We start from the raw sequence: 56573 nt of genomic DNA, 5'->3' as shown, positions 1-56573 counted from the left end.
GGCCTTGGTGAGGGTTTCAAAATCGGCGACGGTACCCTTAAGCCCGTTGCGGTTCGTCTGCAGCAGCGACGTCGCTTGATCGAGTATCTGGTTGATCTTTTTGCCGGTGTCGCCGGTGCCGAGGTTTTCGTCGGCCAGGATGTCGCTGAGTTGGCGCACGTTGGAGCCGAATTCGCGTATCGCGGTGTCGTTGTCGGCGGCTGACTGTGTCAGCTGCGCGAGATTGGCCACGATCGCCTGGATGTCTTTCTTGGTGTGGGTGCCGTTATCGGCGCCCAGACGCAGCGCCTGTGATAGCTGATCGAGGGTCGTTTTGATGTTCGCTCCGCTACCCGCGGCCATCTTGTCGCCGATTGTGACCAGGGCGCCCAGCGGCCCCTGCCCTTGCCCGTCACCGCGCAGGGCGCGCGAGAGTTTGTCAACCATCGCCAACGTTCGGTCGAACTCGACCGGTGTGCGGGTTCGGGCCAAGCCCAAGACGTCGCCGTCTCTTAACTTCGGCCCGCTGCGGTAAGCGGGGGTCAGTTCGATGTGCCGGTCGGTGAGGATCGACGTGGAGACGGTGACGGCCTGAACATCGGCGGGTATGTCGAAACCCTTGTCGATCTCGAGTTTGACTTCGACGTAGCTGTCCTTCGGGACGATGCGGGTCACCTTTCCGACCGGCATGCCCAGCACCGACACCGGGTTGCCCTCGTAGAGCCCGATGCTGTCCTCGAACTGGGCCGTCACAGTCGTCGACCGATCGGCGCTGCCGGGTATCACGGCGAAGGCTACGACGGCCGACCCTGTTGCCAGTAGCGCCGCGACTGTCAGCGCGAGCTTGCGGCTCATCGGGGCGCCCTTGCGGGATCGGGTGGGGGCCATCCGGGAAATGGATCCGGTGCCGGTTCGCAGTCCCTCAAGTATTCGGGCAGGTTGAACTGTTTGGCGCGCGCGCTGAGCGCACACATCCATGAATCTATTAAGGCGTTTGCCGAGGCGTCGATTGCCGTCCCGCTACCGGAGGCGTTGACGATGTTACGCAGGGGCAGCGGGAGGGCTTGCAGGAAGTTGCGGAGCATCGCGTCTTTCTCAGCGACCATGTGAGAGAAATCCTGCATATTTGACAGCATTTCGTTGATGCCAGGCGAGTCGTTGAGGATGGTCTTGATCGTGTTGACCAACGCAGTTGTGCTGACGAACAGCCGCTGCACTGCGGCGCGCCGGGAGACTATCTCGGACAACAGGTCTCGGCCTTGTAGCACGAGCAAGCCGAGATTGGCCTTCTGGTCGCCGATCAGCGTGGTGACTTTGTCGAGACCGTTGAGCAGGGAGCCGATTTGATCGCGCCGTCCGGAAATGACTGCGGCAAGCGATCTCAGGTTGTCCAGAGCTTGCGGTAACGCTTCGGGCACACCGGTGAGGCCATTGGCCAAGGTGCTCATCGACTCGGCGATACGGTCGGCGTCCAGTTGTTCGAATGTGGTCGTCGCATCGGCCAGTGTCTTTTGCAGATCGTAGGGGACCGACGTGTTCGCCAAATCGATCCTGCGGTGGTCGAGGCCGCCGGCGCCTGCCGGGGATAGCTCGAGATAGCGCCGTCCCAGCAGAGTGGTCAGTTTGATCGCAGCCCGCGTGTCGCTTCCCAGGTGGATGTCGTTGCGTACCTTGAACTTGACGACGACGCGGTCACCGGCCAGTTCCACGCTGTTGACCGCGCCCACCGGAATCCCCGCGACGGTGACCTGGTCACCCGGAGTGATCTGCGCGGCCTGCAGGAACTCGCCCTGATAGCCGGTCTGACCCAATGACAGGCGGCCGATCCCGACGACGACCATCACGACCACCGCCATGAGAGCCACCGAGATGGTGCCCAGCCAGACCTTGTTGTATCCCTCGATGGGCCGCTTGAGTCGATCAAACATGATGGGCTACCTACAAACCGGTGAGTGTCGGATGACATTGCCAGGTGACGCGAGTCGAACAACGGCGGGAATCAGTCGGCCGAGGAACGCGAAAAGGGTGACGTTGACGTCGCAGATATAGGCACTGCCGTAGCTTCCTTCCTGGCTTATTCGGGCAAGACCCTTCAAGAGATAGACAAAGTTCGCTCCCGCATATGAGAAGCGTTCCCGGCCCTCGTGGGTGAGGTGTCCGATCAATCCGGGCTCGCGGCGAACTATTTCCTGCAGATCGGGGGTGACGTTGCGGGCGATCGTCGCCAATCGTGCAACCGCTGCGTTGATCGAACCCGCCGATGCCACCAAATGGTCACGCCGGTCGGCGAGAATCTTCATGACATCGCCAGTTTGACCGAGCACTGCCTGCAGATTCGCGTCCTGTTTGGCCAGGTCGGTCACCACGTCGTTGAGGTTGCCGATGACCTCGCCGAGGACTTGATCGGGCCCGGCCAACGTTTCGGCAAGCGCCGACGTTTGGGTGATCAGTGTCAGCATTGACCCGGAATCTCCTTGCAGCGCTTTGATGATCGCGGTTGTGAGGTCGTTCATCTGTTGCGGGTTCAACAAGGTGAACAGCGGCTCGAAACCGTTGAGCAGATAGGCGATGTCAAATGATGGCGTGGTGTGTTCCAGGCGAATCTTTCCGTGGTCCGCCAGTGGTCTGTGGTCGCCTGACGTGCCCGGTGACAGGCCGAGATATCGCTGTCCGATGATGTTCTGGTAGGTCACCGACGCGATGGTGTCGTCGTAGACGACTTGGTCCCTCTGCATTCGGAAGGTGACTTTGGCCAAGGTGCCCTCGAGGTCGACTCGGTCGACCCGGCCGACGCGAACTCCGGCCACCCGAACGTCATCACCGGGGTGCAACCCCGAAACATCGGTGAAATTCGCCGAATAGATGTTCGTTGGGCCCGCGACATCGCGGCGCAGCGTGACGAATACCATCCAGGTTCCGACGGTCGCCACCACCAGAAACAAGCTCAGGCCGATAAGCGGCTTGCGGTATCTCACCGATCACCCCCTGAATCGGGCGCGAGGTGCACCGTCGATCCACGAGCGAGCGGTCCCAGCAGGAGTTCAGTAGCGGCGTTGGCGCGACTTCCCGTGATGACGCTCAACTGGTCCTTCTCCTGACGGCTACCGACTGGCCCGACGTTGCCGCCGACGACCGCCGATTGCGGCTGCACACTCGGCATACCGGATTGGGGCGATTCGGCGGGAAGTGGCGGTGGGACTGGGGATTCGACCGGGGGCGTCGGTTGGGGGCCCAGTGGGGGCCCGGCGGGCGCGGGCGGGACTCCGTTCGCCTCGCCAGCATGCGTCATCGAATCCCGTGGCGGGGCCAGGTTGGGACGATTCTCCGAGATGCCCGGCGGTAGCGGCAATCCCCGAGACCCCAGCGCCGGCGTCAACGACGGGGCGACCGGCACCTCCGGTGCCGTGAAGCAACTCGGCCCCAGCAAGTCGCCGTAGCGGGGGCAGTCCGCGCGCACATAGGTGCGGGTAGGAGTGAAGGAAATAATCGCCTTGATGCGTAACGCATGTGTCTGTGGATCCAGCACGTCGTGGTTGAACAAGCTGACGTTCTGATCGATCCGGTGCATGATCGCTTCGATCGTGTCAGCGTTGTCGGCGAACACGCCCATCACAGGTGTCAACTGCGTGGTGATGTTAATCAATCTGTCGGTCTGATTGTCCAAGGAATTGGCCAACTTTCCGACGGTGCTCAGCCCGGTTGACACAAAGTCAGTCAATGCGGATCGCTTCTCGGCCAGGGTCTGCATTAGCTTCACTGCGCTGGTGAGTGCGTCGAAGAGGTCGGGTGCGGCGTCGCGCAGCCTGTCAGCGGCTGCGGTGAGGGCCGAAATTGTGGTCGGGTCCGTATCGTCGCCGACGACGGTATTCAGCTGGCTGACAATGTCATTGAGGTCTCGGCCGGCGTCTTTTAGTCGGTCGCCGCGGCCTTGAGTGGCCTCGCCTAAGGTGGTTAGCCATCCGATACTGTCGGCGGCAGGTTCACGGCCCATTGCGGTAAGCACCTGACGGAACCGATTCAACGTGGTCTGGAACAGCACCGTCGGCAGACTTTGGTCCTCGGGGATCACCGCGCCGGCTCGCAACGGTGCCGAGCCGCTCTTCCCGTTGTCCACCAATTGCACCGATGACACGGCGAAGACGTTGGACGGCACCACTCGCGCTGTCACTGTGGTGGGGATCCCCGAAACGTATTGGGGCTTAAGGTCGATCCGGACGATGTTGCGCCGTGTGGTACCGGCCGGGACGACATCGGATACGGATCCGACGAGGACGCCTCGGAACTTCACGTCTGATTTGGCGGGCAGCCCATCGCCCACGTTGACCAGTTCGGCACTGACCCGCACGATGGGGTCCAGTCTGCCTTTGTATTTCGCGATCATGACCGCGGTGACCGCGGCCACGATCAGCAGGAAGGACACGCCCGCCACAAAGAGCCGGCCGTTGGTGGGGCCTCGGCCCTCGGAGTCGAAGGAGTTCGGCATGTTATCCGCCAAACCTCGCGCCGGCGTCGACGCCCCACATCGCCATCGTCAGCAACGCGTTCAAGATGATGACGGTAGTGATGCTCGCGCGCAACGCATGCCCGGCTGCGACACCAACACCCTCAGGACCGCCGGACGCGTAGTACCCGTAGTAGCACTGAATCGCCGAAGCCACGAAGACGAAGATGACGGCCTTGATCGTCGCGTATACAACATCCCTGCTGCTGCTGAACAGCGCGAAATAGTGCAGATATGTCCCCGGGGACGTATCTGCGATCACGCCGACCACAGTCTGAGCAGCGATGTACGCGATCGCCAAGCACGCCAGGAACAGAGGAATCGTCGTGATGATTGATGCCACAACACGAGTCGTCACCAGATAAGGAATGGGTTTGATGGCCATGGCGTCCATCGCGTCGATCTCTTCGGCGATGCGCATGGCCCCTAAGTGCGCCGTAAAGCGACAACCCGACTGGGTGGTAAACGCGATTGCGATCATGATCGGCACCAGTTCACGGGTCGACCCCCATGAGGACAACAGCCCGGTCGCCGGGCCTAGGCCCAGCAGGTTCAAGGTGTTATAGCCCTCGACGGCGAGCAGCGCACCCGCGGTGACTCCCAAAACCAATGCGACGCCGACAGTGCCACCACCGACGACGATCGACCCGTTGCCCCACGCGATGTCCGACAGGTTCCGCAGGAACTCCTTGCGGTACCGGCTGAGGGTGACAGGGATCGTCGCCAGTACTCGGCCGAAGAAATACAGTATGTGGCCGGCTTTTGCCACGGTGAGTCCTGCCGCACTCGCCGCCTGGACAAGTTGCCGGGCGCCGGTGGGGTGATATTTCGTGGTCGCCACGGCTACAGGCTCGCCCTCGGAAACACGAGGATGTAAAGCTCGCTCATCGCCACGTTGACGATCATCAGCAGCAATACCGATTCGACCACCGCGGCGTTCACCGAGTTCGCTACCCCGGCGGGACCGCCGCGGGTGTCCAAGCCCTTGTGGCAGGCGACGATGGCCACGATCGCACCGAATGCAATCGCTTTGGCCAGGGCCAGTACGAGATCGCCGACGGTGGCGAACGAGGAGAACGTTGCTAGAAACGACCCCGGGGTCCCGTTCTGCATGTACACGTTGAATAGGTAGCCCACGAAAAAGCCGGCACAGGTGGCCAATCCGGTCAACGCGACTCCTACCACGATGACTGCGACCAACCGGGGAACCACGAGACGCCGGATCGCCGAAACGCCCATCACCTCCATCGCGTCGATTTCTTCGCGCATCGTCCGCGAGCCCAAGTCAGCGCTGACTGCCGAGCCCACGGCCGCCGCGAGGAGGATCGCCGCCACCAGCGGGGCGCCTTGCCGTATCACCACCAGCCCATTCGCGGCGCCAGCCAACGACTCGGCGCCGACTTGCCCAGCCAGCACCGAGAACTGGATCGACAAAGTGACGCCCACCGGGATCGTCACCAATATTGTCGGGACAACGGCGGTCCCGGCCATGAACGCGGCCTGCCGGACGAATTCCTCCACCATGAATCGACCGGTGAACAGATCGATGAAAAAGTACTGAATGGTGCGTATACCCAGCACCACCTGGCCGCCGACCGTGTGCACCGACTGCAACGGATGCGACCGCAGATACCGGCGGCCCCAGTCGCCGATCTCCCGTACCGCGGAGCGCTCGCCAGTTGGCTCGATAGTGCTCGGCATTTCTTGAGCCGCACCAACCGATGCCTCCAGGTGAGTGGCAATCACCGAACTGTCCTGAAGGCCCCGCCGACCCGATGGGCCGAGCTGCGCACGCAGGGTGCTGAGGGCTTGCCTAGACGTTCACTCAACTTCCGCTCATTTCCGCACAGTGCTCATCCGACGTGCATACTCTGCGGCGACTCAACCCCGAGGTCCCATACGAGACCGGGCAGTAGGCGCATTCACAGAACCCCTTCTCGGATCGCATCAACCGCCGGTGCCTCCCCTGCCGCACGAATTAAGAAGTCAAAATCACAATGGTCACGCCTGGAGTGCGGGCTCTGCGCAGGTGCCGTGTTCGTCTTCAGTCGGAGATGGCGAGCCCATCGTTGTGGCAACTTTTTATTCTGTTAACAGATTAGGACTGTGGCACATTGCGCTCGTGTTGGCAAGGCTCCGATGGTCGAGACGGATGTGGGGGGTCGCGGCATTCGTACTCCTATTCAGGGCAATTGGCGCGCAGTGGCCCAGGAGGTAGCGGCACCCGCGGAGGGTGCGGCCCTCGGCGGCGGGCCACGCTGACCGCAGTATCCGTGGCGTCGGTCCGCTGACCACGACGCGCATGCGAGCCAAGTTCCGAACAGATTCGCCCCGGTGCCCGGCGCCCTGCCGATGAGATCCGACCCGCAACACGGGAAAGTAGGTGCCGGGCGTATCGAAGACGTGAGACGCGGAGAACTTCAATACGGTTGAGCTGCCGTCGACTTCGATCTGGCAGGGCCGGACGTCGTCACCCTCGAAATCCATGGCGGCGTCCACGATCGCGCCCGCACCGTCGGGCGCCGCAGCCCAGCCGTCGAAGGCCACCGTCGTGCCGGTCACCACGTCGACCCGGGAACCGCCCGCAACGTGGAGGGTGACCGCCGGTTGCACGCCGCCCCGGAGGGCGGGTTCTCTCGGGATGACGATGTCCTTGTCGGCCGTCATTGTGTCGGCGGTGTCTTTCGGTGGTTCGGCCCGCTCCACCCACTCCATCAGCGCGGTGAGGGCCGCCGCGCCCGCCGCCTCGTAGTCGACAAGGCGGGTGCGCCACATCTCGAACGTTCCGCCCACGAGGACACAGTGGCTGTCACCTTGACCAGCTGCCGTTCGAGGCGGGTGGCGTCGTCGTGGCCGAGGTGGCCCTTGTGTTCCAGAAGTCGTAGTAGTAGCCGGGATTCTGATCGAGCGTGTTGTAGCGCGTGAACGGGAAAACGCTGATGTGGGTGCACCGGATGTCCGTAGGTCTCGTTCGCGAGCCACTTGGCGAACCTCGCCGTTTCGGCGCTGGCGCCGAACAGATACACGTCGTAGTGAAATCCGATCCCCTCGTTCGGAGGATGTCCCTGGTTGGACTCGATGAGGAGCGACCCATCTCGTCGAACGCGTACTCGAATTGCCAAGCGGCGCTTGCTCCGCCGAAGTTCATGAAGTTCGACGACAGAAGATTCTCGTGGCCCCCTGCGCCACCTTCGAGGAATTGGAGGACCCTACCGCGGTGCTGCTCGGGCGACGGCAGGTAGAGAGTGAACAGCGTCTCTGTGCCCTCGAAACCCGCCGTGCAGGCGCCCGTGGGGCACAGGCTCCGCGACGTCTTCGTCCATGTCGATGAACGCCCGGCCGAAGCCTGATTCGGTCGGGCGAGTACTCGTCGACCGTCGGTATCAACGTCTCCGTTATGGCCATGCGGGGACCAACGCGCGTGCTCCCAAGGCCGTCAACCATTCTGCTGTCGGAATGAAGTGAGTGCATCCTGCGGCGCTGCGCCGTCCGCGAGATGGCCTTGCGGGCCTGCCCAGGTGCGTCTAACGTCAATTCTGTTAACACAATGGCTGAATGGCCACAACGTGAGGAGAACCGTGACGGCGCGTTTAGACAGCTTGGGTCGCGGACACGATGCAGCGCGACCCGCTCTGAGTGTGGACTGCGCATGTGGAGATACCGAGATCACCGGAATGCGGCTGAGCTTCCATCCCTGGGCTGACAACGGATTTCCCAGCCTCGGCAGACACGGCCTGGTGGCCAACCATGGATTGTTGGATGCGTTCGCTCGTGAGTTCGCCAACAACCCCCGTCTGACCAACAACGGTGAGATGCGCCGCTCGGATCCCGAGATGCAGGACTTCTTCCTCATCTGGCTGCCGAACCGCTTGTTCAACATCACGGCTGGGCTGGAGACGGCCCCCGAGAATTACCAGCTAGACATGTCGACAGCGGAAGGCATGGGTACGGCGCAGTGGCTCGCCCACTTGGGCGGCTACTACGCCGCGGTCTGGCTACGTGCGTGCTGGACGGAGTTCGAGGGCGAGCGGCCCAATATCGCGATGCGCGACCGCAAGTTTCACGCGATCTACAAGCGACAGCTTGACACGGCCCGAGAGGTCGCACTCTACGGGAGCGACAGCGACGCGATCGAGTTCAGCCGTGGGATGCTTCGAAAGAACGCACCCCGACCGGCCCCCGGCCGCCGAATTACTCGGCTATTGAAGGCGGACCGACTCGCCTCCATGCTGGGCGATCGGCTGCCCGGCGAAGTCGGAATCTTCGGCTTCAACGCAGGATTCATGCAGCACATCCTGCCGCCGGGTCTCAATGCACCAACAAGCGCGACGCCGTTCGCTGATCCGTACTACACCGGCGATAGCCATGTCTTGCTTGACGCCCACTTCGCACTGGCCGAACCCGCCTTCATGACCGAGGCCCGCAAGTCGTGGGACTCGGTGACTTCGGCGGACGGTGAGGTCGCTGTAAGGCTGAAGGAAGCGATCGACGGTCGCCCTGGTGAGTCCACATTGCTTGCACGTCAACAGAGTTGGGATACGTTGGCGGCCTTTCTGTACCGCGTCGGGATTCCAAGGGCCACCGTCTACCGCGGCTTCAACCAGGAACAGTACGACCGCCTTCTCGCATGGACCTCCTACTCGGTGATGATGAACGTCGCCAACGGTTATAACGGCCTGTCGGCCTACGCAACCCGGGACGCGAAGCTGGCGCGCCAACAGATCACCACCAGCACCCTGTGGTGGGGATTCATCTTGACCTACGTCATCGGCTGCATGGATGGTCGCACCGACTCGCTTCCGATCAGTGACTCGCTGCCTCGGTTCCTCACCGCAAACGGCGGGACCTGCCAATGAGTGATAACGGGGTCCTCGACGTCGCAGGCTATTCAGTAACCGACGACTTCTTCGATCTGCCCTACATATCTTGATGAGTGGCGGGACACTCCCGTGCGACATCGCTACGTGCACGGCGGGTTTGAGGGAACAGACACCTGGTTCGCATTCAGTTACCCGTCTGAGGAGTCGTACCGTGGCCGGCTCTACCAGCGTTTGGAGGGCGCCAACGCCGGGCACGAAAACGTGGCCGCCGAACCGATCGGCGCGGTTACCGGCGGCGTCGAAATGATCTTCAGGCTCGGGGGCTACATGGTCGAAACGAACATGGGCCACATCGGCGACGTCAAAGACCCGAAGGCCGGCGACGATCCGACCATCTATGGGAAGTCGGGCCGGCCCGTTCGCGGGAGTGCTTTCGGCTGCGGTGGCTACAGAACGCCGAACACGGTCCGCCCTACATGGCGGCCCCCGCCCCGGACAGGGCCAACAACACCTGGCTCGTCGACTACCCCGCCCACGTAGAGCAGTCTCTCGTCGACCTGACCGACTGGGTCGAGAACGCGGTGGAGCCGGCAGAGACGCACTTCCGACTGGACGACGGGCAGATCATTTTGCCGGCTTCGGCTAAGGAACGCGGCGGAATTCAACCCGTCGTCTCCGTAACCGCCGACGGCGCCAAATGCATACAGGTCCGCGCCGGAACATCGGTGCGATTAGAAGTCCGCGCGGAAGTGCCTCCTCAGGCAGGCACCATCGTGTCGATCAAATGGGATCTGGATGGGACAGGCACCTACCCGGTCAGCCGCGAAACTGACGGTAGCTCAGTCGAAGTCACCGACGCCCTCCAGTGGACCTTCCAAACCCCCGGCACCTATTTTCCCACCGCACTCGTTGAGTCCCACCGCGACGGCGACGTCACGGTGACCTCACGGCGCATCCCGAACCTCGATGCCGCCCGCGTAGTCGTGACGTGACGCCCCTGTCAGCCCGACGGGGGTATTCCTTTGTGGGGTGTAAGTGGCCCCAAATGCATGATGCCGTCGCCGACGGCCCGACTTACGCTGCGGTAATACCAGATCAGCAGAAGGCGAGATATGGCCAGACACGACATCGAGAACACCCCCGAAGAGCGGGCGCAGTTCTTGGAAATTGCTCGAGGCCTCGCGGTCGAGTTCGCCAAGCGGGGCCGGGCCGGCGATGAAAATAACCAGTTCCCATTGGACACTGTGCCGCTGTATAAGTCCAGCGGTCTGGCGCGCCTGCAGATCCCAAAGGACCAGGGCGGACTAGGCGGCGACATCTGGTCAGTCACTTTGGTTTCCAAGGAGCTCGCCAAGGGTGACCCGGCCATCGCTCTGTCCTACAACATGCACCAGGTCATGGTCGGCCTGCTAGCCAACGTCCTGGAACCCGCTGCGCGCGACAAGGTCTTCAAGCGGGTCATCGAAGAAGACGCGCTGTTGTGCGGAGGCTTCAGCGAGGAAAGGGCCGGCATCACCGGCCTCGCCGACACATATGCGATCCCCCAGTCAGACGGCGGCTTCCGATTGCACGGGAAGAAGACCTGGACCACCCTGGCAGAAGCCGCTGACCTCGTCTCCCTGAATGCTGCTGTCAGCGATGCGAACGGCAACCTGCCGGACGACGTTGGCGAGCGTGCCGCCACCGAGTGCACGTTCTGGTTGCCGATGGATTCCCCTGGCATCTCGATCGATCGCACCTGGGACACCATGGGCATGCGTGCGACCGGAACCCAGACCGTCCTATTCGACGACGTCTACGTCTCGTCGGAAAACTTCGGCGGCAACTTCCGTCAAGGCCTGTTCGGCCACTTCGAATGGGTGACGATGCCGTTTTCCGGCGTCTACTGCGGGCACGCGGAAAAAGCCTACGAAGAGTGCCGCGACGCGTTGCGGACGAAGACACTGGGTGCCACGGCGGAAGGCAAGAATGTTGCGCTCGCCGGCATCGGATTCGTTCAATACAAATTGGGACGGATGCTGCTCGATGTCGAGGCAGCCAAACGAGTCCTGGAATCGACGGCACGAATCCTCTTCGATGGCAGGGACTCCGAGTGGAATCCTATGGCGCGGGCCGCTTTTCTCGACGTCGCCAAGGTCACCACGACCGAAACCGCGCTGCGCGTCTGCGATGGGGCCCTCCGGCTGATCGGCGGGGGCGCATTCCGGCGCGGCAGCATCTTTGAGCGGCTCTACCGGGACTCCCGGGCCGGGCCGTTCCATCCGCTGACCACGGATCAGGCCTACGACCTTCTCGGGCGCGCCGAGCTGGGCCTCCTTGAACCGCCCACCGCACGGGAGATCGACACGGTCGAAAGTGCCGAGCTAGCCAAGGCCTGACGGATCTGCGGGGCGAAAGAACCACACATGGAACCTATTGAACCGCAAACGATGTCAATCAAGGTCAATATAAAGTACGAACTATTCGGAACATGGTGCGCGCCAATATTTTTCGCTCTAGCCCTCGGGGGATGGTTCGTTCTGGCGCATTGGTTCGACCCGGCGGGAGCGAGCCTTTCCCCGGAGCAGCTGAAGGCGTGGTATGCCGACCGGCGGTTCGAGGTCATCCTTGGCATGTCGGTGTTCTGCCTTAGTACCGCGTTCTTCTGCATCTACACCATCCAAGTCGGGCTGTGGCTGTGGCGTTTCGAAGGGCGCTCGCCACTGATGTCTCTAGCCCAGCTGTTCGGTGGATTCTCAGTGGTGATCTACGTCTTCGTGTCCAACTGCCTATGGATAGGGGTGGCATACCGTGCTGATACGCCGGCCAATCCCGATGTGCTGGTTGGGCTCAACGACGCCGCATGGTTCAGTTTCCTCGTCGGGTGGGTAGGTCTGACGCAACAGATGTTGGCCACCGCAGCGGTCACCTGGCACGACAGGCGCCGTCAGCCATTGGTGCCGCGCTGGTTCACGAAGGCCACGATCATCGGTGCCCTCTTCGTGCCAATGGCTAACGGCTGCGCCTTCGCAATGACCGGCGCCTTCGCCTGGAATGGCCTGCTCGGCTTTTACATCCCGATCGTCATCTGGGGTGTTTGGTCTGATGGATTGGCCTACTACATGCGCAAAGACATCAAACGGCGTCAGGCCGAACTCGACGCTGAGGCTGACCCTCAGCTCAGCAAGGATATGGAGAGTGTCGAATGACCAGCTACGCGTTCGCTGTTCAGTGGCTCAAGGCATTCCGGCGAGATCCTGAAGAAGTCGCAGCCCTGTATGCCGACGACTTCATCTTCGAAGATCCCATCCTGGATCAGCTACAGATCACCGACAAACCGACGCTGATTCGAGCCTTCTCGCTGTTCGCCAATGCCGACACCACCAACGGGATCGGTATTCACAACATCAGAGTTCGTAGTTTCCAAGGTGACCATCGTAGTGCGCTGATTCGCTGGGAGTGGAGCCCGCAGCACGCGGCGCGTTTCCTTGGGCTCGACGTCAAGGACAAAACATTCTGGACACAGGGCCGCTCGTTTCACACCTACGACAGCACAGGCAAGATCACCCGCGACTCCGCCTGGTGGGACCCGACTGCGTGGCTCACCAGCATTGGCTATGGCGGCGTGGCCAAAAGCCTGCTCACCAAGCAGCCGCAGTCGACGAGGAATCCAAAATGACCGATCGTGACTTCGCAGTTAGATGGGCACACACACGCACCCACGACCTGAACGCCCATGCCGCGCTCTACGCACCTGACACGAAGTTCGTCATCGAACTCGCCAAAGTGGACGACCACATGGAGGACTCGATCAACGACCGCGCCGAACTGCGATCAAAACTTGCGTACTGGTCCAACCAGGATCCGTCGTCCGGTGACGGCGTTCACTCGATGACCGTCACCGAGGTGTTCACCGGCAATGGCCATATCTTCATCCATTGGGATTACGCGATCGAATACCTCGATGCCTTCCACGGTGTCCCGGCGGATGGCCGCCGCGTGGAGACCCTGGCGTCGACCTTCCTCGAATTCGATGACCAAGGGAAGATCGCCCAGGAAGCGACGATCATCAACGACAACCGCATCTATCAGCAACTGGGCCTGCCCATCGTCACGCCTCACTATTGGGACGAAGACTTCGATCCGTCCACGTTGCCGGCCTAAGCTCCGGCGACACCGCGGGCCGGCTCTCGCCGCTTCGGCGAGAGCCTTGCGGCAATCGGTCAACGTATGCGACAGTTCATTCTGTTAACAGAATCTAAAGCGAAGCGAAATGCGCGGATCGGGCGCGAGTAGAACCGCGCAGGGGAGCGGTAGGATGGCGGTAAGCTTCGGCGGGGACAGTAATCCGATGCTCTTATCCGGCCGGGTCCACGCTCCATGGTGGATGGACGAGATCGACCTGGTGGGGCGGCTGGCCGGGTTGCGCGAAGAAGTGTTCGCGGCGTTGGGCGGCAATCAGCTGTTGCCGAGTGTCACGTGGGACGCGCCGTGGCACTCACCTGATATCGTCTCATCGCTCACGCACGCGTGCGTTGGCGCGTTGCGCGGAATCAAGGCCTCTGACCCGCAGCCCGCCCGACGCCTGAGTCTGCTGATCCTTGATCTGCAGCAGCTGGCGATGGACTACTACCTATACGAAACGGGTATGCGTGGCGATCGACTCGCGGGTTGCGTCGCGGCCCTCAGCCGGCTGCGCGGCGTAGCCAGCTCGGCTGCATTAATGGAAATGGCGTGTGAAGCGCTGGTGCTGAGCTGTGGCTTTCATCGGGCCGTCCTATCGCGGGTGCAGGGTAAAGACTGGAAACTGCTTATGCTGCACGACCGTTCGAACGAGGAGACCGGCGCGTGGTTCAGCGACTGGGTCAATCAAACGGTCCCATTGGCGGCGCCTCTTCCGGAAAACGAGCTGTTGGTCAAACGGCGTCCTTCACTGGTGTACGACACCGATATCGCGCCCGTCCACCGTCCTTTGGTCGTCCAATCTGGGCAGTGCCGTTCATACGTGGTCGCACCACTGATTCACGGCGACCGTGTGATCGGGTTTGTGCATTCAGACCATCACCCATTGCCGCGACGCGTCGACGAATCCGACCGCGACGTGGTCTGGGCTTTTGCCCAGGGATTCAGCCACCTCTACGAGCGGGCCGTCCTCCGCGAACAGCTCCGCACTCAGCGTGACAACGCCAGGGAATTGTTGTTCACTGCCGTCGACCGCATCGATGAACTCTGCGAATCAGGCATCGAGAGCTCGCGTTTCAACTATGGGCACTCAGCGGCGCTCGGCGATGCGCCGTCGACGCCGGACCTCACCGAAAGGGAGGCTGACGTGTTTCATCTCATGGTGCGAGGGGCGTCGAATCAGGCCATCGCAGAGGAACTCGTCATCAGCGTGGGTACCGTCAAGACGCATGTCAAACATATCCTCCGTAAGTACGGAGCAGTCAACCGCACCCAGGCGATCGCATGGTTCTTGCAGGAACGAGCGTCGACTTGTCTTGGGGCTCAGTAAGAGCGAGGTAGCGCGAGTGTGGGCTGGGCGATGTAATTGAGGATCATTTCGCGGCTCACCGGCGCGATGCGAAGCAACCTGGCGATGCCCCACTGCGGGATCAAGCCGCATTCGGCGCTCAGCCCGTTGCCGCCGTGCACCTGGATGGCATGCTCCACCGCGCCGACGGCCGCCTCCGCGGCGGCGTACTTGGCCATGTTGGCGACCTCACCCGCAGGTAGGCCGTTCTCGTAGAGCCAGACGGCCTTCGCTGTCATCATCGCGGCCAAGTCGACCGCAATTTTCGCCTTGGCCAGCGGATGAGAAATCGCGAAGAGCGCGACAAGCACAGCCGACTTGCAAGCATCTCCTCGGTGGTTAGGCCTGTGCCAGACGCGCCAGCAGGGCCTCGGCGTCGGCGACGCTGCGCAGCAGATCATTGAGGTGGGTGCAGGTGCTGGTACCGGACAGTTCGTGGCGGACCCGGAAGTGCAAGTCCTGCAACGTCATTCCAGCGATTCGCCCGGCGCTGGCGACCGCCCCCGGGCATTCCTGCCAGGGCAGTACCCGCGGTATGGCCCGCGACTCGACGATGACGCCGGTCTCGGGGTCCACGACGGCGTCCAAGGTGTACTCGTGGATGATCGTCTCCATCCCGTCGCTTCGCACGTAGGTGTCGCGGAACATCGCATCGATGCCGACTCGCCCGGCGGTTTCTTCGAAGATGTCGATGCGCCGCCTGCGGCGCATGGCTTGTGGCGCCAAGCGCGCCATCGGGTGCCAGGCCCAAGAGTCCTCGCCGTGATCGAGGTCGGGAGCCTCCGGGCCGGTGACGATCGCGGGATCGCCCGCCTCGAACGACGTCAGCAGCAGCCCGCCGGTCGCGAAGCCCGCACACTGGTCGGCGACTGGCAGGTATCCCGACTTCGCGACGTCGCCGAGCAGGTTCGACGCCGAGAGCGCATGGCCCGATATCAGCGTGACGACGGGAACGTCGTCGAGCAGGGTGTAGCGCAGGTCGCGGGCTTGCCGTAGCTCGGGAGCGACCTTGTCGGCCGCGGCGCGAAACCCGCTCATCGCGGGCGCGCCCGCCAGCCGGGTCATCGCGGCGACCGGTGGCGTCACCTCGACATGACGGACAACGCGGGCGATCAGCTCGATAGTGGCCGAGAGCGTCGCGGCGCCGAGTTCGGTCACCGTTCCGTCGGCCGCCGTCCACAGATCGCGCGCCCGCCCATCCAGATACACCGGGTCCAGCGAGCCCTCGTCGCGGGTCATGTCGATCGACGTGGTTCGGCGCGCGGACCGCGGCCGTCGCCGTGGATTGCCGGTCGTGGGCTCGTGCACGCCGTGCAGTGGATGTAACCCGAAGGGCGGGGAGCCCAGGTCCGTCACCGGATAGACTCTAGCTCTCCTCGGCCGGCCGGAACGCGAACGTCAATAGCGACTGGCCGTCGGCGGTCTCCAGCGTGGTGGTGGTCGACACCAGGGGCTGGCCGATCCGAAGTTCGGCCGGGGTCGCGCCGACGATCAGCGTCTCCACCAGCACACCTTCGGCCAGCTCGACGAAGCCCACCACATAGGGCTGGAATACCTTTGGGTCCCGATTGCCCTTGTACGGCAACGGCGGCGGGAACTCCTGCGTCGTGTAGGTGTAAAGCGTTCCTTCGCTGGACAATTCGATCGACTCGATGTCGTCCTGGATATCGGGGTCACCGTCGAAGAGCTCGGGCCGCTCCGCGGGGAACTTCACCGCACCCGACGAGCGTCTGCGCGAAGCGAACAGCACCGCGCGGTCGCCGTCGACGCGGAACAGTCCCTCGGTGATTAGTGTGGTCATCTCAGGCCACCTCGATGACCATCGCGGCACCCATACCACCGCCGGCGCACATGGACAGCACGCCGATACCTCCACCACGCCTACGCAATTCGTAGATCGCCGAGGTGGCCATCCGGGCACCGGTCGCGGCGATCGGGTGGCCGAGGCTGATGCCCGAGCCGTAGACGTTGACGATCTCCTCGTCGAGCCCGAGTTCGCGGGCGCACGCGACCGCCTGCGCGGCGAAGGCCTCGTTGATCTCGAACAGTGCGACGTCTTCGAGCTTGCGGCCGGCCAACTCGAGCGCCTTGGGAATGGCGGTGATGGGCCCGCTGCCTGTTCGGTTCGGCGCCACCCCGACCGCACTCCACGAAAGGATCTGCGCGAGCACGTCGTTCGCGGTGTCCGGGGCCGCGAGCGCCACCATGGCGGCGGCGTCGTTAATGCCCGAGGAATTGCCGGCCGTCACGGTGAAGCCTTCGATCTCGGGATGCAACACTTTCAGGCCCGCCAGCGACTCCATCGAACTGCCGCGTCTGGGATGCTCGTCTTCGGCGAACGTGATCGTGGTGCCGTCGGCTTGTGGCACCTGGACCGGCACGATCTCTTCAACGAATGAGCCGGCATCGATCGCCTTGACCGCGCGTTGGTGACTGCGCAGCGCCCACTGGTCCTGCGCCTCGCGGGAGATGCCGTACTGCACGGCGCAGTTGTGCGCGACGGTGATCGACATATCCAGCGCTGGTGCATCCGCGGTGGGCGGATGTGAGAGCGGGAACCACGGGTCCTCGTAGTCTTCGGCCGACTTACCCGACGTGAACGGCTTGCGCTTGCGCAGAAGTGGTGTGGTGGAGCAGGATTCCATGCCGCCGGCCAGAATGGCGCGGCTCATGCCGGCCGCGATCTGCCCCGCGCCCACGGCGATCGCCGAGAGGCTGGAGGCGCACTGGCGGTTGACGGCCAGCCCGGGAACATTGGTCAACCCGAGGTCGACCGCGATGTAGCGGGCACTGTCACCGCCGCCTTGCAGGCTCTCGGCCAGTACTAGGTCCTCGAATTCCGCCGCATCCAGACCGGACCGATCCACGACCGCCGCGACGACGGGCTTGGCGAGCTCGATCGCGGGCATGTTGGCCAGCGTGCCCTTGCGCGACGTTCCGATCGGTGTGCGGGCAGCGGCCACGATCGCTGCGCGGGACCTGGTGGTGGCCATATGTCTCCCTAGATCGTCAGAGGGGCGGGCTGGTTGCCCGATGAGCGTGGCCAGTCTATACCGTTATATAGATATCGGTATATCAGGCCATGGTGATGTTTGGAGCAGCCCATGAAGGTGATCAGGTCCGTGGACGATGCGCTCGCGACGATCGGGGAGGAACTCGGCGTCAGCCGTTGGGTGGATATCGACCAGAGCCGGATCGATGCTTTCGCCGACGTCACCATGGATCACCAGTGGATCCACGTAGACGTCGGGAAGGCCAGGGCTGAAAGCCCTTACGGCGCAACGATCGCGCACGGCTTCCTCACGCTCTCACTCATCCCCGGTGTGAGCAAGGACAACTACCGCGTCGAGAATGCCAAGATGGGCATCAACTATGGCCTGAACAAGGTACGGTTTCTGTCCGCGGTCACCGCGGGCAGCCGCATCCGGGTCAGATCCGAGCTCGCGGATGCCGCAAAGGTCGACGACGAGACCGTGAACCTGACCGTGCGTCACACCGTGGAGATCGACGGTGTCGACAAGCCGGCCGCGGTCGCCGAGCTGATCGCTAGGTTTGTCTGGTGACCGGCGGTCCGTTCGATGGAAAGGCCGTTCTCACCGGGGCGGGTAAGTCACAAGTCGGCCGCAGGCTCGGGCGGACCGGACTTGACCTTACCCTCGAGGCGGTGCAGCGAGCCATCGCCGATGCCGGGCTGAGTGTCGACGACGTCGACGGCATTGCGAGTTACCCGGGACCGGGTGTTCCGGATCCAGGATTCTCCGGAGCCGCCGTCCAGGAGGTCCGCAACGCACTCGGACTGCGCTCCCGCTGGTACGTCTCGGCGATGGAGACCGCGGGGCAGATCGGCCCGGTGATCGAGGCGTGCATGGCGGTCAGTCTTGGGCTGGCGAACCACGTTGTGGTCTACCGGTCGGTATGGGAATCCACCGCCGCGCAGCAGGCCGGTGGCGGTCGGGCCTCGGTGCTCTTCGGCGGCGGCGAGCTGCCCCCGCACCTGGAGTGGACAGCGCCCTTTGGCGCACTGTCGGCGGCGAACTGGCTGGCCATGCCCGCCCAGCGTTATATGCACGACTTCGGGCTGACCCGTGAGCATCTCGGCCGCATCGCGATCAATGCCCGCACCAACGCCGGACTCAACCCCGATGCGATCTACCGCGAACCAATGACGATGGACGACTACCTTGGCGCACGGATGATCTCCGAGCCGCTGTGCCTCTACGACTGCGACGTGCCCTGCGACGGCGCCACCGCCGTGATCGTGTCGTGCCGCGATGCCGCCAACGGCCTGCCGCGGCACCCACTGACGGTGGAGTCCGTCGGGCCCGGCATGTTCGAGCGGGCGACCTGGGACCAGCGCCGCGACATCACCACGATGGCCGCCCACGATTCGGCCGCCACGCTGTGGGAGCACACCACGCTGACTCCTGCCGACGTCGACATGGCCCAGCTCTATGACGGCTTCTCCTTCCTGACTGTGATGTGGCTGGAAGCGATGGGCTTCTGCGAGCACGGCAAGGTCGGCGAATTCATCGACGACGGTTCGCGGATCGCTCTGGACGGTCCGCTGCCGATCAACACCAGCGGCGGACAACTCTCCGGCGGTCGACTGCACGGCATGGGCTTCCTGCACGAGGCGTGCGTGCAGCTGTGGGGCGAGGGCGGCGATCGCCAGGTGCCCCGCGTTCCCGAGGTGGTGGCCGTCGGTGTGGGCGGTGGACCGGTCGCCGGATCGATGCTGTTGAGTAGCCGATAACTCATGTCGATGGCCGCGGTCGATGACATGACACTCGGTGACATAGTGACCGACAACGCGGTCCGCTTTCCCGATGTCGTCGCCTACCGGCACGACCACCGCACCGTCACCCACGGGCAGTTACGGGACCGGGCAGTCCGATTGGTGTCGGCGATGGCCGCGGCCGGGGTGGGGCGCCAGAACCGCATCGCGGTGTTGAGCCGCAACAGCATCGAGTTCGGCGAGCTGAATGCGGCCGCGCAACTCAGCGGAATCATCATGGCCACCATCAACTTCCGGCTCACGCCATCGGAGGTGGCCGATGCGCTGCGTCGCGTCGATCCGTCGATCGTGTTCTGTGCCGAGGAGTTCATGCCGGCGATCGCCGACGCCGTAACCGCTATGCCGTCGGGGCCCAACCTGGTGGTCATCGGCGGAGAGGACCGGCCGGGAATCATCGGCTACGAGCGATTCGTCGAGCAAGTCGGCCGCAGCGAAGAACCCGAATTCGCTGCCCGGCCCGACGACATCGCGTACCTGCTGTTCACCAGCGGCACGACCGGCGCGTCCAAATGCTGCATCCTGGGGCAGCGGGAAATGCGCCGGGTCATGTTCACCATGAACAACGAGATACGTTGCGGCAGCGCCGATCGCGGGCTGATCAACATGCCGATGTTCCATTTCGGTGCGCTCGCGATCGTCGGCGGACTGCATGCTCGGGGCGGAACCGTGGTACTGCAGCAACAGTTCGACGCGGCCGATGCGGCGCGGCTTATCGCCGACGAGCGGATTACGGTGTTGCACCTAGCGCCGGTCATGCTCAAGGCACTTCTTGATGAGGTGAGTGACCGCTTGGCGATGGAATCCGTTCGCACCGTGGTCTATTCGGCCGCGCCGATGACTGCGGCCGTCCTGCGGCGAGCGCTCGTCATGCTGCCGGACGCGGGTTTCCTCAACCTCTACGGACAGACGGAAGTCATCGTCTCCGGGTTGCCCCGCGAACTACACATCCTCGATGGACCCGACGTTGCCGAGCGACTGAGCTCCGTTGGCTTCCCATTTCCCGACACGCGGGTGCGCCTTGTCGATGAGGACGGCGGTGCCGTGCCCGTGGGGCAGGCAGGTGAGATCGTCGTGCGGTCCGACTCGATGTTCCGCGGCTACTGGCAGGACGCGGCCGCAACCCAGGCGACGCTGCAGGACGGATGGTGTCGCACCGGCGACATGGGCCGATTGGACGGGCGCGGGCTGCTTTATCTGATGGACCGCAAGAAGGACGTGATCATCAGCGGCGGAGAGAATATTTATTCGCCCGAGGTCGAGGATGCGGTCTGTGCGGTTGAGGGGGTCGCCGCCTGCGCTGTCGTCGGGGTGCCCGACGACAGGTGGGGCGAAGCGGTCTGCGCGGTCGTGGTGCCGCGCAGCGGTGCATCGCCGACCCTGGCCACGCTGCAAGAGGGCGTGCGGCAACGGCTGGCGCGCTACAAGGTGCCTCGTCGACTGGTGCTGGTCGCCGAATTGCCTGTACTGGCCAGCGGCAAGGTGGACAAGAAACGGCTGCGCGCCGACCTGAAGGCTGCCGCCGGCTGAGCTCCCAAAGCTCACGTTTCGCGCAGGAGGGAGCGGCGCAACAGTTTGACCATCAACAGTGCGGCCCGCTCATCGCTGTCCGGCGCACTTGCCCCCGTCGGCTCGGACATCCGGCCCAGGACCGCCACAAACACCGCGCCCGCCACATCGGCGTCGATGCCGGCCGGCAGGTCGACGGTAGCCAGTAGCGCGGCGACCGCTTGGAAGATCGCGCCGATGCCGTGGTCGACATCGGCATCGGAGAGTTGTTCTGCGACCGTGCCGTCAAACCATGCTCGGATCACGCCGCGGTAGGCGCGATGGAATCGGACGTAGCCAAGCATCCATTCGGTCAGCGAATCGCCGGCCATGGCCGGCAGAGCGGCAGCGTGCTCCTCGATCTCGACGACCGCCCGGCGGGTCAGCTCGGCCAGGATCTTGTCCTTCGTGCTGAAGTGTCGGTACAAGGTCGCGCGGCTGATATCGGCGGCGGCCGCGATGTCCTCCATGCTGACGGCGTAGTAGCCGCGTTCGGCGAACAACGCCGAACTGACCGACACCACGTCTTGCGGAATTGGTGAGCTTGGCGCCTCGGTGGCCGGTTTCGCCGGACCACTATCGAGGGCAGGCGGTGGTGTTCGCGCGCGCCGGTCTGCTGCCCGCGGTGTTACCGCGTGCAGCACGTTGGCGGGGGTCTCGGGAAACAGCATGAGCTGCAAGGCGACGGTCAGCGACCAGGTAACGGTTGCGGGGTCGGGCAACGGAAACATCGCCCGGTACCGGTAGAGATGAACCATGTGGGGAATGCGGCCCAGTGCTGCGGCCGCGTCGTCGGCGTCCAGACCGCGCAGGCGCGTCTTCCGCAGCCGATCGGTGACCGTCTGGTGAAACTGGTTGGCGGCCGTACTGGCGTCGATGACGGCCAACCCGGTGGCCGTGCCGATGCCCGGAAACTCGGCGAATACCGCGGCGTGGGTGTCGTAGATGTCCGCCCATTCGGCCAGCCACCGTTGCAAGTTGCCGACTCCGTCGACCGTCGGGCCGAGTCCGCCGAGGTGCTCGCCGTGTACGAGGACATCGTGTCCGGCCATCGCACTCAGTTCACGAAAGATCTCCTCCTTGCCGGCGAAGTACTGATAAACAGTCGCGCGGGAGGCGCGGGCCGCCTTGGCGACAGTGTCGAGCGAGGTGGCGTGAAATCCGTTGGCCAGGAACACCTCTGCGGCACATCCGAGTATGCGCTCGCGGGTATGCAGTCCGCGGCGCCCCACGCCGGCATTCGCCGCGGGGGCGTAGCCGGGGCGCCGCAGCTTGCCGGGGGTGTGAACCATAAAAGAAGTATCCGACACGCTCATTGGGCCGACGGCGCTCCGGGCAGGTTGCGCTTGGCCTTGCCGGGATAGCCGAAGAACTTCTCGAAGTTGGCGTCGTTGATGGGCTGCGCGCTGTTGCGGGTAGCAGCCGACCGTAGCGCCTCGAGGCGGGCCTGGGCCTTCTCCAGCGTCTTGACCGGCCCGGATTGCGCCAAACGTTGCACCTCCCGCGCAGCCTCGGCGATCTCGATGCGAAGTCGCTCACCCGCTTCGCCGAAGGTCAGCAGGTCGTGGTCGTCTTCATCGACCTTGTCGCGGCCCGCGTCGTCCGCGGCTCTGTCCGTGAATTTCATGTCGCGCCTCTCAACGTCTAGACGAATGTGGCGTACCTCATATAGTCTGTGAGACGAACCGTCAGAAAACAAGACGATATGTCAGAAAAGTACGACAGCTCGTCAGATGCGAAGGAGCATCATGCCGCTTCAGGATGACCACCAGATCGTCTCCGTCGATGACCACTTGGTCGAGCACCCACGGGTGTGGCAGGACCGGTTGCCGCAGAAGTACCTCGAACGGGGCCCGCGCATTGTCGAGGAAAACGGTATGCATCTGTGGCACTACGACGGGCAGGTCTTTCCGACCATCGGGCTGAACGCGGTCGCCGGCAAACCGCCGGAGGAGTGGGGCATGGATCCCGTCCGCTACGAGGACATGATTCCGGGCTGTTACGACCCGGTCGCGCGTGTCGCCGACATGGACCTCGACGGCGTGCAGTCGGCGTTGTGCTTCCCGTCGTTCCCCGGATTCGGCGGCGGCACGTTCCAGCGTGCCGAGGACAAAGACTTGGCGCTGCTGTGCGTCAAGGCGTGGAACGACTTCTACATCGACGAGTGGTGTGCCACAGCGCCGGAGCGCTATATCCCGTTGGCGATCCTGCCGACCTGGGACATCGACGCATGCGTGGCCGAGGCCGAGCGCGTAGCCGCCAAAGGTGCACGCACGATCTCATTCCCGGACAGCCCGGTGCCGCTGGGATTGCCCTCGTTCCACTCCGACCACTGGGACCGCTTGTGGCAGGTCTGCTCGGACGCCAAGATGCCGGTGTCGCTGCACTTCGGGTCCGGCTCCTTTGTGCCGGGCTTCTCGTTCTCCACGATCAAGCCGGTTCCGGGTCAAATGGCGGTGCCCGACGCACCTTTTGCGGTCGCAACGGCGCTGTTCTCGACAAACCTGATGTGGTCCACGGTCGATCTGCTGTTCTCCGGCAAGCTGCAGCAGTTCCCGGATCTCCAGATCTCGCTCGCTGAGGGCGGCATCGGTTGGGTGCCTTACATCCTGGAGCGGTCCGATTACGTGTGGGAGCGCCACCGCTACTACCAAAACATCGACTTTGACACCCGTCCGTCGGACTTGTTCCGCAAGCACTTCTGGGGCTGCTTCATCGACGACGAGCACGGCCTGGCGAACCGGCACAGCATCGGCATCGACCGGATCACGCTCGAGATCGACTTCCCCCACAGCGATTCCAACTGGCCCAACTCGCGCAAGCGGGCCGCCGAGGTGCTCGCGGCGGTGCCCGATGACGAATGCTCGCTGATCGTCGAGGAGAACGCACGCCGAATGCTCAACTTCCCGCGGGTGAGCGCAGGCGATCGGCAACTCGCCGGCGTCTGACGCCGAAGGCCGTCGGTCGTCTAGAGTCTGCCCCGCGAGACCAGCTGCGCGGCAATGACATTGCGCTGTACCTCGTTGTTTCCCTCGCCGACGATCGTGAGAGGGGCGTCGCGGAAGTAGCGCTCGACTCGTACTCGGTGGAGTAGCCGTAGCCGCCGTGGATTCGGACGGCGTTGAGCGCGATTTCCATGGCCGGTCCGATGCGCCGGGTTCGGTGAGCGCCATCGTGGCGCACACCTGCCCACTCGTCATCTGGGTCAGATATTTCTTTCGCTGTTCTTCGTTGCCGTACAACGAGTTCGGCTTTGTGACAACTTGGCCGCCGTCCGCGCCGGCCAGGCTCATCCAGCCACCGGCCAACTCCTCGGCCACCGGGCTCGAAATCGGCGAGCAGTACCCCCAGTCGAACGCCCTTAGCGCCCTCATGCTCGACCGGCGGCGGTTTGGTGCCGGCGGCGTTAAGCGATCGTGTCGCATCCGGGTGACCGGCAGTGTGCTTCACTCGTGACGACGAGGGCCAGGGAACGCACGCCACCGTGGGCGGCCGGCACCAAGACGGATCGGACGCGCGGACAGATCCTGGAAGGGGCGCGGCTGACGTTTTAAGAACTCGGCTACTCCACAGCGAGCGTCGAGCAGATCGTGCAACGAGCCGGGGTGTCTCGGCCGACGTTTTGCGTGTATTTCGCCTCCAAGCAGGAAGCGTTCCTTGCCGTTGCGGAAAGGTCCGTCCAGCATCTGTCCCAGGTTCTCGCGTCACTTGACGCAGTGCCCGAGGGTGCTGCCGATTCCGTGCTCACTTGCTGGGTCGAACGGTTCTTCTTGTATTTCGACGCGTTTGGGCCGTTCGCTACAGTGTGGCGGCTGCGGCGTTCGCCGACGCCACCCTTCAGCAGTCGCGTTGGAAAGCGCAGCGTCGCTGGGCAATTCGAATCGGCCGTAACCTCGACCCGCATCCGCGGGACCGCGCTGAGCGATCCCGTCTCCCAAGGGTCGGCACTGGAGGCGATGCTCGAGTCGCTGTGGTTCTCGTCGACTATGGACGATTCTCGACGAGGCAAACAGGCCGCGCTGTCCACGGCGATCGCGATGGGTGAAGCGCTTATCGCCCGATAGAGGGTTCGGGCGATTGCAGTCTCAAGACCGAGTACGCGGCCTTGCAGACGGTATCCGTCCCAGCGACGCGGGGACGAAGGCCCGGATGAGGCCTTCATCCCCGCCGTCTTCCGGCCGACCCGGCTCGGCGACCAAACTGAAGGCGATCCGAGTGAGCCAGTGCGCCATGGTTTCCGCCGAGACATCGTCACGAACCTCGCCGGCTGCCGCGGCGGCGGTCAATCGCTGACCGAGCGTTTCCGCAAGATCTTTTCGCCAGAGTTCGGAGGCCTCGGCGGCATGAAAGGTTTGCCCTAGTTCGTCGGCCCCGATCAACAGAGCCATCGTCGGAGAGCTCCGCGCGGCCGCCAGTCCGACGAGCATGGCGTTGACCACCTGGTCCACGAACGGTTCGTCAGTATGCCAGCAGGGTTCGGCGGCTTCGAGCACCCCTGAGATGGCCCGGACAAAGCACGCTGCCAGCAAGGCGTCTTTGGTGGGAAAGTAGTCGTAGACCGTGCGACGGTGCACACCGGCTCGGCTTGCGATGTCGCTCATTGTCGTCCGGCTCACGCCGCGCTCGGCGTAACAGGCCTCAGCCGCTACGAGCAACCGTTCGCGGGCGTCGGCGCCGCTGACCGGCAGGTCGGCCCCCCAGGCTCTGGCGCGTAGAGCGCGGTTCTCAGACTCCATACCCGCCATCATCTCAATTCGCTCGGCGACATCTTGACGAACACCACATATCACCATAATGTGTGGTTCGCACCACAATAATACGCATATGTGGTCAGAAGTGGAGAGTCACGAGTGGGCGACGTCGTCGGCTTCATCGGCGCTGGTCAGCTTGGTGAACCGATGGTCACTCGGCTGTTGCAGGCCGGGCACGAGGTGGTGGTCTACGTGCGTCGGCCAGAGGTACGGGACCGCCTGGCGAACCGCGGTGCTCAGCTGGTCAACGGTGTCAAAGGTCTCGCAGAGGCCAGCGACGTGATCGTCTCCTGCCTGTTTTCTGATGCTCAACTGCGTGAACTCGCTTTGGGCCCTGGCGGTTTCGTCTCCAACGCGAAGCCTGACGCTGTATTCGTCTCGCACACCACGGGCACGCTCGCGACGCTGACGGATTTAGCGGCCTCGTCGGCCACCGCGCCGGTGTTCCTGGACGCACCTGTCAGCGGCACAGCCGAGCACATCCAACGCGGTGAACTCACCGTGCTGATCGGTGGGCAACCGGCTGCCGTCGAGCGGGTGCGGCCGGTGCTGGCGGCGTATGCCGACCCGATCCTGTCCACTGGGGAATTGGGCTCGGCGCTGGCGATCAAGCTGATCAACAATCTGCTGTTCGCCGCCAATGCCCAGCTGGTGGTCCAAGCCGCCGAATTGGGTCGTCAGCTCGGAGTCGAGGAGCAGAGCATGCTCGCCGCGCTCGCGGTGTGCAGCGGGGGAAGCAACGCCTCGTCATACGTTCAGTCGGCTGGAGGCCTGCACGAATTCACTGAAGTCGTGACGCCCTTCCTTCGCAAGGATGTCGCGGCCTGCCTGAGCTTCGCCGCGGCGGCGGACACAGAACTGGGTCTACTGGGTCACGTCGTCAGCACCGGACCAATCGACCTGACGCAGGAGAACGGATGACCCAGGAATACGATTACATCGTCGTTGGCGCCGGCTCTGCGGGCTGCGTCCTTGCCAATCGCTTGTCGGAAAACCCGACCTGCCGGGTGCTGCTGCTTGAGGCTGGCGGTCGCGCTACCACCCCGCTGATCCACATGCCGAAGGGTTTCGGCAAGCTCTTCGAGAACGAAAAGCTTGTCTGGCGTTATCCCACCACACCTTTCGGGCCCAACGCGGAGTTCGAGTATTGGCCGCGGGGCAAGGTCCTCGGGGGCTCGAGTTCCATCAACGGCATGGTCTACAACCGCGGAAACCGTGATGATTACGACGAGCTTCTGCTCCTGGGAAATGAGGGATGGGGTTGGGATGACATCCTGCCCATCTTCAAGTCGATCGAAGATCACGCGTTCGGAGCGACGCCGACTCGAGGTTCGGGCGGACCCTTGCACGTTTCAGTGCAAAGCGATACCGATCCGCTCTGTGCCGAAATGATCACGTCGGCGACGCGGATCGGCCTCCGACAAGTCGTGGACATCAACGAGTCCGACGAGGAGCGGGTGGGACTGGCGCCGGCGACGATCAAGAACGGGCGTCGAGTCAGCGCCGCCGATGCGTTCCTGGCGCCCGTGCGCTCCCGACCCAACCTGACGGTGTTGACCGGAGCCCTTGTCGAGCGCGTGATCGTCGCGCGCGGTCGCGCCGTCGGGGTGGTATTCCGGCGGAAGGGCAGCCGTGCAGAAGCGCTGGCGCGCAGCGAAGTCGTCCTATCGCTGGGTAGTCTTGGTTCGCCGAAACTGTTGCAGCTGTCCGGAATCGGACCTGCTGATGTGCTCGCTTCAGCAGGCATCCCCCTACTGGTCAATGCGCCCAATGTCGGGCGGCGCATGCGAGAGCATCGCTGCGTGGCGGTGAAGTACCGCCTCACGGAGAATCTCGGCTACAACCGGCAGCTGGCTTCGACTCTGGCTCAGGCGATTACCGGTGCCAAGTATTTGGCAACCCGTAAGGGCCCGCTGGCTGCTCCTGCCTACGACATCCTGGCGTTCGTCAAGACAGATCCCGCAGCGAGTCGCGTCGACGGTCAGCTCCTTCTCGGTCCGCTGTCAGTCGGCACCTATAAGCCCGGCGAACCGGTCGGAGTGGAGACGCAGCCGGGGATCTCATGCATGGGGGAGGTCCTGCGCCCGACGTCGGAGGGCACCGTGGCGATCGCTTCGGCCGATCCCAACGACCACCCGGTGATAACGCCCAACTTCTTCGCCAGTGATTACGATCGCAAGACCGGGGTGGCCCTGCTGCGCACGATCCGCAACATCTTCTCCCAACCGCCGATCTCCGACCGAATCAGCCACGAGACCTTCCCCGGTCCGCAGGTTCAGACGGACGAGGCTCTGATCGATTCCGCGCTGGATGCCGGTTACTGCGGGTACCACGCCGTGGGAACCTGCGCCATGGGCCCGGACGAATACGACGTCGTCGATAGCCGGCTTCGCGTGCGGGGCGTCGACGGACTGCGCGTCGTGGACTGTTCAGTCATGCCGATGATGATCGCCGGCAATCTCAACGGACCCATCATGGCGATGGCCTGGCGCGCAGCGGATTTCATTCTCCACGATCAAGGTCTGGTTGATCGTCAGTCCAGCGGCTCACGCCGGTAAGGAGATATCTCATGCGAGCGGAAATTGACAAGTCCAAATGTCAGGGTCACGCCCTGTGCGCGACGGCTTCGGGCGATTACTTCGAGCTCGACGATCTCGGCTACATCGCCAGCGACAGTGCAGAGGTACCTGCCGGCAGCGAGCGCGCTGCGGAGGAGGGCGCCGGCGCGTGCCCCGAGCAGGTCATCACCATTCGCCGTGAGAACTGAGAAAGGAGCCGCGCTCGTGACCACCAACGCCGTCAAGTTCGACACCGACCTCGATCAGCACTCCGCCCAATTCATGCAAGACCCCTACGGCAAGCTCGCGGGAATTCGTGATCGATGCCCAGTCGCTAAAAGCAGCGCGTGGGGCGGCTTTTGGATAATCAGCGGGTACCAAGAGATCTTCGATGCCCTGCACGACACGGAAGTGTTCAGCTCGACACCCGACGAGAACGGGAAGGGCGTCCCGCCGGCGCCGGGCTCTCCGCAGCTTGCGCCGATCGACTTCGATCCGCCGGAGGTCGGCTTCTATCGCTCGTTCCTGCTCAAGCACCTCTCCCCGGGGGAAGCCAAAAAACTTAAGCCCGACATCACGGAAATGACCACAGCGTTCATCGACGAGTTCATCGAACGAGGTCGCGCCGATGTCTCGCAGGAGTTGTTCACGGCATTGCCTGCGCAGTTGATTCTCAAGATCTTGGGGTTCGACCACACCCGTTGGCGGGAATGGATCAGCTGGGTGCACGGCTTTGTCCACGAACGAGTCGCCGATCCCGAGGGGGCGATGAACAAGATCCTCACTATGGCCGGCCAAATCGTCTCCGAGATCAACGAGTCGCGAGAGACGCAACGTCCGGGATTGATGACGGACCTAATCAACGATGAGCAGGACGGACGCAAACTCACCGACGCCGATCTGGTCAACATCGTGTTTCTGCTGATCTTGGGCGGGATGGACACGACAGCAGGCCTCACCGGCAACTCGTTGTTGAAGATCGCCGCCGACGATGCGGTACGGCGCAGGATCATCGACGATCCGACGATCCTGGATCGGGCAACCGAGGAGTTCCTCCGGCACGGGACACCGACGATTGGGCTGAGCCGACGGGTCGCCAAGGATGCCGTTTTCCACGGCAGAGAGATGAAAGCAGGGGAGCGGGTGCTGTTGATGTACGCCGCGGGCAACCGAGATCCCCGAGCGTTCGAAGATCCGGACACGCTAGATCTGGACCGTTCGGACAACCGGCACATGGCTTTCGCGCTCGGCGTGCATCGCTGTCTCGGATCGAATCTTGCGCGGGTGATGTTCAAGATCATGGTCACAGAGCTGCTGGCCCGCGTCCCCGATTTCACCGTCGACTTCGACAATGTCGAGAGGTACCCCGACGCCGGGGACGTATACGCGGTCAAGCACCTTCCGATCACCTTCACCCCCGGCCAGTCGAGAGGTCCGGCCCGAACGGACAGCCAAGGTCCAACGTGACGGCGATGCTAAATACACCCGCAAGCGGGCCGCCGAGGTGCTCGCGGCGGTGCCCGATGACGAATGCTCGCTGATCGTCGAGGAGAACGCACGCCGAATGCTCAATTTCCCGCGGGTGAGCGCAGGCGATTGGCAACTCGCCGGCGTCTGACGCCGAAGGCCGTCGGTCGTAGAGTCGCGCCCCGCGAGACCAGCTGCGCGGCAATGACATTGCGCTGTATCGCGTTGGTGCCTTCGCCGACGATCATCAGTGGAATTAGTGCTCGACGTAGTATTCGGTGGGCGTTGAGCGCGATTTCCATGGCCACCTCCGACCCGAACAGCTTGGTCCTCGCGGCTTCCATATCGCACCGTTCGCCGCTGTCGTACTTCTCTGCGGCATAGCGGATGAGCTGGCTTGCGGCAATCAATTTGGTTGCCATGTCGGCCAGGTAGTTCCCCACTGACTGGTGTTTCAGATCGGCTGGCCGAAGCTCTCCCGTTCCTGTGCGTATTTCAGCGCGTCTTCAGGCGCTGCGCTCGCCACGGCCAGCGCCCGCGATGCAACCCGAATCCGGCCCGTGTCAAGGCCCTGGCGCAGCACCCCTCGGGCGCAGCGCACAGGCCGGTCGAAATAGTTAAAGCTTTAGTCTTATGCTGTCAAAGTGGATGAGACCGTGCGTCCGGACGGTCGAGCGGAGGAGGTCGTATGAAGGTTCGGCTCGAGCAGTCGAAGTGCGTGGGCCACGCCCAGTGCTACGCCGTCGACCCGGAATTGTTCCCGATTGACGACTCCGGTTACTCCATCCTCGAGGAGCGCGAGGTGCGACCGGAAGACGAGCAGCTCACCCGGGACGGGGTGGCCGCATGCCCGGAAGTCGCCCTGATCCTCGAGGACGACTGACGGGCCTGCTTGCCAAGTGGGCGCCGTACCCGGCACACTGCAGACATAGTTAACCAGGTTGACTTTGTGGAGTGTGATGCAGACAGCTGATTGGCGCCCCCGGCTCGAGTCGCTACTCGCGGAGTTCCGTCGTCGCCAGGACGACAGAGCGCGCAATGGCGCCAAACCCGACCGCATCGAGGTGGCCCGCGCGTGGCATGCCGACCTCGTCGACCACCACCTGGCCGCGCCCGGGTGGCCGCACGAGGCCGGCGGGCTCGGCCTCTCGCTGGCCGATCAGCTGGACTACTACCGGATGACGACGGATGCGGGTGCGCCGCCGCATCCGTGCCCGTTGTCGTTCATCCTCGCCCCGACGCTCATCGCGCACGGCAGCCAGAAGCAGAAGGATCGATTTCTGACGCCGTTGCTGCGCGCAGACGAGTTCTGGTGTCAAGGGTTTTCCGAACCCGGTGCGGGCAGCGACCTTTCGTCGCTGTCCACCCGCGCGGTCCGCGACGGCGACGTGTACCGGGTCACCGGCCAGAAGGTGTGGACCACAATGGCCGACCGCGCCGACTGGATGTTCGCACTGGTACGCACGGCGACGGGGGATAAGCCATCCGACGGCATCACCTATCTGCTGATCCCGATGAACAGCCCGGGGATCACCGTGCGCCCACTCCGCGACATCAGCGGCGCGGCGCACTTCGCCGAGGTCTTCCTCGACGATGTAAAGGTGCCGGTCGATAACCGGGTGGGCGACGAGGGCGCAGGCTGGTCGATCGTGCGTACCTCGCTTGGCCACGAGCGGGCCACCGCTTTTCTGGCCGACGAGTTCAAGTACCGTCGCACGGTCGATCGGGTGATCGAGCTGGTCGTCTCCCGACGGCTCGACGACGACCCGCTGATTCGCCAGGACGTCGCCCGGCTGGAGTCCGGGGTTCGCACCATCGCCGCCAATAGCGCCCGCGCACTTGCCGCGGTGCTGCGCGGCGAGGATCCAGGCGGTGTGGCATCAGTGAACCGGCTGGTGAAATCGGAGTTCGAGCAACACATGCACGCGCTCGCGCTGCGCGCGGCCGGTCCCTATGCGGCACTTGGCAGCCGCGCACCCAACGCCGTCGACAACGGGCGCTGGACGTTCGGTTATCTGATGAGCCGGGCGACGACCATCGGAGCGGGCACCGCCGAGATCCAACGCAATACCATCGCCGAGAGCGTGCTCGGACTGCCGTCGCACCGGGGCGAGGGCATCCGGGCAGCCGCCGTCACGCCCGGCGCCCCGCTCGCCGTGCCCGAGGAGGACGAACGCGGGCTACGCGAGGTGCTGGCGGCGACACTTCGGGCCAAGGTGGACGTGGCGGGGTTGCTCGACCGCACGCGTCCCGTCGATGCTGTCGAACCCGAAGTGTGGTCGGCGCTCGTCGAATTCGGCCTACCTGGTCTTGCCGTCGATGAATCCCTGGGGGGCGCCGGCGCGCGGCCGCGTCTGCTTTACGCCGCCATCGAGGAAGCCGCGAAGGCACTGACTCCTGCGCCGCTCGTTCCGACGGTGACTGCGCTCGACGTCGCCCTGCGTTGCGGCGCAAAGGCTTTGGTCCAGCGGATAACGAGTGGGGCGGCTGCGGCGTTCGCCGTTCCCGTGAACGACAGCGGCTGGATAATCGGCGGCCCTGAGTTGCCCGAGTGGGACGGGGCGGGTCTTCGCGGTGTGGTGCCGATCGTCGCGGGAGCACCGAACGCCGAGGTGCTGGTGGTCCTGGCGCGCGTAGCCACCGGCGCCGGTGAGGTAGTGGTCGCCGTCGACGCGTCCGCCGAAGGTGTTGACGTGACCGCCCAACAGCCGCTGGACTTGACCGCCACCATCGGCTCGGTGATCTTCAGTCGCGCGGCGGGGGAGGTGCTGGCCGACGGGACCGATGTTGCTCGAGTGCTGGGCACGGCGCGCCGGCAAGCGGCGTTGGCCGTGGCGGCGGACTCGGTCGGGGTTGCTTCGCGTGCGTTGGCAATGGCCGTTCAGTGGGCAGGCGAACGCCATCAGTTCGGCCGCGCCATCGGCAGCTTTCAAGCGGTGTCGCACCGGTGTGCGGACATGTTGGTCGCGCTCGAGGGGGCGCGCAGCCAAGTGCTGGCCGCGGCCGAGGTCGACCTCGAAAAGTCGGGATATCTGGCGGATCTGGCCGCCGCGGCCGCGCTCGACGCCGGGGTGATAGCCACGGAGGGTGCGTTGCAGATCCACGGTGGCATCGGCTTCACCTGGGAGTACCCGATCCATCTGCTGCTGCGGCGCGCCCAGGCCAACGCCGTGCTGATCGGCCGTGCCGACGCGCTGCGAGACCGCGCTGCCGGCGAACTGTTGGCGCTGAGCCACTAAGACAGCACATCGAACAGGAAGACGGCAACGTGGAATACGCAATGGGTCCCGAATTGGAGGCCTTCCGCGGCGAGGTACGGGCCTTCATCGCCGAGCATGCACCGTCCATACCTCCGCGGGCGGGCGTGCGCAGCGCTGAGAACGAAGCCGAGCTCAAGTCGCTTCAGGAGTGGACGGCGCGGCTGTTCGAAGCCGGCTACGTCGGCTCGGACTGGCCCGCGGAGTTCGGCGGCCGCGACGATCGCTGCGCAGAACACGCCATTGTGGTGAGCGAGGAACTGGCCAGGGCCGCAGTGCCAGGGGTTCCCAGCGGCAACGCGCTGGCATCGCATGCGCTGATCCACTATGGCACCGATGAGCAGCGCCGCAGGCATCTGCCCGAGATCCGCGCGGGTCGACAGCTGTGGTGCCAACTGTTCAGCGAGCCCGGCGCCGGAAGCGACCTGGCGTCGCTGCGCACCCGCGCGGTGCTCGATGGCGATACTTTCACCGTCAGCGGGCAGAAGGTGTGGACCACCGACGGGCACTGGGCCGACTACGGATATCTGTTGGCCCGCACCGATTCCGACGCACCCAAGCACAAGGGCATCAGTGCATTCATCCTCGACATGTCCAGCCCCGGCATCACGGTCCGTCCGCTGCGCGAACTGACCGGCACTTCGGACTTCAACGAGGTTTTCTTCGATTCTGTCGAGGTGCCTGCCGAGGCAATGATCGGAGAGCCAGGACAGGGCTGGACGATTGCGAACGCCACGTTGGGTCATGAACGTACCAGCGTGGGCGCCGCGGTCGTCAAGCTGAGGCTGGCCATTGACGGACTGGTCGGACTCGCGTCGCGCGTCACCGTCGACGGTCGCCTCGCGATCGACAGCGATCGGATCCGCGATCGGATCGGTGAATTCAGCGCCGAGGTGGAAGCGCTCTCGGCGCTGACGTATGCCAACCTCACCCGTTGGCTGCGTGGCACCGAACGCATGCACGACGGCGCGATGGCCAAATTGATGTTCAGCGAACTGAACCTCGAAATCGCGCGCTTCGCTGTAGAACTCGGCGGCGAGGCAGGCATGTTGGTGCAGGGGGACCCGGACGTCCTCGACGGCGGTCGTTGGCAGGACGAATGGCTGTACGCCCGGGCCTACACGATTGCCGGTGGCAGTTCGGAGATCATGCGCAACCTGATCGCCGAGCGGGGCTTGGCACTGCCGCGGGATCGGCGCTGAATGTCAGGCGCTGAGCAGCGCCGCACGGTGTTCGGCGACGCTTCCATTGAAGGCCTCGTCGACCTTGATCCGGCGCAGGAACAGATGCAGATCGTGCTCCCAAGTGAATCCGATGCCGCCGTGCACCTGCAGCGCCGTGCCGGCCACGTTGGCGGCAGCCGACTTGGTGTACGCCGCCGCCGCGGACGCGGCGCGGGACCGCGCGGCGGCCGGTGCGGTGTCCAGCGCGAGAGCCGCAGCCCACAGACACGCCCTGCTGGCTTCGACAGCGACGACCATGTCGGCGCAGTGGTGCTTCACCGCCTGGAACGAGCCGATGGGCGCGCCGAACTGTTCGCGCTGCCCGGCGTAAGACACCGTCATGTCGAGCAGTCGGGCCGCCGCGCCCAGCGCGTCGAACGCCCGGTACACAGCCAGGGCGTCACGCACCAGGGCCAGCGTGCCAGGAGGGAGCTGTGTCCAGCTGGCGATCGTCGCGTCGAGCTCCAATCGCGCCCACGAACGACTCAGGTCGAGCGTCGACATCTTCGACGGCGTCGGCGCATTCAGGACCACCAGGTACTCTCCGTCGTCCACCCGACCTGCTACCGCGATGGAGTCCATGTCGGCGGCCATCGGCACCGGACGGGTGACACCCGTCAGCCGCAGCGCATCGCCGCCGAAACCCGCGTTCGGACCGAGCGCCACTCCGGTGAGCTCGCCGCCGTCGGTGGGCGAGTCGACGTGGCCGAGCAGCCAGGCCGCGATGTTCAGATCCGCGACCGGCAGCGAGCTCGCCGCGTATCCGTGCGCCTCGGTCACAACGGCGAGATCCACGTGGGTGCCACCTATTTCGGGTGTCAGGATTGCCAGCAGACCCGATTCGGCGGCATGGGCCACCGCTGCGGGGTCGACCGTGACAGGCGCCGCGTCCAGCGTTGCGCGGACCCTGGCGATGGGGTCGTTCTTACTGAGCCAGGCCCGCTCCGCCGCGGCGAGTTGATCTTGTTCGTCCGTCAAGCCGAAGTCCATCACTACGCCTTTCACAAAGTTGACCTAGTAAACCATGTCCACTAGGTTCGAGGGAACAGTGATCCACCACGAAAGTCGATCCGGAAAGTCGAGATGACGAGCATCCACGAGGCGCTGGGACGGCTCTGGGACGCCGACGACCACGACCGCATGCTGGAGTGCGACGGACGCTGGGCGACCTGGGGTTCCGTTCGGTCGCTCACGGAGCGGATCGACCGGGAACTGACCGCCGCCGGGTGTCAGACGGGTGGCCGAGTCGCCGTCGTGCTCTCCAATCGAATGGAGTCCGTGGCGGCGCTCATCGCCATCTTCCGCGGCGGACGCACGCTGGTGACCATCAGCCCGCTGCAGCCACCGGAAAGGCTGAGCGAAGACCTTGCGGCATCCGGCGTCTCCTTCGTCCTTGCGCCGTCAGCGTTGTGGTCCGACGAGGTATTCAACCGCGCCGTCGCCGACCTCGGGGCAACCGGCTGGAGGCTCGACGAAGGCGAACTCGCCATGTGGGTACGAGGCACGGCGGAAGCAGTCAGTGGCGATCCAGCGGTAGCCATCGAGATGCTGACCTCGGGCACGACGGGTGCACCCAAGCGCATCCCGCTCACCCGAGAGCAGCTTGAGGCCTCACTGGCTGCTGCGTTGCGGCACAACGACCGTCCGGAGATGAGAACCAAGCCGCCGCTGACCGGAACGGTCGGCCTGGTGACATTGCCCATCGTGCACATCGGCGGGCTGTGGTCCTTACTGCAGTCTCTGGTCGCGGCCCGTCCGATCGCGATGCTCGATCGATTCACGGTGCCGGGTTGGCACGCTCTGGTGACGCAGTATCGGCCCGCGGTGGCAGGCCTGCCCCCGGCGGCCATGCGATCGGTGCTCGACTCCGACATCCCGCGGGAGGATTTGGCGAGCATCCGCGCTATCAACGCCGGCACCAGTCATGTCGATCCGGAATTGGTCGACGCGTTTTACGAGCGGTACGAAATCCCGGTCCTGGTCGTCTACGGCGCGACCGAATTCTCCGGCGCGGTGGCCGGATGGACGGTCAAGGACTTCGGCGCGCGATGGACCGACAAGCGGGGCAGTGTCGGACGTGCCTTTCCCGGAGTCCGGCTGCAGGTGGTCGACGATGACGGCGCCGTGCTCGCCCCGGGGGTCACCGGCAGGCTGCAGGTTGCCACACCCCAGGCCGGCAGCGCCGGAGACTGGATCACGACCAGTGACCTAGCGCATCTCGATGCCGAAGGGTTCCTCTACATCGATGGACGCGCCGATGACGTGATCGTGCGCGGCGGTTTCAAGGTGTCCCCGGAGACCGTCGTCCGCGCACTGCGTGCCCATCCGGCGGTGGCCGACGCCGCCGTCGCGCCCGTGCCGGATCAGCGGTTGGGCCAGGTTCCCGTTGCCGCAGTCGAATTGCGCCCTGGGGCGGCCACGGATGGCGAGGCGCTCCGCGAGCACTGCCGGGGCACGCTGACGCCCTATGAGGTGCCCGCCCGCGTCTTCATCGTCGACGAGTTGCCTCGCGGGGCGGCGCTCAAGGTCGACCGACGCCGTCTGATCGCAATCCTCGAAAACCTTGGCTTACCGCCTGTTCAAGCGGCCGGAGCAGGCCGACCTCTGCCGATTCCAAACTAATCAGAAGGAGACTTCATGGCTCAAGCCGTGACTGAGATGACCAATCCAGCCGCTCTCGTCGAGCGGCGAGGCAACGTCACTCTCATCACCATCGACCGGCCCGAGGCGCGCAATGCCGTCAACGGCGCGGTGAGCACGGCAGTCGGCGACGCGTTGGCGGTGGCCCAGGACGATCCCGAGGTATGGGCCGTCGTCATCACCGGTGCGGGCGACAAATCCTTCTGTGCTGGGGCCGATCTCAAGGCCATCTCGCGGGGCGAGAACCTCTACCACGCCGAGCACCCCGAGTGGGGCTTCGCCGGCTACGTGCATCACTTCATCGACAAACCCACGATTGCCGCGGTGAACGGCACGGCACTGGGCGGCGGCTCCGAGCTCGCACTCGCCAGTGATCTCGTGATCGCCTGCGAGAGCGCCTCGTTCGGGCTGCCCGAGGTCAAGCGCGGTCTGATCGCCGGAGCCGGCGGCGTGTTCCGGATCGTCGAACAACTGCCGCGCAAGGTCGCGTTGGAATTGGTGTTGACAGGTGAGCCGATGACAGCGGCTGACGCTCTGCGGTGGGGCCTGATCAATGAGGTGGTGCCGGACGGCACCGTCGTGGAAGCCGCCCTGGCGCTCGCCGAGCGGATCACTTGCAACGCGCCACTGTCGGTACAAGCCAGCAAGCGGGTCGCCTACGGCGCTGACGGGGGGATCATCGCCGCGGAAGAGCCCAAGTGGGAGCGCACGTCTCGCGAGTTCACCGAGCTGTTGAAATCCGAAGACGCCAAGGAAGGCCCGCGGGCGTTCGCAGCGAAGCGCCAACCCATCTGGAAGGCACGTTGAGCATGGGACGAGTACAAAACAAAGTCGTTCTGGTAACTGGAGGGGCCCGCGGCCAGGGCCGCAGCCACGCCGTCAAGCTGGCCGAGGAGGGCGCTGACGTCATCCTCTTCGACATCTGTCACGACATCGATACCAACGAATACCCGCTAGCGACATCACGTGATCTCGAAGAAGCCGGTCTGGAGGTGGAGAAGACCGGCCGCAAGGCCTACACCGCCGAGGTCGACGTGCGGGACCGAGCGGCGGTGAGTCGCGAACTCGCAAACGCGGTAGCCGAATTCGGCAAACTCGACGTGGTAGTCGCCAATGCGGGCATCTGTCCCTTGGGCACTCATCTGCCGGTTCAGGCATTCGCCGATGCCTTCGACGTCGACTTCGTCGGCGTGGTCAACACCGTGCACGCCGCGCTGCCGTATCTGAAGTCTGGTGCGTCGATCATCACCACCGGGTCGGTCGGCGGGCTGATCGCCGGTCTGCTACCCCCGGGTGCGGGCGGGCCGCAGGGTCCCGGCGGAGCGGGTTACAACTACGCCAAACAGTTGGTGGACTCCTACACGCTCCGGCTCGCGGCGCAGCTGGCACCACAGTCGATCCGCGCCAACGTCATTCATCCGACCAACGTGAACACCCCGATGCTCAACAGCGAGCCGATGTACCGACAGTTCCGACCAGACCTCGAGGCGCCGAGCCGCGACGACGCCTTGCTGGCCTTCCCGGCCATGCAGGCGATGCCCACCCCATATGTGGAAGCCTCGGACATCTCGAATGCGGTCTGTTTCCTGGCCTCGGACGAGTCCCGGTACGTGACGGGCTTGCAGTTCAAAGTCGACGCCGGCGCAATGTTGAAGTTCTAGGAGGGATCAATGACCACCACCGAGAAGACCGGTGCCGAGGCGGCCGCCGAAGAGGGCCGCATCACCGACGAGGACATCGAACGCGCTAAGGGGCAGATCGGAATTCCTGTCCACCAGCGCGACGAAGCGTGGCACAAACTGCCGTCGGCTGATGCCATCACGCACTTCGCCTTCGGCTGCGGTGACGACAACCCGTTGTTCCACGACCCGACCTACGGACCCGCCACGCGCTGGCACGGACAGATCGCATCGCCGACCTTCCCGATCGCGACGGGCCTGGATCAGACCCCGAAATTTACCGATCCGGAGCGGAAGAAGCTGTTCCGCGGTCTCTTTCGCGGTACCGGCAAGTACTACTCGGGGGTGAAGTGGACGTGGTACCGCCCGATCTACGCGGGTAGGCCGGTGTTGGCGGAGAACTACACGCTGGATGTCCAGGTGAAGGACAGCGAATTCTCCGGTGGCCGTTCGGTCAAGGAGACCTATCGCTACCTCTATGTCGACATCGACGGAAATCCGATCGCCACCCGTGACGAGTCCTATATCAACGCCGAGCGTCATGGTTCGAAGAAGTCCGGGAAGCTCAAGGACATTGAGCGCAAGCACTGGACTCCCGAGGAGTTCGCTCAGGTCGAGGAAGAGTACGAGGCTGAGGTACGGCGAGGAGCCGATCCGCGATGGTGGGAGGACATCTCGGTGGGAGATGAACTTCCGGGAATCATCAAGGGCCCGTTGACCGTCGTCGACATCATCTCGATGCACATGGGCTGGGGCTGGGGTGGCTACGGCGTGGGGCCGCTGAAATTCGCCCACCAGCTGCGCAAGCGGATGCCCGCCTTCTACCAGCCGGATGAGTATGGCGTTCCTGATGTCGTGCAACGACTGCACTGGGACGCTGAACGCGCTCAGGCACTGGGTATTCCGGCGCCGTATGACTACGGCCAGATGCGCGCAGCGTGGGTGAGTCACCTGCTCACCAACTGGATCGGTGACGACGGCTGGCTGGCCGAGATGGACCTTCAGTTGCGCGGCTTCAACTACCACGGAGACGTGCACCGGTGCACCGGCAGGGTCACCGCGAAGGGTGACGGAGCCGAAGACCCGGTGTCGCTGGACGTATTCGCCACCAGCCAGCGAGACGAAACCACCACGCGTGGCACGGCCAAAGTGTTGCTGCCGTCGAAAACGACGGGGGCTGTCGCGCTGCCGATCCCGGATGCCGATCTCAGAAGGCGCGGGGCGCAAGTCGTTTCGCGGATTTCCGGTAGGGTCGGCGAAGAAATGCGACGACTGTATGGAGAGTGAGAAAGGCGTATGAAGAGACTCGTTCTAGAGCCGGAGCATGTGGCGTTCCGCGAGACGGTGCGGCAGTTCATCGAGCGTGAGCTCATGCCCAACGCCGAGAAGTGGGAGAACGACCGTCTTGTGGACCGATCGGCGTTCGTCGCTGCTGGCAAATACGGTTTGATCGGGTTCAACATGCCCGAGCAGTACGGCGGCGGCGGTGTCGATGACTTCCGCTTCAACGCGGTCATCGACGAGGAGATCGCCCGCTACGGAGGGCCGGCACCTTCGCTGAGCTTGCAGAACGACGTTGTGGGACCGTACTTCTCGTCGTTGGCTAACGACGAACAGAAGGGACGCTGGTTGCCGGGCATCATCAGCGGCGAGCTGATCGTCGCCGTCGCGATGACCGAGCCTGGCGCGGGCAGCGACCTGGCTGGCATCCGCACCTCGGCCGTCCGTGATGGCGACGACTGGATCATCAACGGCGCCAAGACATTCATTTCCTCGGGTATCAACTGCGATCTGGTCGTAGTGGTCTGCCGTACCGACCCCGAGGCCGGACACAAGGGCTTCACATTGTTGGTCGTCGAGGCCGGCATGGACGGCTTCAGCCGCGGGCGAAAGCTCGCCAAAATGGGCTTGCACTACCAAGACACGGCCGAGTTGGCCTTCGAGAATGTCCGAGTCCCGTCGGCCAACCTACTGGGTAAAGAGGGACGCGGCTTCTATCACCTAATGGCCAACCTCCCGTCGGAACGGTTGTCCATCGCCATCTCGGCGATCGCAGGCGCACGGGAGACCTGGCGGCAGACGTTGCAGTATGCTAAGGACCGCAAGGCTTTCGGCCAGTCGATCGGTAGCTTTCAGCACAACCGATTCCTGTTGGCCGAGATGGACACCGAACTCGAGATCGGCGAGCAATACATCGACAGATGCCTTCAGGCGGTAGTGGACGGTGAACTGACTGCGGTCGAGGCGTCGAAGGCCAAGTGGTGGTGCACCGAAACGGCCAAGAAGGTGATCGATGGCTGCGTGCAGTTGCACGGTGGCTATGGCTATATGACGGAATACCGCGTTGCGCGCGACTATATGGACAACCGCATCATGACGATCTTCGGTGGCACCACCGAGATCATGAAGGACATCATCGGACGCGACCTCGGCCTATGATCCCGTTGTGGTGAATGGTATCTCGGTCGCGCGCGATGGTGCGGTGCTGCGGATCCGGCTCGACCGGCCGGAGAAGCTCAACGCCGTCGACGCCCCCTTGCTCGACGAGTTATCGGCCCGGCTGGGCGATGCTGCGGCAGATCCGGCGGTCCGTGCGGTGTTGCTCAGCGGCGCCGGGCGAGCGTTCTGTTCCGGCGGCGACCTGACCGGCGGTGAGACCGAGGGAGCGGCCCATGCCGCCAACCGGGTGGTCCGGGCGGTCACCTCGCTACCAAAACCCGTCGTCGCAGGGGTACACGGTGGCGCGGTCGGGTTCGGGTGCGCGTTGGCGCTGGCCTGCGACCTGGTGGTAGCCGCACCATCGGCATACTTTCAGTTGGCGTTCAGCCGAGTCGGACTGATGCCCGACGGCGGTACGTCCGCGCTGCTGCCAGGGCTGGTCGGCCGGGCGCGTGCCGCGCGGATGGCAATGACAGCCGAAAGAGTCTCCGCGGCAACTGCATTCGAATGGGGCATGATCGCCCACGTCACGTCTGTGGATGACTACGAGTCGGTACTCGAGGACGTGCTGCAGTCGGTTGCGTGCGGGCCCACAGTGTCATTCGGCTGGACCAAGCGCGCGCTGGCCGCAGCGACCCTGGGCGAACTCGAGCCGGTACAAGCGATCGAAGCCGAGGGGCAGCTGGCGTTGATCGACACCGCTGACTTCCGCGAAGGCGCGCGTGCCTTCCGGGAACGTCGCAACCCGGATTTTCGTGGCAACTGAACAGAGGAGAGTCGACGTGACAATCCAGAAGGCACGAGTAGACGGGCTGGACATCGACTACACCGACACCGGAACGGGTCCAACCGTCCTGTTCGTACACGGCGTCTACGTGACCGGCGCGCTGTGGAACGACGTCGTGGCCGAACTGGGGGAGGGCTTCCGCTGCATCGCCCCGACGTGGCCGCTGGGCGCGCACAGCACACCCACCGACGGCGCCGACCTGCGTGCCGAGGCGGCGGCGCGGCGCATCGTCCACTTCATGGAGGCCCTCGACCTGAAGGATGTCACCGTGGTGGCCAACGACACCGGTGGTGGGCTGGTCCTGGCGTCGCTGGGTGATCCGGCGCTGGACACGTCCCGGATCGCCCGTTTGGTGTTGACCAATTGCGATAGCTACGAACACTTTCCGCCCGGCTCGTTCGCCCAGATCGTCAAGCTGTGTCGGTTCAGCTCGGCAGTTGGTGGCGCAATTTTGCGCCTGTTGGCCACGGGACCGGGGCAGAGCTTCTTCCTGAAGGCCGTGTCCAAGCACGCCCCGAGCCCGGAGCGGCAGCGGGAGATTTTCGGATCCTTCGCCACCAGCGGAGCGGCCCGCCGCGACGCCGTTACGGTCACCGCCTCACTGGATTCGGCTCTGACATTGCGCGCCGCGCCGGCGATCGAGGCGTTCGACAGACCTGTCACCTTGACGTGGGGTACCGAGGATCAGCTGTTCCCCCTCGACCACGCCCGACGGCTACGCGATGCGTTTCCGCATGCCACGTTGATCGAGATCCCCGACAGTTCCACCTTCGTCATGCTCGATGCGCCAAGGGAACTCGCCGAAGCGATCCGCAACGGATGACCGAGGCAGAAATGTGGCAGTGTACTGGCGTAGTTGCCGAATCGTACGACGCTGGAGAGTGCTGACGTGGCAGGTCCGCTGAAGCTGGTGATCGGCGCGAGTGGCTTCCTCGGTTCGCACGTGACGCGGCAACTGGTGCAGCGCGGCGATGCCGTCCGAGTCCTGCTGCGGCGCACCAGTCCTACCGTGGCGATCGATGACCTTGACGTCGAACGCCGCTATGGAGACGTCTTCGACGATGAGGCATTGCGTGACGCGATGACGGGTTGTGACGACGTGTTCTATTGCGTTGTCGACACCAGGGCCTGGTTGCGGGACTCGACGCCGTTGTTCCGCACCAACGTGGAGGGGTTGCGTCACGCACTCGATGCTGCAGCAGATGCGGATCTGCGGCGCTTCGTCTTCACCAGCACCATCGGGACGATCGCGCTGAGTACCGACGGCCTGCCAGTGACCGAAGACAAACCGTTCAACTGGCTCGACAAGGGTGGGGGCTACATCCGTTCCCGCGTCGAAGCAGAGCGGCTCGTCCTACAGTACGTCGCCGAGCGTGGGTTGCCCGCAGTTGCACTGTGCGTCGCAAACACCTACGGCCCCGCTGACTTTCAGCCGACCCCGCATGGCTCACTGGTGGCCGCGGCGGCCCGCGGCAAGATGCCGGTGTACGTCAAGGACATGTCGATGGAAGTGGTCGGCATCGAGGACGCCGCTCGCGCGTTGATACTCGCCGCCGAAAAGGGCCGCGTGGGCGAGAGGTACATCATCTCCGAGCGGTTCATCAGCGCTCGCGAGCTCTATCGTACGGCGGCCGAGGCGGGAGGAGCGAAACCGCCGCGGTTAGGGGTTCCGTTGAAGGTTATGTACGCGTTGGGTTTTGCTGGAGACGTGGCCGCAAAGGTGCTGCGGCGCGACCTACTGCTGTCCACTCTGTCCGTGCGGCTCATGCACATCATGTCCCCGATGGACCACGGCAAGGCCGTGCGGGAGCTTGGGTGGCAACCGAAGCCGATCCACGATTCGATCCGTAGCGCCGTGGCGTTCTACCAAGCGCGCCAGCCGCCGCACCCTTTCTCGCGGCGTTGACCTGGTGACGATACGTCGGCGCAGTAGTACGGGGTCCAACAGGAAGGCACCGCCAAGTCATCAGATAAGCGCATCGTGTTACAAGAATGAGGGCCTTTCACGCGCCGCGGGCCACAGGCAGTTCAGCGGCGCCGTTCGCTTCGGGTCCTCGGATGGAAGGGAGTGACGTTCGTGGCGAAGAGTTTTCGGTTCGGTGTTGCGCTGTCGACGCTGAAGTCGCGATCCCAATGGCGGGACGCCGTACGGCGCGTGGAGGACTTCGGCTACGACGTTCTGCATTTGCCGGACCATCTCGTCACGCCTGCGCCATTTGCCGCGTTGCTTTCCGCCGCGGAAGTCACGACGATGCGACTCAGCCCGTTCGTACTCAACGCCGGGTTCTACAAACCGGCATTGCTGGCTCGCGATGTCGCGGCCATCGACCTGCTCACCGACCATCGATTCGAGCTTGGGTTGGGTGCAGGTTATGTGAAGGAAGAATTCGAAGCAGCGGAATTGGTGTTTCCCAGCGCTCGGGGCCGCGTCGATCACCTCAGCCACATGACAGGTTATCTCCGCGAGCATGTCCCCACGGTGCCGATCATGATCGCCGGATCAGGTGATCGAGTGCTGACACTTGCAGCGAGGCAAGCCAACATCATTGGTCTCAGCGGCAGCCGCGCAAATAGCACTGCGGCCGATCCGCTAGACGACTTGGTGGGTTTCATTCGCGACCGGGCAGGAGACCGTTTCGACGACATCGAGTTGAACCTGATGATTACGGCGTTGCCGCACGATGACCGCGGGGTCCCGAAAGTGTTGCGGACATCGGGCTTTGGACAGAGTCTTTCCGAGGAGCAGATACTCGCCTCACCAACGACGCTTGCTGGTTCGCCCCGCACCATGGCCGATACATTGTGTCGCTACGTCGAGGACTATGGCATTACATACATCAGTGTTCCGCAGTTGCACGCCGAGGCATTCAGCAAGGTGATCGCTCAAATTCGTTGAGGCGTCGGGGCGTTCACGGCCGGACCGGAGACGGTGGCCACACCTGAAGGACACTCTCAATGGACGCTAACCATCGCCAGCCCGGTCGCGGGGAAGTTTCCCGCTGGTCTGCAGTTCGGCGCGTAGCGCCTGCGCGTCAGACGTGTGCTCCAGCACCGACATCACGTCCGCCGACAGCTGAAGGTGCTGGCGCATGCCCATTTGCTCCCAGGCGCGCACCAGCATGGTCTTCGTCGCAATCAAGGTCGACAGCGGCGCCCTGGCAATCTTGGCCGCCAACGCTTCCGTCACCGGCTCGAGCTCGTCGCGGGTGACGACGCGGTTGACCAATCCCATCCGCAGCGCGTCCTCAGCGGTCAATGTCTGTGCAGTGTAGAGGTATTCGGCGGCGCGCTTGAAGTTCATAAACACCCATGGCTCGATCATCGTTTCCCCGCCCGCGAAGCCGAGGCCGGGGACCAGTGGCATCTGAAAGTAAGCGTCCTCGGATGCGATAGTGACCTCGGGCAGCAGCGCCCAGTAGGTTCCGCCGCCGATCGCGTAGCCGTGCACCTGGGCAATCATCGGCTTCGGGAATTCCCAGTATCTCAGCGTGGGCCAGAGGAACAATTCCTTTCCGCCCTGGTAGTTGCTCCCCATGTTGGCCTGTGACTCGGCGAACTCGGGGTAGGCGTCGGGGGCGATGACATGTCCGGCGCAGAAGCCCTTGCCGGTGCCCTTGATGATCACCACCTTGACCCCGTAGTCCTGGCGGGCCTCATCGAGGCAGGAATCCACTTTGCTCACCATCTCCGAGGACTGTGCGTTCGCCCGCTCCGGCCAGTTGAGGATGATACGGGCGATCGCGCCGTCGCGCTCATAGCGCACGACGCCGTGATCCCCACTGTAGGACGGCCTTTCGGTCATTTTTGCCGGGTCCTTCCTGTTGCCCCGATCAGGTCGTTCAGTCGGTGTGCGACCGCGCGGGTGCTTTTAGCGCAGGGCTAGATGCCGCCCCGGGCGATCAGTTGTGAGGCGATGACGTTGCGCTGTATCTCGTTTGTGCCTTCTCCGACGATCATCAGCGGGGCATCACGAAAGTAGCGCTCGACGTCATACTCGGTGGAATAGCCGTAGCCTCCATGGACTCGGACGGCGTTCAGCGCGATCTCCATGGCGATCTCGGACGCGAACAGCTTGGCCATTCCGGCCTCCATGTCGCACCGTTCGCCGCTGTCGAACTTCTCGGCGGCATACCGCGTCAGTTGGCGTGCCGCCGTCAGCTTGGTGGCCATGTCGGCGAGATAGTTACCGACGGACTGGTGCTTCCAGATCGGTTGGCCGAAGCTCTCCCTCTGTTGCGAATAGGCCAGGGCGTCCTCCAGTGCGGCGGTCGCAACGCCCAAAGCGCGGGACGCGACCTGGATTCGGCCGGTCTCGAGTCCCTTCATCATGTGACCGAAGCCCTTACCGGGCACACCGCCGAGCACCGCCGATGCCGGCACCCGACAGTCGTCGAATGACAACTCGCACGATTCGACACCCTTGTAGCCGAGCTTGGGCAGATCCCGCGACACGGAAAGGCCCCGACCGTGCTCCACCAGCAGCACCGAGATGCCTTTATGGCGTGGGACGGCGCCGGGATCGGTCTTGCACAGCAGCGCTATGAGTCCCGATCGCCGGGCGTTGCTGATCCAGGTCTTGGAGCCGTTGATGACGAACTGGTCCCCGTCGGCACGCGCGGTCGTGGTCATCGCCTGTAGGTCGGAGCCCCCGCCCGGCTCCGTCAACGCCATCGTGGCGCGCAGCTCACCGGTCGCCATGCCTGGCAGGTACTTCTGCTTTTGTTCCTCGGTGCCGAACAACGAGAGCAGCTTCGCCACGACGGTATGCCCACCCATCGCGCCGGCCAAGCTCATCCAGCCGCGGGCAAGCTCCTGGGTCACCTCGACGTAGCACGGCATCGAGACCGGCGATCCGCCGTACTCCTCAGGCACGGCCAGGCCGTAAATTCCGATGCGCTTCATCTGTTCGATCCACGCCTCGGGATATTCGTTGGCGTGTTCGATTTCGCGGACGGCAGGCTTCACGTCTCTATTGACGAAGTCACGCACCGTGCGGACCAGCATGGTCTCTTCTTCGCTGAGAAGCGCGATCACGGGGCGGCCTGATGGATTTTGCTGGGGGACAAGGGCCTAGCCGACCAACTCTTTGGCTATGAGTTCGATGTCCGCGCGAAAGTCGGAGAAGCTGCGGCTGGCCGGCTCAACGGTGATCCAAGTCACCCCGGCATCGGCGTACTCGTTCAGTCGTGGCTTCACTGATTCGACGAAGTCTCCACTGTCGCCACTCACGAGCCGAGCGGCTTCGAACGGAACGAATGACACATCAGCGGGTGCACGTCCGAGTTCGGACCGTCGCTGGTTCACTCCCGAGATGAGTTCGGCCAGTCGGGCGATGTCCTCAAGCGGCGGGGTCCGCGTGATCGCCGCCGTCTCGGCAGACTGGCCCATCGGAATCCAGCCATCGGCGGTGTCGACCACCCGGCGCTGCGCGGCCTTGCTGTTCCCGCCGATCCAGATCGGGGGTCCCCCGGCCGTGGCGGGGAGGGGCAGTGCCACATGGTCGGCGATCCCGAACTCGGGCCCGTGGTGCTCCTCGCCCGCCCAGGTGGCCTTCCACGCGACGATGGCCTCGTCCAACAGCGCTCCGCGACGGTGGAAGTCAGCTCCGAGAGCCTCGAACTCGGTTTTCAGATATCCGGCGCCGGTACCCAGCGTGAACCGGCCACCGGATAGTAGGTCGAAGCTGGCGGCGGCCTTGGCGGTCAGGTAAGGGCTCCGGTAGCCGGACACCAGTATGTAAGTCATGAGTCGCAGTCGGGTGGTGGCCGCGGCCGCGAAGCTGAGCGAGACGAACGGATCGAAGGCGTGGTGCCCGCCGTTGGCCAACCACTGGTTGTCGGGGAAAGGATGCTCGCTCATCGAAAAGCCTTGAAAACCAGCGCTTTCGACCGCTTTGGCGACCTCGCCCAGGCTGGCTCCCTCGCTCCAACGTTGCCAGTGCTTGACGGCGCGCATCGGAAACATCACGTTGTACTGCAGGTTCACCGGGAATCCTTGAGTTGTGAGCGCCAGTCGGGCATACGCGCGCCCGAGGTCAGCTCCGCGCTGCGGCGGCTGCCCGTAGGTCGCGTGCGCTCTGGAGTTGTGGTTCGTGGTTGGCTTCGTAGCGTTCGATCCACTCGTGGGGCAGTTTGGCCCAGGCTTCGCCGATACGTAGGCGTTGGGCGGAGCTGAACACTTCGGCGGCCACGACGTCTCCGACGAAGATGGTGTTCTCGTCGTTGTCCAGTGATCCGCTGATACGGCATTCGACGTAGCTGTGGGCGTCAAGCAGGATGGGTGCACCGGTGATGCCGCGCTTTGTGCGCAGTTTGGCGATCTTGTCGCCGTCGCGCCCGGAGCTGCCGCCCAGGGTCATCAGGATGTCCATCGAGGCGTCGATCTCCTCGGGGCCCGCGGAGAGCATGTGCATGACGAAGATCCCGGAGTTGACCAGCATGTCGTGGGTGCGGTTGTACTTGGTCAGGCTCACGGTGGCCCGGGGTAGTTCGGGCACGATGCTGGCCGAGCCGGCCGACAGCGACATCAGGCCGTTGGCGAAGCCGTTGTCGATCGTGGTGACCGCCACCGGGAAGGGGCGCAGACCCGCCAGCACCTTGTCCGCGGCCGCGACATCGAGCGTCATATGTGTGTCTCCTCGGGGCTGATCTCACGGCATTCGTCGAGCCGTATGCCCACATTATTACCGCATAGTACTGTCAGAATCAAGCCTTATGTCTCTGGCCTAGGTCCGTAGAGGAGCGGGAAAATAGCGCGTTTATTAGGTAATACGCCGCCCAGCGTAGAACGACACTAATGTCAGATATGGCTCATAGGTGCAACGCGACGGCTCGTCGGACAGTGGCGGAAGTGCATCCTGAGCGCATGGTGAACGTCCTGCTCCTACGAAGACGCGCTCGAGCGGGCGTTGCGCGAGGACTTCGGTTTCGACGCAGCGCTGGATCGGCAGCGACAGCCCGATGAAACAGGGGCGCTGATCGCATTCCTGTATCCGACAAATGTGGCTTTGTGACCGGTCGGACGATCTACACCGACGGCGGTGCCCGTAGTCAGCGGTCCGATCCGTCGGTCGTCACCCCCGACGTGACCAAATCCGAGATCGCCTCGTCGGTATAGCCCAACTCTCGCAGGATCTTTCGGCTGTGCTCAGCGAGCGCAGGAATATCACCAAGCGGTGGCTCGATCCCGGCCAACGTCGCCGGCGGCAACAACGCGTCGATCGGCCCGCCCGGCGTGCGGACCTCCCGCCAGCGGTCACGTCCGGTGAGTACGGGATGTGACCACAGATCGCCGACGTCATTCATGCGCGCATTTGCGACGCCCGAGGCCTCGAGCCGTTGCGCAAACTCGTCCGCCGTCATCGGCGCGATCGCGGCGTGGATGATCGCCTCCAATTCGTCGCGGTTGCTCACCCGGTCGGGGTTCGTCACGAAGCGCGTGTCGTCACACAGCTCCGGCATCACCAATACCTCGTTACACAGCCGGCGCCACTCCCGTTGATTCTGAACGGCGAGCAGTACCGTGCCGCCATCTCCGGCGGTGAACGGGCCGTATGGAGCAATGGTCGCGTGTCTGGCACCCGTGCGCATGGGCGCTGTGCCGCCGTAGTGCGCGTAATAGGCGGGCTGGCCCACCCATTCGACGAGTGACTCGAACAACGAAACCGACACCGGGCGTACCTCCCCGGTAGTGGCGCGCACGTAAAGCGCGGTGAGAATGCCCGAATATGCGAACATTCCTGCCGCGATGTCGGCGACCGACACGCCCGTACGCGCCACGTCGTCGCCCGTTCCGGTGACCGACAGCAGCCCGGCTTCGGCCTGGACCAGTAGGTCGTACGCCTTGCGGTCTCGCCACGGGCCGGTGCCGCCGTACCCGGTGACGTCGCAGACGATGAGCCGCGGGTACTCGGTGGTCAGCGATGCGGCGTCCAACCCCAATCGGGTAGTTGCACCCGGTCCGAGGTTCTGCACCAACACGTCTGAGTCGGTCAGTAGTCGGCGCAGGATTCGTTGTCCCTCAGTGCTTTTCAGATCGAGAGTCAGAGACTCCTTGCCTCGGTTCAGCCAGACGAAATAGCTGGAGTCGCCGTGCACACTGCGGTCGTAGCCGCGGGCGAAATCGCCGCCGTCGGGCCGCTCCACTTTGATCACCCTGGCGCCGAGATCGGCGAGTTGCCGGGTGGCGTACGGTGCCGCCACGGCTTGTTCAAGGCTTACGACGGTGACGCCGGACAACGGGCCCATCAGAAGTCCTTCCGCCCGGTCGCGCCACTGGATGACAGAACCGTCAGATAGCCGTCTAACAAGCTATGAAGTGACGTCGTCGTTGCATGACGATCTGCATACAACATATGTACACGATGTCAGAATGGACTAGGGTGGCGGGGTGACACAGGCAGCCGCTCTCTCGGGCACACGGGTCATCGAACTGGCGGGTATGGGGCCTGGTCCGCACGCGGCCATGGTGCTCGCCGATCTGGGCGCCGACGTCATCAGGGTTCAACGTCCCGGTCAACTCGCCCGACGAGCAAACCCGCAACTGCGGGGGCGTCGCGTCGTGGAGGCGAACCTCAAGGATCCCGCCGACCACGCTGCGGTCCGTCGGCTTATCGATCGAGCCGACGTGCTGATCGAAGGATTTCGCCCGGGTGTGACCGAGCGTCTCGGTCTGGGCCCGGACGTCTGTTGCGCGACCAACCCTGCTCTGGTGTACCTGCGATTGACCGGCTGGGGACAGACCGGCCCACGTGCATTGGAGGCCGGCCACGACATCAACTACATCGGACTCACCGGATTGCTCCATGCGATCGGCCCCGCCTCACAGCCCCCGGTGCCGCCGTTGAATCTGGTCGGTGATTACGGCGGGGGATCGATGCCCGCCGTCATCGGCGTACTGGCCGCCCTTGTCGAGCGGCAGACCTCGAGCCGCGGCCAGGTGATCGACGCCGCCATCGTCAATGGAGCCGCCCAGCTGACACAGGTCGTCTGGTCGATGCGTGCCGACGGCCGTTGGTCAGATGACAGGGGCACCAATATCTTTGACGGCTCGGCGCCGTTCTACCGCACCTACGAGTGCGCCGACGGCGCCTATGTCGCCGTCGGCGCGCTCGAGGCAGAGTTCTTCGCCAAGATGTTGGCGGTTCTGGACATCGACCCCGAAACCGTCGGTCCGCAGCGCGACGAATCCGGCTGGCCCGCGATGCACGCGTTGCTGTCAGACACGTTCGCGCAGCGGACGCGGGACGAATGGAGTGCGCTTTTCGCGAACATCGACGCGTGCGTGACACCGGTATTGACCCTTGCGGAGGCGGTCGCCGACCCGCACCTGACGGAGCGGGGCGTGTTCATCGAGATCGACGGCGTGACGCAACCTGCGCCGGCTCCCCAGTTCTCCAGGACTCCCCAGCCCATACCATCGGAGCCGCCCCGGCACGCCGAAGCAGCGGACGATGTCTGGACTGACTGACGGAACAGGATTCTGCAACCACGTCTCTGCCCGCCTCGTTTCGGTACGGCAGTGAACACGCCGCCGACTGCTGGGATCTCGTCGTCGCGGAATTGTATTGTCAGGCACCGGATTACGTATCCTCGCGGTGGGCCTCTCGGGTCGCGGCCGTACGCCTGGAAACACCGTCCGCGACGGTCGGACAGTGGGTGGACTCCGTTTTCGCTGACATCGAGCGCCCTGTGCCGACGTGCTTTTACCGACGGCAACGGTTAGTTCAGGTGATGGCCCCTTCGATCTTCAACTCGATGAGTTCGTGGTCGTCCATGCCCAGCTCGCGCAAGACCTCGTCGGTGTGTTCGGCGAACATCGGTGCCCGGGTCAGATGCCCGGCCGCCTCGTCGAACTTCACCGGGTTGGCCACCAGGCGCTGTTCGTTGCCCTGGGCGTCCCGGACCTCGGCGATGCGCCCGTTGGCGATCATCGACTCGTCATTGGCGACCTCCCAGGCGTCCTGCACCGGCGCCCACTGACCGTGTAGATGTTGCAGCAACTGCGTGCATTCGTCGAAAGTCCGCGCACCGATGGCTTCGGCGAGCAGCGCGGTGGCCTCGTCGGCGTGTGCTGCCAGCGACTCCAGCGAGGCGAACCGCTCGTCGAGGGCTGCGGATCTGAGCCCGAAGAGTCGGCACATGGGAGCCCAGTAGCGGGTCGGCTGCAGCATCGACAGCTGGATGAAGCGTCCGTCGGCGCATCGGTAGGCACCGGTGAGTGGGTTGCCCGGCGCCTGGGTGCGATGGTCGATCTTCGGCAGCGGGCAGCCGTAGAGCATGGCCAGGTTAACGCTGGACTGGTTGGCCCAAGCCCCGACCGCCAGTAGCGACACGTCGATGACGGACGTCTGCCCCGTTGCTTGCCTGCCGTAAAGGGCGGCGGCCACCGCGCCCGCGATGGTGATGCCGCCGATATTGTCGCCGAACGCGCCCGCAGGCATGCCCGCTGGCACCTCCGAGTCGTTCGGCGTGACGCCGGCGGCGTTGCCAGCCTGCGCCCAGAACGCCGTCGCATCGTGCGCGCCCGTCTCTCGGTGTGGTCCTTCGCTGCCATACCCGCTGCCCGCGACGTAAACGATCGACGGGTTGATCCGTCGTATCTCGTCGACATCGATGCGAAGTTTGGCCCGCGCCTGGGGAAGAAGGTTGGTCAGGAAGACGTCGCTGCGTCGCACGAGTTCCTCGAACACCGGTCTCGTCTGGTTCAGCGCGAGGGACAGCCCAACGCTGCGCTTGCCGCGATTGGGTGCCTCGACCATGGGCGAAAACGAGACACCGGGCGCCGTCGCGGAGCGTCCCGCGACCGTGACCATTCCGCGTTGCGCATCGCCGGTCACCGGATTCTCGATCTTGATGACGTCGGCACCCCAGTCGGCAAGTACCGCACCCGCAGAGGGAACGAAGGTGAACTGTGCGACCTCGAGGACGCGCACCCCTGTCATCGGCTTCTGCATGACATACCTATCTGATCAACATCCCTATCTGATTAACGACCGGGCGATGACTTCGCGTTGGACCTCGGTCGCGCCTTCGCCGAGTCGTTTGACGCGCAGGTCGCGGAACCAGCGTTCCAGCGGGAGTTCGGTGGAGATGCCGAGGGCGCCGTGGATTTGGATGCAACGGTCGAGCACCTTGTAGGCGGCCTCGGTGCCGTACATCTTTGCGACCGACGCGTCGACGCGGACGTTGCGGCCGAGATCGGCGTTCCATGCCGCCTGGTACATCAGAAGTCGCGCGGCGCGCAGTTCCACTTCGCTTTCCACGAGCATCCATTGGATGCCTTGTTTGTCGGCGAGTCGGCCGCCGAAGACGTCGCGGTCCTTCGCCCATTGGCACGCCATGTCCAAGGCGGATTGCGCGATGCCGATCGGGCCTGCGGCATAGACGATGCGGCCGTGCACGAGGAAGTCGCTGGCCAGCGCGAAGCCCCGACCTTCCCCGCCGACCAGATGGTCGGCCGGTATCCGGACGTTGTCGAAGTGCAGTTCATATGGAGCGAAAGATGCCATGACCGGGATACGGCTGAACGTGACTCCCGGGGTGTCCTTCTCGAGGATGAAGGCCGAGATTCCGTTACGCCCCTCGCCGGTGCGCGCGTAGACGATGCCCCAGTCGGCTTGGGGCGCATGGGAGATCCACATCTTGGAGCCGTTGAGCACATACCCCCCATCTCCCGAGCCGTCCCGCACCGCTTTGAGCTGGATGGCCCGCGCCGGGTCAGATCCGCCGGAGGACTCGGTGATCGCGGTGTACGCCTTGCTCATGGTGCCGTCGATGATCGGCTGTGCGTACTTCGCGAACTGGTCGGGCGAGGCCTTGAACATGATGTTGGGTGGGTTGCCACCGAACGCCCCAAGAGCCGGAAAAAACGCGCCCATACGGCATTTCGCGGCTTCTTCGGCGACCACCACTTGGCCGAGCACGCTGAGTCCGGCGCCGCCGTACTCCGCTGGCGTCTGCAGCGCCCACAGGCCGAGCTCGCGCGCCTTGGCCTGCAATGCGACGAGCTGGTCGCGGGGGAGTCCGACGGTGTCGTGGTCCAGCTTCTCCTCGACGGGATGCACGTGCGCATCCATGAAGCGACGCACGGTGTCGCGCAGCAGCACGAGTTCCTCGGGCAGCTGCCAGGCGCCGGTGTCGTCGGACGGCAGTTCAGGCATGTCAGCTCCGCGCTGCGGCGATCGTCATATGTCTCTCCTGGTGGTCAATTGCTCAGCCGAGCGTGAACGGGTCCCGGGTCGCCCCGGATAGTTCGACCCAGACGGCCTTGGTTTCGGTGAAGTCCTTCACGGCGTCGATGCCGTTCTCCCGGCCGATACCGCTGTAGCCGATACCTCCGAATGGAACATGCGGGGCAACAACGCGATACGCGTTGACCCACACGGTTCCTGCTCGCATCTTCGCGGCCACCCGGTGCGCACGGTGCACGTCCTTTGTCCACACCCCTGCGGCCAATCCGAACTCGGTGGCATTCGCCGCAGTCACGGCTTCGTCCTCATCTGCGAACGTCATCACTGCGAGCACGGGTCCGAAGACCTCTTCGGCGACAGCCCGCATCGACGGATCCACACCGGTCAGCACCGTCGGCTTGACGAAGAAGCCGCCGAGGTCGTTCGCCGGCTCGCCGCCGTAGGCCACTGTCGCGCCCTGTTCGCGGGCAGAAGCGAAGTGCGACAGCACTTTTTCGTACTGCGCCTGATTGGACACCGGGCCCATCTCGGTCGCCGGGTCCTTCGGGTCGCCTAGCTTGATGGTCGCCGCGCGGGCCACGATGCGCTGGACCAGTGCGTCGGCAACGCTCTCGTGGACCAGAAGACGCGAGCCCGCCAGGCATGTCTGACCGGTGGCCGCGAACACGCCTGCGATGACGCCGTTGGCGGCAGCGTCGAGGTCGGCGTCGTCGAACACCACCTGTGCGGACTTGCCGCCCAACTCCAGGGTGAATCGAGTCATGTTGGCAATCGCCGCCTTGCCGACGTGAATTCCGGTGGCCGTCGAACCGGTGAACGCAACCTTGTCGACGCCGGGGTGCGAGGCAAGGGCGGCGCCGGTCTCCGGGCCCCAGCCGGTGACGACGTTGATGACGCCGGGCGGAAAGCCGGCCTCGGCGAACAGCTTTGCGAACGCCAGCGTCGACGTCGGCGTGTGGTCACTGGGTTTGACGACGAAGGTGCACCCTGCCGCCAGCCCTGCGGCGAGCTTCCAGGTCAGCAGCAGCAGCGGCGAGTTCCACGGGGTGATCGCACCGACCACGCCGACCGGCTCGTGACGGGTGTAGACGAAGAAGTTCGGCTTGTCGACCGGAACGACCTCGCCTTGCAGCTTGTCGGCCAGCCCGGCGTAGTAGAAGTAGTAGTCCGGCAACGCCTTCATCTGGCCGACCATCTCCCGGGTCAGCTTGCCGCCGTCGCGGACCTCCAACTCGGCCAGGTTCTCGGCCTCACGCGCGATGACTTCGCCCAACCGCCACAACAGCTTGCCGCGCGAAGTAGCGGTCAACTGCCCCCACGGGCCGTCCAGCGCCGCGCGGGCGGCGGCCACTGCGCGGTCGACGTCCGCGGCCCCGCCGTCGGGCACGCGCGCCCACGGGCTGCCCGTGAACGGGTCGATGCTGTCGTAGGTGGCTCCCGATGCGGCGGCGGTCGGCTCGCCGCCGATCAGCAAGTCGAACTGCACCAATTGCTCAGTCGTGGTCATATCGACCCCTCCTATCGGGTGCGCGGCGCTTTCTTGTTGGCGCGCGAGTCGGTCCGCCCCGCGCCGGCGTTGCCCAAATCCGTGTAGAACTTGCCGTGTCGTGCGGCGGCGCTGGGCGGCAGGTCGCGAGCCTCCCACATGGCGCGGACCGTGCCCTGAACCCCCAAGGGCCGCCGTGCGGCGATCTCACTCGCCAATTCGGTTGCCCGCGAACGTAACTGATCGTCTGGGACCACTTCGGTCACAATGCCAATCCGCAGTGCGGTTTGTGCCGACATTCGTTCCTCGCTGCCAAGGAGGGCCCACCGCATCACCTCGCCGTAGGGCACGCCGAGGGCGAGCATGCCCATCGGTTCCAGTGCCGAGACGATCCCGGCATTGGCATGCGGATCGAAGAAGGTGGCCGTCTCGCTGCAGATGGAGAAGTCGCATTCGTTGACGAAGTACATCGCGCCGCCCGCCACGATGCCGTGCAGCGCCGCGATCACCGGCTTCCACACCCGGTGGGCCTTCGGTCCCAGCAGTTCTCCGGGGTCTTCCTGGTTGAAGATCGACTTGTGCTTCCACCAGGTTCCTTCGGACACGTCGATGCCGGTACAGAAAGCTCGCTCGCCATTTGCGCGGAGCACCGCGACATGGATGTCGTTGTCGTCGCGCACCCGGGCCCATACAGCAGCTAACTCGTCTGCCATCTGCTCGGTGAAGCTGTTCATCCGATCAGGTCGGTTCAACGACACCGTGGCTACGTGATCGGACACGTCGAACTCGATGGTGTGCAGGTTCCCCAGGTCAGTCACGGGGTCGATCATACCTGTATAACTTGGTTAGCGATCTCGCGTTTGAGGATCTTTCCGGCCGGGCCGAGCGGGAATTCCTCGCGGTATTCGAAACGACGCGGTTGCTTGTAGCCGGCCAACTTCTCGCGG

The 56573-nt window shown here is 64.3% G+C and carries 54 protein-coding genes and 3 pseudogenes (2 of these 57 only partly in view); 30 read left to right on the top strand and 27 right to left on the bottom strand.

The window, feature by feature from the left end; all coding sequences use genetic code 11:
- The 7 genes from AC0KS4_RS12910 to AC0KS4_RS12880 form a co-directional block, all read right to left on the bottom strand.
- Window positions 1-834, bottom strand: partial view of an MCE family protein gene (locus AC0KS4_RS12910; protein ID WP_238956060.1) — the 5' portion only. Its footprint begins 291 nt before the window's first position; only the first 834 of its 1125 coding nucleotides appear in the window; it begins with the start codon at window positions 832-834; its stop codon lies beyond the left edge, outside the window.
- Complete coding sequence (locus AC0KS4_RS12905; protein ID WP_275254146.1) at window positions 831-1907, bottom strand: MCE family protein; 1077 nt, start codon at window positions 1905-1907, stop codon at window positions 831-833. Before AC0KS4_RS12905 ends, AC0KS4_RS12910 begins: the two co-directional genes overlap by 4 nt.
- A 6-nt stretch (window positions 1908-1913) precedes the next feature.
- Window positions 1914-2954, bottom strand: coding sequence for an MCE family protein (locus tag AC0KS4_RS12900; protein ID WP_238956058.1), 1041 nt, complete (start codon window positions 2952-2954; stop codon window positions 1914-1916).
- A complete protein-coding gene (locus AC0KS4_RS12895; protein WP_238956057.1) occupies window positions 2951-4462 on the bottom strand; it encodes an MlaD family protein in 1512 nt (503 codons plus the stop codon). The genes AC0KS4_RS12900 and AC0KS4_RS12895 overlap by 4 nt, the downstream gene beginning before the upstream one ends.
- 1 nt (window position 4463) lies before the next feature.
- Window positions 4464-5321 (bottom strand): MlaE family ABC transporter permease, encoded by an 858-nt coding sequence (locus AC0KS4_RS12890; RefSeq protein ID WP_425326351.1) that lies wholly within the window; start codon window positions 5319-5321, stop codon window positions 4464-4466.
- A gap of 2 nt (window positions 5322-5323) precedes the next feature.
- The gene (locus AC0KS4_RS12885; RefSeq protein ID WP_238956056.1) at window positions 5324-6181 is read right to left on the bottom strand and encodes an MlaE family ABC transporter permease; all 858 of its coding nucleotides are present in this window, start codon (window positions 6179-6181) and stop codon (window positions 5324-5326) included.
- Window positions 6182-6562: 381 nt separating this feature from the next.
- Complete coding sequence (locus tag AC0KS4_RS12880) at window positions 6563-7273, bottom strand: PKD domain-containing protein (protein WP_238956055.1); 711 nt, start codon at window positions 7271-7273, stop codon at window positions 6563-6565.
- Between the two features lie 881 nt (window positions 7274-8154).
- Between AC0KS4_RS12880 and AC0KS4_RS12875 the strand changes: the two genes are divergently transcribed.
- The 7 genes from AC0KS4_RS12875 to AC0KS4_RS12845 all read left to right on the top strand — a co-directional run bounded on the left by AC0KS4_RS12875 (window position 8155) and on the right by AC0KS4_RS12845 (window position 14791).
- Complete coding sequence (locus tag AC0KS4_RS12875; protein ID WP_238956054.1) at window positions 8155-9336, top strand: hypothetical protein; 1182 nt, start codon at window positions 8155-8157, stop codon at window positions 9334-9336.
- A gap of 440 nt (window positions 9337-9776) precedes the next feature.
- Window positions 9777-10292: a hypothetical protein gene (locus AC0KS4_RS12870; protein ID WP_238956053.1), complete on the top strand. Its 516-nt coding sequence runs from the start codon at window positions 9777-9779 to the stop codon at window positions 10290-10292.
- Window positions 10293-10412: 120 nt separating this feature from the next.
- Entirely contained in the window at window positions 10413-11678 is a 1266-nt protein-coding gene (locus AC0KS4_RS12865) for an acyl-CoA dehydrogenase family protein (RefSeq protein WP_238956052.1), read from the top strand.
- A 27-nt stretch (window positions 11679-11705) separates the two neighbouring features.
- The gene (locus tag AC0KS4_RS12860) at window positions 11706-12488 is read left to right on the top strand and encodes a hypothetical protein (protein WP_238956051.1); all 783 of its coding nucleotides are present in this window, start codon (window positions 11706-11708) and stop codon (window positions 12486-12488) included.
- The gene (locus tag AC0KS4_RS12855; protein WP_238956050.1) at window positions 12485-12958 is read left to right on the top strand and encodes a nuclear transport factor 2 family protein; all 474 of its coding nucleotides are present in this window, start codon (window positions 12485-12487) and stop codon (window positions 12956-12958) included. Before AC0KS4_RS12860 ends, AC0KS4_RS12855 begins: the two co-directional genes overlap by 4 nt.
- Window positions 12955-13443, top strand: coding sequence for a nuclear transport factor 2 family protein (locus AC0KS4_RS12850; RefSeq protein WP_238956049.1), 489 nt, complete (start codon window positions 12955-12957; stop codon window positions 13441-13443). The genes AC0KS4_RS12855 and AC0KS4_RS12850 overlap by 4 nt, the downstream gene beginning before the upstream one ends.
- 223 nt (window positions 13444-13666) lie before the next feature.
- A complete protein-coding gene (locus tag AC0KS4_RS12845; RefSeq protein WP_238956048.1) occupies window positions 13667-14791 on the top strand; it encodes a LuxR C-terminal-related transcriptional regulator in 1125 nt (374 codons plus the stop codon).
- On the opposite strand, the gene AC0KS4_RS12840 is transcribed toward AC0KS4_RS12845, so the two are convergent.
- Genes AC0KS4_RS12840 through AC0KS4_RS12825 form a run of 4 tightly spaced genes read right to left on the bottom strand, consistent with a single transcriptional unit; the run spans window position 14785 to window position 17802 of the window.
- Window positions 14785-15120 (bottom strand): acyl-CoA dehydrogenase family protein, encoded by a 336-nt coding sequence (locus AC0KS4_RS12840; RefSeq protein WP_425326350.1) that lies wholly within the window; start codon window positions 15118-15120, stop codon window positions 14785-14787. The genes AC0KS4_RS12845 and AC0KS4_RS12840 overlap by 7 nt on opposite strands.
- A 28-nt stretch (window positions 15121-15148) precedes the next feature.
- Complete coding sequence (locus AC0KS4_RS12835) at window positions 15149-16165, bottom strand: DUF2889 domain-containing protein (RefSeq protein WP_238956047.1); 1017 nt, start codon at window positions 16163-16165, stop codon at window positions 15149-15151.
- 10 nt (window positions 16166-16175) lie between these two features.
- Window positions 16176-16610: a Zn-ribbon domain-containing OB-fold protein gene (locus AC0KS4_RS12830; RefSeq protein ID WP_014384998.1), complete on the bottom strand. Its 435-nt coding sequence runs from the start codon at window positions 16608-16610 to the stop codon at window positions 16176-16178.
- A gap of 1 nt (window position 16611) precedes the next feature.
- On the bottom strand, window positions 16612-17802 hold the full coding sequence (locus AC0KS4_RS12825; protein ID WP_238956046.1) for a thiolase family protein: 1191 nt from the start codon (window positions 17800-17802) through the stop codon (window positions 16612-16614).
- A 111-nt stretch (window positions 17803-17913) separates the two neighbouring features.
- Here AC0KS4_RS12825 and AC0KS4_RS12820 point away from each other — a divergent pair, with 111 nt between their 5' ends.
- The 3 genes from AC0KS4_RS12820 to AC0KS4_RS12810 are packed head-to-tail and all read left to right on the top strand — an operon-like array spanning window position 17914 to window position 21131.
- Entirely contained in the window at window positions 17914-18372 is a 459-nt protein-coding gene (locus AC0KS4_RS12820) for a MaoC family dehydratase (RefSeq protein ID WP_064939746.1), read from the top strand.
- A complete protein-coding gene (locus tag AC0KS4_RS12815) occupies window positions 18369-19562 on the top strand; it encodes a thiolase family protein (RefSeq protein ID WP_238956045.1) in 1194 nt (397 codons plus the stop codon). The genes AC0KS4_RS12820 and AC0KS4_RS12815 overlap by 4 nt, the downstream gene beginning before the upstream one ends.
- Window positions 19563-19565: 3 nt before the next feature.
- The gene (locus tag AC0KS4_RS12810; RefSeq protein ID WP_238956044.1) at window positions 19566-21131 is read left to right on the top strand and encodes a class I adenylate-forming enzyme family protein; all 1566 of its coding nucleotides are present in this window, start codon (window positions 19566-19568) and stop codon (window positions 21129-21131) included.
- A gap of 11 nt (window positions 21132-21142) precedes the next feature.
- Here AC0KS4_RS12810 and AC0KS4_RS12805 read toward each other — a convergent pair whose 3' ends face one another.
- Both AC0KS4_RS12805 and AC0KS4_RS12800 read right to left on the bottom strand, forming a co-directional pair.
- Entirely contained in the window at window positions 21143-22441 is a 1299-nt protein-coding gene (locus AC0KS4_RS12805) for a TetR/AcrR family transcriptional regulator (protein WP_238956043.1), read from the bottom strand.
- Window positions 22442-22461: 20 nt separating this feature from the next.
- Window positions 22462-22776, bottom strand: coding sequence for a hypothetical protein (locus tag AC0KS4_RS12800; RefSeq protein ID WP_064939752.1), 315 nt, complete (start codon window positions 22774-22776; stop codon window positions 22462-22464).
- Window positions 22777-22897: 121 nt separating this feature from the next.
- On the opposite strand from AC0KS4_RS12800, the gene AC0KS4_RS12795 reads away from it, so the two are divergent.
- On the top strand, window positions 22898-24097 hold the full coding sequence (locus tag AC0KS4_RS12795; RefSeq protein WP_064939754.1) for an amidohydrolase family protein: 1200 nt from the start codon (window positions 22898-22900) through the stop codon (window positions 24095-24097).
- Window positions 24098-24117: 20 nt separating this feature from the next.
- On the opposite strand, the pseudogene AC0KS4_RS12790 reads toward AC0KS4_RS12795, so the two are convergent.
- Window positions 24118-24290 (bottom strand): annotated as a pseudogene (locus tag AC0KS4_RS12790) (acyl-CoA dehydrogenase family protein); the annotation flags it as partial.
- Here AC0KS4_RS12790 and AC0KS4_RS12785 point away from each other — a divergent pair.
- Window positions 24255-24605 (top strand): hypothetical protein, encoded by a 351-nt coding sequence (locus AC0KS4_RS12785; protein ID WP_238957428.1) that lies wholly within the window; start codon window positions 24255-24257, stop codon window positions 24603-24605. The pseudogene AC0KS4_RS12790 and the gene AC0KS4_RS12785 sit on opposite strands and share 36 nt — an antisense overlap.
- A 116-nt stretch (window positions 24606-24721) precedes the next feature.
- A pseudogene (locus tag AC0KS4_RS12780) lies at window positions 24722-25213 on the top strand (TetR/AcrR family transcriptional regulator); the annotation flags it as partial.
- Between the two features lie 21 nt (window positions 25214-25234).
- Here the strand turns inward: AC0KS4_RS12780 and AC0KS4_RS12775 are convergent.
- Complete coding sequence (locus AC0KS4_RS12775; RefSeq protein ID WP_232065604.1) at window positions 25235-25885, bottom strand: TetR/AcrR family transcriptional regulator; 651 nt, start codon at window positions 25883-25885, stop codon at window positions 25235-25237.
- Between the two features lie 114 nt (window positions 25886-25999).
- Between AC0KS4_RS12775 and AC0KS4_RS12770 the strand changes: the two genes are divergently transcribed.
- Genes AC0KS4_RS12770 through AC0KS4_RS12755 form a run of 4 tightly spaced genes read left to right on the top strand, consistent with a single transcriptional unit; the run spans window position 26000 to window position 29925 of the window.
- Window positions 26000-26821: an NAD(P)-dependent oxidoreductase gene (locus AC0KS4_RS12770; RefSeq protein WP_238956040.1), complete on the top strand. Its 822-nt coding sequence runs from the start codon at window positions 26000-26002 to the stop codon at window positions 26819-26821.
- A complete protein-coding gene (locus AC0KS4_RS12765) occupies window positions 26818-28458 on the top strand; it encodes a GMC family oxidoreductase (protein WP_238956039.1) in 1641 nt (546 codons plus the stop codon). The genes AC0KS4_RS12770 and AC0KS4_RS12765 overlap by 4 nt, the downstream gene beginning before the upstream one ends.
- A gap of 11 nt (window positions 28459-28469) precedes the next feature.
- Complete coding sequence (locus tag AC0KS4_RS12760) at window positions 28470-28667, top strand: ferredoxin (protein ID WP_014384985.1); 198 nt, start codon at window positions 28470-28472, stop codon at window positions 28665-28667.
- 16 nt (window positions 28668-28683) lie between these two features.
- Window positions 28684-29925, top strand: coding sequence for a cytochrome P450 (locus tag AC0KS4_RS12755; RefSeq protein WP_238956038.1), 1242 nt, complete (start codon window positions 28684-28686; stop codon window positions 29923-29925).
- Window positions 29926-30104: 179 nt separating this feature from the next.
- Here AC0KS4_RS12755 and AC0KS4_RS12750 read toward each other — a convergent pair.
- Window positions 30105-30505, bottom strand: a pseudogene (locus AC0KS4_RS12750) (acyl-CoA dehydrogenase family protein); the annotation flags it as partial.
- A gap of 108 nt (window positions 30506-30613) precedes the next feature.
- On the opposite strand from AC0KS4_RS12750, the gene AC0KS4_RS12745 reads away from it, so the two are divergent.
- The 3 genes from AC0KS4_RS12745 (at window position 30614) to AC0KS4_RS12735 (ending at window position 34384) form a co-directional block, all read left to right on the top strand.
- Window positions 30614-30808 carry a ferredoxin gene (locus AC0KS4_RS12745; RefSeq protein WP_238956037.1) on the top strand — a complete coding sequence of 65 codons (195 nt, stop codon included), beginning with the start codon at window positions 30614-30616 and terminating at the stop codon, window positions 30806-30808.
- Window positions 30809-30884: 76 nt separating this feature from the next.
- Entirely contained in the window at window positions 30885-33164 is a 2280-nt protein-coding gene (locus tag AC0KS4_RS12740; protein WP_238956036.1) for an acyl-CoA dehydrogenase family protein, read from the top strand.
- Window positions 33165-33193: 29 nt separating this feature from the next.
- Window positions 33194-34384: an acyl-CoA dehydrogenase family protein gene (locus tag AC0KS4_RS12735; protein WP_238956035.1), complete on the top strand. Its 1191-nt coding sequence runs from the start codon at window positions 33194-33196 to the stop codon at window positions 34382-34384.
- Between the two features lie 3 nt (window positions 34385-34387).
- Here the strand turns inward: AC0KS4_RS12735 and AC0KS4_RS12730 are convergent, their stop codons facing one another.
- A complete protein-coding gene (locus AC0KS4_RS12730) occupies window positions 34388-35395 on the bottom strand; it encodes an acyl-CoA dehydrogenase family protein (RefSeq protein WP_238956034.1) in 1008 nt (335 codons plus the stop codon).
- A gap of 93 nt (window positions 35396-35488) precedes the next feature.
- Here AC0KS4_RS12730 and AC0KS4_RS12725 point away from each other — a divergent pair, with 93 nt between their 5' ends.
- The 9 genes from AC0KS4_RS12725 to AC0KS4_RS12685 all read left to right on the top strand — a co-directional run bounded on the left by AC0KS4_RS12725 (window position 35489) and on the right by AC0KS4_RS12685 (window position 44846).
- Window positions 35489-37027, top strand: a complete 1539-nt coding sequence (locus tag AC0KS4_RS12725; protein ID WP_064939763.1) for a class I adenylate-forming enzyme family protein — start codon at window positions 35489-35491, stop codon at window positions 37025-37027.
- 15 nt (window positions 37028-37042) lie between these two features.
- Entirely contained in the window at window positions 37043-37852 is an 810-nt protein-coding gene (locus AC0KS4_RS12720) for an enoyl-CoA hydratase-related protein (RefSeq protein ID WP_238956033.1), read from the top strand.
- A gap of 2 nt (window positions 37853-37854) precedes the next feature.
- The gene (locus tag AC0KS4_RS12715; protein WP_064939765.1) at window positions 37855-38706 is read left to right on the top strand and encodes a mycofactocin-coupled SDR family oxidoreductase; all 852 of its coding nucleotides are present in this window, start codon (window positions 37855-37857) and stop codon (window positions 38704-38706) included.
- Between the two features lie 9 nt (window positions 38707-38715).
- Entirely contained in the window at window positions 38716-40011 is a 1296-nt protein-coding gene (locus AC0KS4_RS12710) for an FAS1-like dehydratase domain-containing protein (protein ID WP_238956032.1), read from the top strand.
- Window positions 40012-40020: 9 nt separating this feature from the next.
- Window positions 40021-41163 (top strand): acyl-CoA dehydrogenase family protein, encoded by a 1143-nt coding sequence (locus AC0KS4_RS12705; protein WP_064939769.1) that lies wholly within the window; start codon window positions 40021-40023, stop codon window positions 41161-41163.
- A 10-nt stretch (window positions 41164-41173) separates the two neighbouring features.
- Window positions 41174-41929, top strand: a complete 756-nt coding sequence (locus tag AC0KS4_RS12700; protein ID WP_308193081.1) for an enoyl-CoA hydratase-related protein — start codon at window positions 41174-41176, stop codon at window positions 41927-41929.
- A gap of 46 nt (window positions 41930-41975) precedes the next feature.
- On the top strand, window positions 41976-42773 hold the full coding sequence (locus AC0KS4_RS12695) for an alpha/beta fold hydrolase (RefSeq protein ID WP_238957296.1): 798 nt from the start codon (window positions 41976-41978) through the stop codon (window positions 42771-42773).
- Between the two features lie 66 nt (window positions 42774-42839).
- Window positions 42840-43856, top strand: a complete 1017-nt coding sequence (locus AC0KS4_RS12690) for an NAD-dependent epimerase/dehydratase family protein (RefSeq protein WP_238956030.1) — start codon at window positions 42840-42842, stop codon at window positions 43854-43856.
- 171 nt (window positions 43857-44027) lie between these two features.
- The gene (locus AC0KS4_RS12685; protein WP_238956029.1) at window positions 44028-44846 is read left to right on the top strand and encodes a TIGR03621 family F420-dependent LLM class oxidoreductase; all 819 of its coding nucleotides are present in this window, start codon (window positions 44028-44030) and stop codon (window positions 44844-44846) included.
- A 66-nt stretch (window positions 44847-44912) separates the two neighbouring features.
- Here the strand turns inward: AC0KS4_RS12685 and AC0KS4_RS12680 are convergent, their stop codons facing one another.
- The 5 genes from AC0KS4_RS12680 to AC0KS4_RS12660 all read right to left on the bottom strand — a co-directional run bounded on the left by AC0KS4_RS12680 (window position 44913) and on the right by AC0KS4_RS12660 (window position 50196).
- Window positions 44913-45752 carry an enoyl-CoA hydratase-related protein gene (locus AC0KS4_RS12680; protein ID WP_238956028.1) on the bottom strand — a complete coding sequence of 280 codons (840 nt, stop codon included), beginning with the start codon at window positions 45750-45752 and terminating at the stop codon, window positions 44913-44915.
- 77 nt (window positions 45753-45829) lie between these two features.
- Window positions 45830-46981 (bottom strand): acyl-CoA dehydrogenase family protein, encoded by a 1152-nt coding sequence (locus AC0KS4_RS12675; protein WP_041785639.1) that lies wholly within the window; start codon window positions 46979-46981, stop codon window positions 45830-45832.
- A gap of 39 nt (window positions 46982-47020) precedes the next feature.
- Window positions 47021-47935, bottom strand: a complete 915-nt coding sequence (locus tag AC0KS4_RS12670; protein ID WP_238956027.1) for an LLM class F420-dependent oxidoreductase — start codon at window positions 47933-47935, stop codon at window positions 47021-47023.
- Window positions 47936-47984: 49 nt separating this feature from the next.
- Window positions 47985-48575 (bottom strand): flavin reductase family protein, encoded by a 591-nt coding sequence (locus tag AC0KS4_RS12665; protein WP_014384966.1) that lies wholly within the window; start codon window positions 48573-48575, stop codon window positions 47985-47987.
- 424 nt (window positions 48576-48999) lie between these two features.
- Window positions 49000-50196 (bottom strand): CaiB/BaiF CoA transferase family protein, encoded by a 1197-nt coding sequence (locus AC0KS4_RS12660; RefSeq protein ID WP_238956026.1) that lies wholly within the window; start codon window positions 50194-50196, stop codon window positions 49000-49002.
- Window positions 50197-50338: 142 nt separating this feature from the next.
- Between AC0KS4_RS12660 and AC0KS4_RS12655 the strand changes: the two genes are divergently transcribed.
- A complete protein-coding gene (locus tag AC0KS4_RS12655; protein ID WP_308193060.1) occupies window positions 50339-51418 on the top strand; it encodes a CaiB/BaiF CoA transferase family protein in 1080 nt (359 codons plus the stop codon).
- Window positions 51419-51674: 256 nt separating this feature from the next.
- Here the strand turns inward: AC0KS4_RS12655 and AC0KS4_RS12650 are convergent, their stop codons facing one another.
- The 5 genes in view from AC0KS4_RS12650 to AC0KS4_RS12630 are tightly spaced (at most 52 nt apart) and all read right to left on the bottom strand, a layout consistent with a single transcriptional unit that may run on beyond the window.
- A complete protein-coding gene (locus AC0KS4_RS12650; protein ID WP_014384962.1) occupies window positions 51675-52904 on the bottom strand; it encodes a CaiB/BaiF CoA transferase family protein in 1230 nt (409 codons plus the stop codon).
- A gap of 24 nt (window positions 52905-52928) precedes the next feature.
- Window positions 52929-54110, bottom strand: coding sequence for an acyl-CoA dehydrogenase family protein (locus AC0KS4_RS12645; protein WP_064939782.1), 1182 nt, complete (start codon window positions 54108-54110; stop codon window positions 52929-52931).
- Window positions 54111-54162: 52 nt separating this feature from the next.
- Window positions 54163-55647 (bottom strand): aldehyde dehydrogenase, encoded by a 1485-nt coding sequence (locus tag AC0KS4_RS12640; RefSeq protein ID WP_238956025.1) that lies wholly within the window; start codon window positions 55645-55647, stop codon window positions 54163-54165.
- A gap of 11 nt (window positions 55648-55658) precedes the next feature.
- The gene (locus tag AC0KS4_RS12635; protein ID WP_275254143.1) at window positions 55659-56456 is read right to left on the bottom strand and encodes an enoyl-CoA hydratase/isomerase family protein; all 798 of its coding nucleotides are present in this window, start codon (window positions 56454-56456) and stop codon (window positions 55659-55661) included.
- Window positions 56453-56573, bottom strand: partial view of a class I adenylate-forming enzyme family protein gene (locus tag AC0KS4_RS12630; RefSeq protein ID WP_238956023.1) — the 3' portion only. Its footprint extends 1433 nt past the window's final position; the window shows 121 of its 1554 coding nt (coding positions 1434-1554); its start codon lies off the right edge, out of view — the gene reads right to left on this strand; its stop codon occupies window positions 56453-56455. Before AC0KS4_RS12630 ends, AC0KS4_RS12635 begins: the two co-directional genes overlap by 4 nt.

The organism is Mycobacterium sp. NTMscope_MAC_12 (assembly GCF_976985675.1).
The sequence above is the reverse complement of the archived record's forward strand: the minus strand, read 5'-3'. Positions and strand labels throughout refer to the sequence as shown.

Bases quoted from the DNA above. Each gene is read 5' to 3' on its own strand.
- AC0KS4_RS12875 (WP_238956054.1), top strand. From the start codon at position 8,155: ATGCGGCTGAGCTTCCATCCCTGGGCTGACAACGGATTTCCCAGCCTC.
- AC0KS4_RS12795 (WP_064939754.1), top strand. From the start codon at position 22,898: ATGCCGCTTCAGGATGACCACCAGATCGTCTCCGTCGATGACCACTTG.
- AC0KS4_RS12820 (WP_064939746.1), top strand. From the start codon at position 17,914: ATGAAGGTGATCAGGTCCGTGGACGATGCGCTCGCGACGATCGGGGAG.
- AC0KS4_RS12845 (WP_238956048.1), top strand. From the start codon at position 13,667: ATGGACGAGATCGACCTGGTGGGGCGGCTGGCCGGGTTGCGCGAAGAA.
- AC0KS4_RS12665 (WP_014384966.1), bottom strand. From the start codon at position 48,575: ATGACGCTCGATGTCGCGGCCGCGGACAAGGTGCTGGCGGGTCTGCGC.
- AC0KS4_RS12885 (WP_238956056.1), bottom strand. From the start codon at position 6,181: ATGCCGAGCACTATCGAGCCAACTGGCGAGCGCTCCGCGGTACGGGAG.
- AC0KS4_RS12680 (WP_238956028.1), bottom strand. From the start codon at position 45,752: ATGACCGAAAGGCCGTCCTACAGTGGGGATCACGGCGTCGTGCGCTAT.
- AC0KS4_RS12745 (WP_238956037.1), top strand. From the start codon at position 30,614: ATGAAGGTTCGGCTCGAGCAGTCGAAGTGCGTGGGCCACGCCCAGTGC.
- AC0KS4_RS12865 (WP_238956052.1), top strand. From the start codon at position 10,413: ATGGCCAGACACGACATCGAGAACACCCCCGAAGAGCGGGCGCAGTTC.
- AC0KS4_RS12645 (WP_064939782.1), bottom strand. From the start codon at position 54,110: ATGCCTGAACTGCCGTCCGACGACACCGGCGCCTGGCAGCTGCCCGAG.
- AC0KS4_RS12830 (WP_014384998.1), bottom strand. From the start codon at position 16,610: ATGACCACACTAATCACCGAGGGACTGTTCCGCGTCGACGGCGACCGC.
- AC0KS4_RS12740 (WP_238956036.1), top strand. From the start codon at position 30,885: ATGCAGACAGCTGATTGGCGCCCCCGGCTCGAGTCGCTACTCGCGGAG.
- AC0KS4_RS12810 (WP_238956044.1), top strand. From the start codon at position 19,566: ATGTCGATGGCCGCGGTCGATGACATGACACTCGGTGACATAGTGACC.
- AC0KS4_RS12860 (WP_238956051.1), top strand. From the start codon at position 11,706: ATGGAACCTATTGAACCGCAAACGATGTCAATCAAGGTCAATATAAAG.
- AC0KS4_RS12720 (WP_238956033.1), top strand. From the start codon at position 37,043: ATGGCTCAAGCCGTGACTGAGATGACCAATCCAGCCGCTCTCGTCGAG.
- AC0KS4_RS12640 (WP_238956025.1), bottom strand. From the start codon at position 55,647: ATGACCACGACTGAGCAATTGGTGCAGTTCGACTTGCTGATCGGCGGC.
- AC0KS4_RS12725 (WP_064939763.1), top strand. From the start codon at position 35,489: ATGACGAGCATCCACGAGGCGCTGGGACGGCTCTGGGACGCCGACGAC.
- AC0KS4_RS12730 (WP_238956034.1), bottom strand. From the start codon at position 35,395: ATGGACTTCGGCTTGACGGACGAACAAGATCAACTCGCCGCGGCGGAG.
- AC0KS4_RS12715 (WP_064939765.1), top strand. From the start codon at position 37,855: ATGGGACGAGTACAAAACAAAGTCGTTCTGGTAACTGGAGGGGCCCGC.
- AC0KS4_RS12760 (WP_014384985.1), top strand. From the start codon at position 28,470: ATGCGAGCGGAAATTGACAAGTCCAAATGTCAGGGTCACGCCCTGTGC.
- AC0KS4_RS12800 (WP_064939752.1), bottom strand. From the start codon at position 22,776: ATGAAATTCACGGACAGAGCCGCGGACGACGCGGGCCGCGACAAGGTC.
- AC0KS4_RS12635 (WP_275254143.1), bottom strand. From the start codon at position 56,456: ATGATCGACCCCGTGACTGACCTGGGGAACCTGCACACCATCGAGTTC.
- AC0KS4_RS12905 (WP_275254146.1), bottom strand. From the start codon at position 1,907: ATGTTTGATCGACTCAAGCGGCCCATCGAGGGATACAACAAGGTCTGG.
- AC0KS4_RS12710 (WP_238956032.1), top strand. From the start codon at position 38,716: ATGACCACCACCGAGAAGACCGGTGCCGAGGCGGCCGCCGAAGAGGGC.
- AC0KS4_RS12765 (WP_238956039.1), top strand. From the start codon at position 26,818: ATGACCCAGGAATACGATTACATCGTCGTTGGCGCCGGCTCTGCGGGC.
- AC0KS4_RS12805 (WP_238956043.1), bottom strand. From the start codon at position 22,441: ATGGTTCACACCCCCGGCAAGCTGCGGCGCCCCGGCTACGCCCCCGCG.
- AC0KS4_RS12705 (WP_064939769.1), top strand. From the start codon at position 40,021: ATGAAGAGACTCGTTCTAGAGCCGGAGCATGTGGCGTTCCGCGAGACG.
- AC0KS4_RS12855 (WP_238956050.1), top strand. From the start codon at position 12,485: ATGACCAGCTACGCGTTCGCTGTTCAGTGGCTCAAGGCATTCCGGCGA.
- AC0KS4_RS12895 (WP_238956057.1), bottom strand. From the start codon at position 4,462: ATGCCGAACTCCTTCGACTCCGAGGGCCGAGGCCCCACCAACGGCCGG.
- AC0KS4_RS12650 (WP_014384962.1), bottom strand. From the start codon at position 52,904: ATGCAGAAGCCGATGACAGGGGTGCGCGTCCTCGAGGTCGCACAGTTC.
- AC0KS4_RS12825 (WP_238956046.1), bottom strand. From the start codon at position 17,802: ATGGCCACCACCAGGTCCCGCGCAGCGATCGTGGCCGCTGCCCGCACA.
- AC0KS4_RS12775 (WP_232065604.1), bottom strand. From the start codon at position 25,885: ATGGAGTCTGAGAACCGCGCTCTACGCGCCAGAGCCTGGGGGGCCGAC.
- AC0KS4_RS12660 (WP_238956026.1), bottom strand. From the start codon at position 50,196: ATGGGCCCGTTGTCCGGCGTCACCGTCGTAAGCCTTGAACAAGCCGTG.
- AC0KS4_RS12850 (WP_238956049.1), top strand. From the start codon at position 12,955: ATGACCGATCGTGACTTCGCAGTTAGATGGGCACACACACGCACCCAC.
- AC0KS4_RS12870 (WP_238956053.1), top strand. From the start codon at position 9,777: ATGGCGGCCCCCGCCCCGGACAGGGCCAACAACACCTGGCTCGTCGAC.